We start from the raw sequence: 56,656 nt of genomic DNA on the forward strand, positions 1-56,656 counted from the left end.
CTGAACAGGAAGCCCTGGAAGACGTGGCAGCCCTGGGCCCGCAGGGCCGCCAGCTCGTGCTCGTCCTCCACCCCTTCCGCCAGGATCCCGAGCCCCAGGCTGGTGGCCATGGCCACTGTGGCCCGGATCACCGGCAGGTTCAGCCCCACCACGAAGGAGCGATCCAGCTTGATGGTGTCGATGGGCAGGCGGTTGAGGTAGGCGAGCGAGGAGTAGCCGGTGCCGAAGTCGTCGATGGCGATCTTGATCCCCTGCTCGCTCAGGGCGTCGAGGATCTCGATGCAGCCCTTCATGTCCAGCATCAGCACGGTTTCGGTCAGCTCCAGGGTCAGCAGGCCCGCCTCGACATTGGACTCCCTGAGCTGCTGCGCCACCTGCCCCGGCAGGGAGGCGGAGAGCTGGAAGCCGGAGAGGTTGACCGAGACCGGCACCCGCACCTGCCATTGACGCTGCCACTCCCCCATCTGGGCCAAGGCAGTGGCGAGCACCCAGCTCCCGATTTCACGAATAAGCCCCATCTCTTCGGCAAGCGGGATGAACTCCGCCGGCGAAACGTGCCCGAGCACGGGGTTGTACCAGCGCAGCAGGGCCTCCAGACCGATGAGCTTCCCCTGGGCCACGTCCACCTGGGGTTGATAGCGCAGGCTCAGCTCCCCCCGGCCGACGGCCTTGGCCAGAAACTGCTTCAGGGTCAGCTTGCGGTGCAGGCTCTGCTGCATGCTGGGGGTGAAGCGCTGCCAGCGCAGGCGCCCCATCTGCTTGGCCTGGTACATGGCCATGTCGGCGCGGGTGATAAGGTTGTCCCCGTCGTCCGCATCGTCCGGATAGATGGCGATGCCGATGCTGCCGCCTATGGTGACCTCGGGCACCCCGCTCAGCTGCAGCGGCTTGCTCATCTGGGAGAGCATGAGATCCGCCACCTCCTGCGCCCGCTCGCTGACCTGACCGAGGGGCACCAGGGCGGTGAACTCGTCCCCGCCGAGGCGCGCCAGCTCCACATCCCGCGGGCAGATCTGCTTGAGCCGGCCGGCCACCCGCTCCAGCAGGCGATCCCCCGCCTTGTGGCCATAGTTGTCATTGACCAGCTTGAAGTTGTCCAGATCCATGAACACCAGGGCAAAGCGCCCCCCCAGGCCGCAGTAGGCCTCGAGGGACTTCATCAGGCCGTAGCGATTGAGCAGGCCGGTGAGGGAGTCGTGCCAGGCCAGGTGACGGTGTTCCAGCTCCTCGAGCTTGCGATCCGTGATGTCCCGCATGGTCAGCAGGATCCGGGCCCCCTGCTGGATGTGGCGGAACTGATACTGGAACCAGCGCATCCCCTTCCGGGTCCGGCACTCCCCCTCGGCCACCACCTCTCCCACCCGGGAGAGCCGGGTGTAGAAGGCCTCGTCGTCACCGGAGAAGACCTGGGCCAGCCGGGTGATGCCAGTGCCAAAGCACATGTCGAAGTGGTGGTTGCCGCTCTCGAGGCCCCCCTCGTTGTCGAACAGGCAGGCCAGGGTGTCGCCGGTGGCGAGGGAGGACTCCTGATAGAGGGTATCGGCATCGATGACCGCCTCCGTCATCATCATCTGGCGCCCGGCAAGCTGGATGCCGGAGAGGCGCAGATAGACCTGCTTCTTGACCCCCTTGGGGGAGAGGGTCCACCACTCGTTGTAACTGCGATCCTGTTGAAAATCACCGAGATAACGCTGCAACAGCAGATCGATGGCGGCGGCCATGTCGGCCGAGAAGTCGCGGGATTGCAGCTCGGCCAGGGAGCTCGCCTCCCACAAACCCAGGGCGGAGCCATTGGCCCAGTAAATGTGGTGACGCTGGATGTCATAGACCCAGATGGGCGTATGGAGCACGTCCATTGCGGTAAGCAGGCGTTCGTCTAGCGTATTCATGTTGCGTGATGATTCATGCTGAAAGCTCATGGCAGAACCAGCCTGGATCCGTCTTTGGCAAACGCGTCCGTGCTGGTACAAAATCCGTTCCGACCCATAATCTGGAAACAGGCAGGTGAAAAAGGGCCGAAATCATATGAAAACGCTACATGTGATCCCCATGGTCAGAAGAAATGGGCTCACACTGGTACTGTTGGGCATGGTCATAACCATTACTATGATTTTTATACTTTTTTTCTTTCCTGAACAACTACTAATGCCGGTCATCTTCCTCCTGCTGACGGGTCTGATGACAATTCTTGTCGGGGCGCTGAAACTGGCTGAGCCTCATTTTAGTCTCTCTCTGTGTCAGGATTGTCTGCAATATCACCATAAGTACGGTGGCTGGATCCTGAAATGGAGAAATATTCAGCGAATTGACCAGCCACGTATCCATTTAGGGTGGGATCTGGTGCCCCTGCCCTACATTGGTTTGAAGATTAAGGATTACGACGATTTCTTGACGCTGATCACACCCAGGCTGGCCGTTCGCCTGCTGACCGAGCAGCGCGCCGTGCTGTTGCAGGCCATGAACAGCGAGCGCCCCGACTGCCTCACCGGAGGCTGCGGCAGCGGTCTGCTGGGCGAGGGGTTGCTGGAGGAGAGCCGCTTTCGCTCCCCCTCTGGCCAGCAGTACGATGGGGTGATCGCCATGCTGGGCAACCGCATGGCCAGGCTGCGGGATCTGCTGGGTTATGATCTGCTGGTGCCGGACAACAGCCTGGATCGCCCCCCCGCCGACTTCGTCCATCTGCTCAATCAGTACCAGCGCGAGTCGAATCTAATCCAGATCAATTAAACGCCGGATTGCGCTTGCCAAGCCTGGCGACTCTTCATAAGGTCACTGGCTTGTTACAAACACCCCCTAAGCCGCTTATGAAGTACATCGAAGAGTTCTATCTGTTCGTCAAGGTGGTGCAAGAGGGCGGTTTCTCCCACGCCGCCGCCGCGTTGGGCATGCCGACCGGCACCATCAGTCGACGCATCTCACAACTGGAAGAACAGCTCGGGTGCGCCTTGCTGCACCGCTCCACCCGCAAGCTGCGCCTCACCGACGAGGGGCTGCGCTATTACGAGCGCCTGTGCACGCCGCTGGCCGAAATCGAGCAGGCGACCGGCGAGATCCAGGGCCAGGAGAGGGACATCAGCGGCCTCATCCGCCTCGCCGCGCCCATCGCCCTCTCCAATACCATCCTGGTCGACATGCTGGCAGACTTCGGTCTGCGCTATCCCGGGGTGCAGTTCGACATCAGCCAGACCAATGACCACGCCCCCCTCTGCGATCAGGACAGGGATCTGGTGTTTTTCAACGGCGAGCTCTCCCAGACCCTGCCCAATGCCCTCTGCCTCGGCCACATCGAGTACGGCCTGTTTGCCTCCCCCTCTATCTGGAGAAGATGGGCATCCCCTCCCACCCGGCCCAGCTGGAAGAGCACGATCTCATCTACTGCTGGCCCCACCAGCACTGGCAGCTGAGCGGGCGGGATCAGCAGACGGTGCAGATCAAGCGGACACCGCGCCTGAACGTCAACCAGACCCAGGCCGCGGTGCGGGCGGCCCGGCGCCACCTCGGCATCGTCAATGCCCCCCTGCACTATGTGCACCCCTTCCTGCAGGACGAGCAGCTGGTCGCCGTGCTGCCGGACTGGCAGTCGGGCAAGCGCCCCTTCTACATGCTCCAATGCCAGCCCCAGTTCACGCCGTTGCGTGTTAAGATGTTTGCCGATTTCGTCGAGAAATACTCCGCACGCTATCGCCATCATCAGCGGGACGATCAATTTTTGCCGGCAATGCCACTGCCCGTTGCATCTGACGGTTGATCGCCCACACTTAGCGCAATCCTCGTTGCACAGGTCGGCTAACACTATGAATGTATTGATATGTGATGACTCGGGGTTCGCTCGCAAGCAGTTGATGCGCGCCCTGCCTGCCGGCTGGAATGTCACCCTGCACCAGGCCGCTGACGGCCTGGAAGGGGTCGAGCAGATCCTGATGGGCCACGGCGATCTGATCTTTCTCGATCTGACCATGCCACAAATGGACGGCTATGGCGTGCTGGAGACCCTCAAGCGCGAGGGGCTGCGCAGCAAGGTGATCGTGGTCTCCGGCGACATCCAGCCGGAAGCCCACGCCCGCGTCATGGCCCTCGGGGCCCTCGATTTCATCAAGAAGCCGGCCTCGCCCGAGAGCCTGCTCGCCCTGCTCGTCCGCCACGGTCTGTGGCAAGCGGCGCCCCACCCGGCCGCCGCCCCCGCCCTTGCCGTCGCCGGTCACGCCCCCCTCGAGAGCACCATTCAGTTCACCCCCGAGCTCAGGGATGTCTATCAGGAGCTCGCCAACGTCGCCATGGGCCAGGGGGCCGATCTGCTGGCTCGCCTGCTGGATGCCTTCGTGGTGCTGCCCATCCCCAACGTCAACGTGCTGGAGGTCTCAGAGCTGCACATGGCCCTCTCCGCCGCCGCCGAGTCGGACACCCTCTCCGCCGTCTGCCAGGGCTTCATCGGCGCCGGTATCGCCGGCGAGGCGCTGCTGCTGTTTCACGATGCCAGCTTCCAGGATCTGGCACGCCTGATGAACCATCAGGGGGTGCTGGATCACAACGCCGAGCTGGAGCTCTTGATGGATACCGCCAACGTCTTGATCGGGGCCTTCCTGCGCGGCTACGCCAACCAGCTCGACACCCCCTTCAGCCAGGGCCACCCCGTGGTGCTCGGTCAACACAGACCCATTAGAGATCTCATTCGCACCAACCAGAGCCGCTGGCGCCGCACCCTGGCCATCGAGATCAACTACCGGGTGCAGGGCTATGCGGTGCAGTGCGACCTGCTGCTGCTGTTCACCGAAGACTCCATCGCCACCATGAACTACAAGATCATGCATATGCTCTAGTGCTAGTGGTGTGACCCCATCACCAGCATCACTCACAAGTTCATGCATATGCTCTAGCGGTGATCCCATCGCCAGCATCAACAACACAGACTCAGGCACCAGGAGTGACCATGGAAATCCGGGAATTTCATTGGCTGATGAACATAGTCCAGAACCTGGACGTGGGGCTGGTCGTGCTCGACAAGGGCTACCGGGTACAGGTATGGAACGGCTTCATGGAGAGCCACAGCGGCCGGCTGGCCGGCGAGGTGCGCGATCAGGTGCTGTTCGACCTCTTCCCCGACGTGGATCGCGCCTGGCTGGAGCGCAAGGCAAACATGGTGTTCAAGCTCAACAACCGCGCCTTCAGCACCTGGGAGCAGCACCCCTATCTGCTGCGCTTCTCCAACTATCGCCCCATCACGGGCTCGGCCCCCCACATGTACCAGAACCTGACCCTGGTGCCCCTGGCCGATTTCGGCGGCGAGGTCACCCATCTGGCCATCATGATCTACGACGCCACCGACGAGGCCATGCTGATCACGGGCCAGCGCCAGGGATGATCCCTCGGCACAGAGACACAAGAAGGGCGCCATCAGGCGCCCTTCTTTTCATGCTTGCCGATCACCCTCAGCCGTTCAGGAACTCGGTGAAGGCATCGATCACCTCGTCGATGTCGTCATCGGTGATCTGCAGATGGGTCACCAGCCTCAGCTCCCCGTAGCCGGAGAAGAGGATGCCGCGCTCCTTCATGAAGCCGAGCAGGGTGGCGGGCTCTCCCTGGGTCAAGCGCAGGAACACCATGTTGGTCTGCACCTCTTCCATATTGAGCGAGATACCGGGCAAGGAGGCCAGCCCCTCAGCCAGGCGCCTGGCACGGCGATGATCGTCCGCCAGCCGGGTGAGGTGCTGATCCAGGGCGAACAGCGCAGCCTGGGCCAGGATCCCCCCCTGACGCATGCCGCCCCCCAGCATCTTGCGCAGCCGTCTGGCCCGCACGATGAAACCATGGGAGCCCACCAGCAGTGAACCGACCGGCGCCCCCAGCCCCTTGGAGAGACAGACGGAGATGCTGTCGAAGGGGGCCGCTATGGCCGCGACCGGCTCGCCGCTCGCTACCACCGCATTGAACAGACGGGCCCCGTCCAGGTGCAGCAGCAAGCCGTGCTCATTCACAAAATCGCGCATCTCGCGCAGGTAGGACAGCGGCAGCACCTTGCCGTTGTGGGTATTTTCAAGGCACACCAGCCGGGTCTGGACGAAGTGGGCATCATCGGGGGCGATGGCGGCCCGCACGTCCCTCAGCGCCAGGGTACCGTCGGCTTGCATGGGAACAGACTGCAGGGCCACAGAACCCAGCACGGCAGAGCCCTGCGCCTCGTAGCGATAGATGTGGGAGGCGGAGCCCAGCACGGCCCCCTCCCCGCGCTGGCAGTGGCTCATCATCGCCAGCAGGTTGGACATGGTGCCGGATGGCACGAACAGGGCCGCCTCTTTGCCCAGCAGCTCGGCACCCCGACGCTCCAGCGCATTGATGCTGGGATCTTCCCCGTAGACATCATCGCCCACCTCGGCGTGCAGCATGCTCTGGCGCATGGCTTCCGTGGGTTGGGTCACGGTATCACTTCGTAAATCGATATAGCGCATGTCATCCTCCTGATGCAGGAGCATGACATTAACCAGCCAGCACCATGCTGGCAAGGGATGGGGGGCGGGAATGTGAGCCCGGCGGCTCACCAGGGCAGCGGCAGGCCGCGCAGGTCCACGAAGCGGCCGGAGTGCGCCAGGGTCAGCGAGGCCAGGAGATCCAGCAACTGCGGCGCCACCAGGGTGGGATCCTGCAACAGGGCAGGGTCAAGCCCCTGCCGGAAGGGTTGCTGCATGGGGGTGTCCATGAGCCCGGGGTGAACCGTGATGACGCCGGCACCGGGGAATCGCTCGGCCCACTCGGCGGCCAGGATCCGGGATCCCATGTTGAGGGCTGCCTTGCTCATCCGATAGCTGTAACGGCGAGCAGGCTCCCTATGAGCCTCTCCCAGGCTACCCGCCAGATCGGAGAGGGTACAAAGCCACAGCCGACTCTCGAACGTCATCAGCCGGCTCAGGCTGGCACCCAGGGCCAGGTGGGGCCAGGCATTGGCCTGCAGGCTTTCGCCAAGCCACTGGGGACTCACCTCCTCCACTCGCCGCTCCGGCATATGGCTGAGATCGTGCAGCAGACCTATGGTGTTGATCACCACCCTCGGCAGGGTGGCGGTGTCATAGAGGGTAAACAGGGCCTCGAAGGAGAGCGGGTCCACCTCCTGCAACGGGAAATAGCAGGCCGGATCCAGCCCTTTGGGCAGTTGTCTGCCCGCCAGCAACCACTCTTCGCCACGGCTGGCGAGCTCATGGGCCAGGGCCCCCCCCAATCCACCACTGCCCAGGATCAGATAACTCATCTGTGTGTCCTTGGTTTTGTCCTTTGCTTAGAGGGTATCAGAAGAATGGCAGGCTGCTGCTGACCTGCGGCCTCAGGCCTCTGCCAGATGACGGCCGAACTCCCGCGCCCGCGCCAGATCCAGGAAACCGTCCGCCTGCTTGTGGCTGCGCAGGAACTGGTAGTAGGCGAGCAGGGTCACCAGTTGCTCCTCGTCCGGCAGCGGCTGGCCGGGTAGCTTCTCCTGCACCAGCGCCCCCGCCGCCGCCAGCGCGTCCCTGTCCACCACCTCGGCCTGGCGGTAGAGATAGCCGCAGCCGGTGGCGAGCCATTCCAGGGAGCAGTTGGCCCCCATGGCGATCTGGTTCGCCTTGCCAAGGCCGGGCTCGGCCCCTTTCAGATACTTGCGGATCAGAGCCTCACTCAGCCCCACCTTGCGGGCAAAGGCGCTGACGCTGCCCTCCCCGATCAGGCTCTGCAGCCTGGCGGCAAATCCTTCCATCATAACCTCTCCATCGTCTTTCCGGCCCGCCTCTGCGCCCGGGCCCCTGTGTCGGTCAGAACCATAGTTCGAATTCGCAAAGGGGGTATTATTGCCTTGTCCGCCAGAAGAGACCAAGATGCTGGCAGCATTCATTCTGCCTTTATTTGTCCGTCGCTTTATCCGTAGAGGAGTCACCATGTCCGCATCCCGTCTTGCCCTGCACCATCAAGGCCCCACCTTCTCCCGCCTCATCATGGGCTACTGGCGCCTGATGGAGTGGCAACTCTCCCCGGCCGCCCTGCTGGATCTGATGAAATACCACTTGGATCTCGGGATCACCACCATAGATCACGCCGATATCTACGGCGGTTACCAGTGCGAGGAGGCCTTCGGCCAGGCCCTGCGTCTGGAGCCCTCCCTGCGCAGCCGGATGGAGATTGTCAGCAAGTGCGGCATCGCCCTCACCGCCAAACCGGAACACGCCCTCAATCACTACAACACCAGCAAGGGCCACATCGTCGCCAGCGCCGAGGCCTCCTTGCAAAAGCTCGGCACCGATCACCTGGATCTGCTGCTGATCCACCGCCCCGATCCTCTGATGAATGCCGACGAGGTGGCCGAGGCCTTCATCAGCCTCAAGCAGGCGGGCAAGATCAAGCACGCCGGCGTCTCCAACTTCACTCCCCATCAGTTCAATCTGCTGCAATCCCGCCTGCCCTTCCCCCTGGTCACCAACCAGCTGGAGATCTCGCCGCTGCACCAGGAAGGGACACTGGATGGCGCCCTGGATCAGTGCCAGCAACTGGGCATCAAGCCCATGGCCTGGTCCTGCCTCGGTGGCGGACGGCTGTTCAACGATCCCGCCTATGCCCCGCTGCGGGCCGAGCTCGAGCAGATCCGCCAGGAGGTGGGGGCCCAGCACCTGGAGCAGGTGGTCTACGCCTGGGTGATGATGCTGCCGAGCCAGCCGCTGCCGCTCATCGGCTCGGGCAAGCGGGAGCGGATCGCCGCCGCCGTGGCGGCCGAGTCCATCGTGCTCAACCGCCAGCAGTGGTTCCGCATCCGCAAGGCAGCCCTGGGTTACGATGTGCCCTGATCCCGCCCGCCACTGAGCGGAGGCAAACAAAAACGGCATGGAGTGATCCATGCCGTTTTTCGTTATCGAGACGATTCAACGATGGCGCTGGGGGCGACCACGAGGTGCATCTGTCTTCGGTTTGGCCTGGTTAACTGTGATGGTCCGGCCACCTATTTCGGTGCCATGCAACTCGGCGATGGCCTTCTCGGCATCCCCGTTGACAGGCATTTCAATGAAGCCAAACCCCTTGGACTGACCGGTATCGCGATCGATGATGATATCGACCTTGTCTACCTGCCCAAATTGGCTGAACACGGTTGTCAGTTCGTCGGCCGTCATCCGGTACGACAGATTACCTACGTAAATCTTCATGCCATCCACTCTCGATTCAAGGTGCCTTCTCTATGCATCCACCGACCTGGAGTAAGGGCACAACCCCCCTGCCGGACCAGCCATGGCATCATGCCGTGGCACTCCCTGCTTCGAGGCCCAAGTCGTTGATCTCTTGGACTATCGGAGCAGGAAAGATCAATTCGAATCAGAGGGAGTATCTGAGCTTTGCGATAGATTGTCGAGAAAATAGTCAGGTTGGCTGCAGCGCGGCCAACAACCGGCTCAGGGCGCGGCGGCTGTGCCAGGCCCGTTTAAAACCGAAGCGATAGACGCCGGGGGCCACCTCATGGGTGCCTTCCCGGGTCAGACCCAGCAAGGCGGTGGCGTCGGCCAGGGCCTCCCCATCCAGCTCCAGATCCAGGCTGAAGTCGAGCCACTGACCGTCGTGTCCCACCTTGCGATCCCGCTCTATGCCCACCAGTGCCGCCCTCGGCAGGGCCAGGGCCCTGTCTTCGCCACCGTTGAGCAGATAGAGGTGATGGTCGTCCCAGGCGAGCTCCGCCAACCGCCAGCGCTGCCAGTTGCGCGGCAACACCATCATCACCAGCACTATGCCGCCAAACACCAGACCGACCCAGGGCAGCAGCCCCATCTCGGGATAACCCAGCAAGAGCGCGGCCACCACAGTCCCCAGGCTCGCCAGCAACAGGCAGATCATGACCCCGTAGAAGCGTCGCGCCGGGGGCATCAGCCAGTTCACTCCCCCCTGCGATGCCAGTTCACTGACTCTCATTTCATCCTCCTCAAATGATGGAAACGGCCCTGCCACATCGGCGTTGGCCCGCATTGTGCGCGAGCCCGCCCATGGGTTGCAACCGGCGCGGCGGCACGGATGACGACTGGCCGCCACTCTTGGTATGCTTGGGGCTGTCTGAGCCCGCCATCTTCAGGAGTCCCATGTTCGCCACTGCCCTGCTGCTCACCACCAGCGCCCTCTATGCAGAAGCCATCGGCGGCTACGCGGCCGGTTGCCTTAACAATGCCGTGGCCCTGCCGCTGACAGGACCCGGCTATCAGGTGATCCGCAGCAAGCGGCTGCGCTATTACGGTCACCCCGATCTCATTCACTACCTGCAGGGCCTGGCCAACCAGACCAGGCTGGCCGGCATGCCGGATCTCTATATTGCCGACCTCGCCATGGCGCGGGGCGGCCCCTTCACCTCTGGTCATCGCAGCCACCAGACCGGCCTCGATGCCGACATCTGGTTCCGGATGGCCGACAGGCCCATCAGCAAGTGGGAGCAGGATGCCCCCAAGGAGTGGGCGCTGATCGACGAGCCCAGTTACCGTATGCTGCCCGGCCGTTTCGGCCCCCGGCAGCTCAATCTGCTGCGCCTCGCCGCCAACAAGCCCGAGGTGGCGCGCATCTTCGTCAACCCCGTCATCAAGGCCGAGGTGTGCAAACGGGCGGCCGATGAACCCTGGGTCGCCAAGCTGCGCCCCTGGGTCGGCCACTTCAGCCACTTTCACGTCAGGTTGCGCTGCCCGGCGAACAACCCGGATTGCCAGCCCCAGGCCCCCATCCCCCCCGGCAACGGCTGCGATACCGAGCTGGCCTCCTGGCTCAAGGACAAGCCCCAGTTGCCCAAGGTCTCCATGAGCTACCGAGCCCCCGTCTTGCCGAAGCGTTGTGAGGGCTGACCACAAGCTGCTATGGTGAGCCGATATCCGTCAGAAATTTCAATGGAGAACAACAAGATGGCCACTTCACTCCGGCACAGGGCCACCCAGTGCCTGCTGACTTTCACCCTGCTGCTGGGATTGAGCGGGTGCGGCATGAACAACATTCCCACCCTGGATGAGCAGGTCAAGGCGAGCTGGGGGCAGGTCGAGAACCAGTACCAGCGCCGGGCCGATCTCATTCCCAACCTGGTGGCCACCGTCAAGGGGTACGCCAGCCACGAGCAGGAGACCCTCAAGGCGGTCACCGATGCCCGCGCCCGGGTCGGCAGCCTGCAGGTGAGCGATCCCTCCCAGCTCAAGACCTTTGAAGCGGCCCAGGATCAGCTCTCCAGCGCCCTCTCCCGCCTGATGGTGGTGGTGGAACGCTACCCGGACCTGAAAGCGGATCAGCAGTTCCTGACCCTGCTGGCCCAGCTGGAAGGCACCGAGAACCGCATCGCGGTGGCCAGGCGCGACTACATAGAGGCGGTACGCCAGTTCAATACCGAGATCCGCACCTTCCCGGGGGTCATCTGGTCCAAGCTGCTCTATTCGGATCTCGAGGCCAAGCCCAGCTTCAGCGCCAAGCCCGGTGCCGATGAGGCGCCCAAGGTCAGCTTCCAATGACGATGATGTTGCGCGCGCTGCTCCCCTTGCTGCTGCTCTGGACGGCGGCGCTGCACGCCGCCCCGGACTTTCCGCCGCTGAGCGGACGTGTGGTGGATGAGGCGGCCCTGATGTCACGCAAGCAGGCCCACCAGCTGACCCAGCAACTGGCCGCCTTCGAGAAACGCAGCGGCATCCAGCTGGTGGTGGTCTCCATCGACAGCCTGGATGGGGAGACCATAGAGGAGTACGGCTACCAGCTCGGCCGCCACTGGGGCATAGGCCAGAAGGACAAGAACAACGGCGTGCTGCTGTTGATCGCCCAGGATGAGCGCAAGGTGCGCATCGAGGTGGGCTATGGCCTGGAGGGCGCCCTGCCCGATGCCATCGCCGCCAACATCATCCAGACCCGGATCCTGCCCGCCTTCAAGCGCGGCGACATGGTGGCCGGCGTGGTGGCTGGCAGCCAGGGCATCATGCAGGCCCTGGCCGGGGAATACCAACCGGTGGGCAACGCCAGCAAGGAAGACAAGCTCGGCGGCCCCTGGCTGTTCATCCTGGTGGTGGTCGTGATGCTAGTGCTGCACCACCTGCGGGGAGGCGGTGGCGGCGGTGGTCGCGGCCGGCGCCGCGCCGCTTACCTGGCCGGCGGTTTCGGCGCCGGACGCTCCGGCGGTGGCTTTGGGGGCGGCGGCGGTTTCAGTGGCGGTGGTGGCAGTTTTGGGGGCGGTGGTGCCTCCGGTGGTTGGTAATCAGGGAGCAAGAGACAAGACAATGATTTCAAAACAGTTCTATCACACCTTGCAGGCCAGGGTACGACAAGCCGAGCAGGCCACGGACGCCGAGCTGGTCACAGTGCTGGCCCCCGCCAGCGATGGCTATCGCTACATCCCGACCCTGTGGGCCGCGCTGCTGGCCATGCTCACTCCCCTGCTGGTGTTCCAGCTCGGCTTCTGGCTCGGCTGGTACGAGATCCTGCTGGTGCAGTGGGCGGTCTGGCTGCTGCTGAGCCTGCTGTTCCACTGGACCCCCATCAAGATGCGGCTGATCCCGAAGAGCGTGCGTCAGCACAGGGCGGCCCTGATGGCCCGCCTGCAGTTTGTCGAGCAGGGACTGCACCGTACCCGCGACCGGCTCGGGGTGCTGATCTTCGTCTCTGTGGCGGAGCACTATGTGGAGATCCTGGTGGATGACGGCATCGCCCAGCACATAGACAACGCGCTGTGGCAACAGATCATCGACGACTTCGTGGTGCGGGTGCGCAACAAGGAGGTGGAACAGGGCTTCCTCGAGTGCGTGGATCGCACCAGCGCCATCCTGACCGATGCGTTTCCGGCCACCCGGGATCAAAACGAGTTGCCCGACAGCCTGATCATTTTGGACAAACCCTGAAGCGGCTTAAAAAACCGGCATTCTGTGCAAGGGATAGGCATTCGATAAAGATTCTGAAAAATAAGGGGAAAAGTGTTTGACCCCGAGTCAGCTTTCCCCTAAATTACGCCCCGTTCCAGCGCAACGGCGCAGCGAACGACGTGGTGATTGAACACGTTAAACAGCAGTCGAAAATTTGGTGAGGTATCCGAGAGGCTGCCCACCGACGAAGTCGGTAAGTAAGCACGCGCAGCGTGATCCGAAAGCCACTTCAAAGAAGTAAAAATTTGGTGAGGTGTCCGAGTGGCTGAAGGAGCACGCCTGGAAAGTGTGTATACGGCAACGTATCGAGGGTTCGAATCCCTCCCTCACCGCCAAATTATAAGAAACCGACCTCAGGGTCGGTTTTTTTGCATCTGGTGGCATAACAACACCCGATGCCGATGGAGGGAGGGTGAGAACCCTCGTCGGGTTCGAGCAGAGCAGCTTGCTGCGATGAACGGCCGCAGGCCGCCCCGAAGGGGTGAGCCACGCAGTGGCGAATCATCCCTCCCTCACCGCCAAATTATAAAAAACCGACCTCAGGGTCGGTTTTTTTGCATCTGGTGGCATAACAACACCCGATGCCGATGGAGGGAGGGTGAGAAGCCTCGTCGGGTTCGAGCAGAGCAGCTTGCTGCGATGAACGGCCAGAGGCCGCCCCGAAGGGGTGAGCCACGCAGTGGCGAATCATCCCTCCCTCACCGCCAAATTATAAAAAGCCGACCTCAGGGTCGGTTTTTTGCTTTCCGGCTGTTCGCTGACATCGACACCTTCCCCGGCTCGTATTCCCCTCCTCTTCCCTGCCCGCTCTCTACTTCTCTCTGCCTTAGCCAACCGCCTTCCCAATACGCCATCCGTGGTGGATCCCCTTAGGCAAGCCGATGGGGGTTCGTCCAGGAGCTATGCTTTTGGTCGCCCATGGAGGGAAGCCTTCGGCATCAGCCCGGCTGGCTCCTGGCAATCACATCTTTATTCAACAGGAGATAAAGCGATGAGCGAGCAACCCACCATAGTCCTGGTGCACGGCTTCTGGGGCGGCGCGGCGCACTGGGGCAAGGTCATAGTGGCGTTATCACGGCGGGGCTTCACCAAACTGAAGGCGGTTGAGCTGCCCCTCACCTCCCTGGCCGACGACGCCGAGCGAACCCGCAAGATGGTGGCCCAGCAGAGCGGCCCCGTGCTGCTCGTCGGCCACTCCTACGGTGGAGCCGTCATCACCGAGGCGGGCAACCTGCCCAACGTGATCGGCCTGGTCTATGTCGCCGCCTTCGCCCCGGATGCCGGTGAAAGTCCGGGCGCCCTCACCCAGAGCCTGCCGCCCGCAGCCATGGCCAACATAGCGCCCGACAGCGACGGCTATCTCTGGATAGTGGCGGACAAGTTTCACGAGAGTTTCTGCCAGGACTTGACCCCGGAGGAGGCCCTGGTGATGGCAGTGACCCAGAAGGCGCCGCTGGGGGGCACCTTTGGCAACAACATCACGGCGCCGGCCTGGAAGAAAAAACCAAGCTGGTATCAGATATCCAGCGAAGACCGCATGATCCACCCGGACAATCAGCAGAAAATGTCGTCACGCATCGCACCTCGCAAGACGGTGACGCTGGCGGCCAGCCACGCCTCCCTCGCCTCGCGAGCCGACGAGATAGCCTCCCTCATCGCGGAGGCGGCCAGCCAGGCTGATTGAAGGAGATCTGCGTCATCCCCGCGGCGCCGTAAGGGGCCTCGGGGATCCACTGGCACGGACAGGCTTCCCAGGCTGACCGGGTCGCTCGCCGGATTTCAACCTCTCCCCCCTGGCCCGCTCTCCCATCAGGGCCTCTTCCTCAATGACTGGTATCAAACGCACACTACCGCTCGCCCCATCAAGGTCCTCATGATCCCGCCATCCTGGCCGAAACAGGAGGGACAAGTTCATGATTCCGAGCCGTCCGATATTGCTCATCGATTGGATTTCATTTTGAAAAACTGATAGTTAAATGACTACACTAGCCACACACAACGCATAGGGATATGGATAGATGAGTCTTATTGGTTTGCTGCTGGCCCTGGCTGCCATCCTGGGTGGCAACATCATCGAGGGGGGACACCCCAGCGCCCTGCTCGATCTCCCCGCCTTTCTCATCGTGATCGGGGGCACAGTGGGTGCCGCCCTGACCCAATTCCCCTTCTCCGTGGTCGGCAAGACCTTCAAGCGTTTCAAGTGGCTCATCTCTCCCCTGCGCCTCGACATGCTGGAGCAGGCCCAGTTGCTGGAGACCCTGGCAGGCAACGCCCGGCGCAGCGGCATGCTGGCACTGGAGGGGATGATCGATGACATCAAGGATCCCTTCCTGAAAAAAGGGGTGCAGATGATGGTGGATGGCTACGAGAAGACCAAGATCCACGAGGTGCTGGAAAACGAGATCGAGTTCGAGCAGGAAGATCTCGAGCAGACCGTCAAATTCTACGAAGCCATGGGGGGCTACTGCCCGACCATGGGGATAGTCGGGGCCGTGTTCGGCCTCATTCACGCCATGGGGCTGCTGGATGCGCCGGACAAGCTCGGTGGCGCCATCGCGGTAGCCTTCATCGCCACCATCTACGGGGTCGGCGCCGCCAACCTGATCTTCCTGCCCTTTGGCAACCGCTACAAGGGCTTCGCCCACCAGATCCGCCACTACAAGGAGATGACCCTGACCGGCATCCTCTGCATAGTGGACGGCGAGTCACAACAGCGGCTGCAAGTGACCCTTGAACCCTACCTCGGAGGCCATGGTGGCGAAAAAGAAAAAGGCTGAAGCACCGGAGAACCATGAGCGCTGGCTGGTCTCCTATGCCGACTTCATGACCCTGCTGTTTGCCCTGTTCGTGGTGCTCTACTCCTTCGCCATGGCCAAGCAATCGGAGACCCGGGTGCTGATCCAGGGCTTTATCGAGTCTCTTGGCAAGATAGGCCTCATCTCTCTGCCCGCCGGCTCTCCCGTGATGCAGGGGGGGACCGGCATCCTGGAGCCGGAGTCCAAGACCACGCCGGGCACCTCCCAGAAGGAGGAGGTACTGGACACCCAGGCGCCGGCCGCCGCAGCCGATCCCTTCAACGAGACCATAGGCGCCTCGGAGAAACCCAGTGCCACCGAGTCATGGCCTCACAAGACCAAGGAGCAGGAGTGGGCCGCCCTCACCAAGCAAAAGCTGGATCAGCAGCTCAAGAGCCAGATTGAGTCCAAGGAGATCGAGGTGGAACAGCTCGGCAGCCAGCTGGTGATCCGCATCGGCGAGAAGACCCTGTTCCCGGCCGATTCGGCCTTCCTGCAGCCCCAGTTCATTCCCCTGGTCAACAAGGTCTCCGACGTGCTGGCCGATATTCCGGGCATGGTGGTGGTCACCGGCCACACAGACAACTCCCAGGCGCCGGTGGAGCTCTATCGCAACAACTGGGAACTGTCGGTGCTGCGGGCGGCCACCATAGTCCATACCCTGCTCACCAACCCCAAGCTGGACTCGCGGCGCGTCATCGCCCAGGGCGTGGCAGACACCCAGCCCCGCTTTGCCAACGACACTCCGGCCCATCGCCAGGCCAACCGCAGGGTGGAGATAGTGCTCTCCCAGGGCAAGGCGGCTGAACAAGCCCTCCCCCTCCTCGCCCCTTGATGAAAAGACCCCGCCATGCGGGGTCTTTCGTTTTGCCGATTAGTTTATTTCTCAAGCAGATCGGCTGTTTTCCCTGCCGGGTAAAGGCAATTGAAAATGATTCTCAAATGAGAAAATTGACCCCGCTAGCAAAACGCGATTTTCCTCCCGTTGATTAATAATTAATCCTTTGAAATGACATGTAAATCAGTATGGAACTGGCATAATACGTAGCATCCTTGTTAAGTCACATGATTAATTCGGTTGGGGAAAACACCTATGTTTGCTGATATTGCTGTCCAGCATTGGGCCTTTGCTGTCTACGTCATTGGGGCCATCTGCATCTGCCTGACCATGATAGGCGTCGCGGCCTTGCTGGGGGGACGAGCCTATGGCCGTGCCAAGAACAGGCCCTTCGAATCGGGTATCGATTCCGTCGGCAATGCCCGTCTGCGTTTCTCCGCCAAGTTCTACCTGGTCGCCATGTTCTTCGTCATCTTCGACGTCGAGGCACTCTATCTCTTCGCCTGGTCCGTCTCCGTTCGGGAGAGCGGCTGGGTCGGTTTCATCGAAGCCACCATCTTCATCACCCTGCTGCTGGTAGGCCTCATCTACCTGTGGCGCATCGGTGCTCTCGACTGGGCCCCGAAGAAACGCGTCCTGACTGACAAGAAGCCAGACTGATTTACCGATTATCCCTTTGAGGTTGCACCATGAAGTACACCCTGACCCGGATTGACCCGGATGCGCCCGTTGAGCGCTACCCCCAGGAACAGCGCCAGACCGTCGATGACCCGCTGGCGCAGCAGGCGACCCGCGGCATCATGATCGGGCGCCTCGAAGAGGTGCTGCAAGACACCGTCAACTGGGGCCGCAAGAACTCCCTCTGGCCCTACAACTTCGGCATCTCCTGCTGCTATGTGGAGATGTGTACCGCCTTCACCTCCCCCCATGACGTGGCCCGCTTCGGCGCCGAAGTCATCCGGGCTTCGCCCCGTCAGGCGGATTTCATGGTGATCGCCGGTACCCCCTTCATCAAGATGGCCCCCGTCATCCAGCGCCTCTATGAACAGCTGCTCGAACCCAAGTGGGTCATTTCCATGGGCGCCTGTGCCAACTCGGGCGGCATGTATGACATCTATTCCGTGGTGCAGGGGGTGGACAAGTTCCTGCCGGTCGACGTCTACATCCCGGGCTGCCCGCCCCGTCCCGAAGCCTTCCTGCAGGCCCTGATGCTGCTGCAGGACTCCATCGGCAAGGAACGCCGCCCCCTCTCCTGGGTGGTGGGTGATCAGGGGATCTACCGTCCCCAGATGCAGGCCGAGAAGGATCGCAAGCGGGAAGAGCGCATCCAAGTCACCAACCTGCGCACGCCGGATGAGATCTGATCATGAAACTGACTCGAGAATTCCCAAGCAACTACACCATGGCCCAGGGGCAGATGGCGGATCACGCCGATGCCCAGGTGGTCGGCGAGCTGTTCGCCCACTTCGGTGCTGAGCGCTTCACGGTGCAGAGCACCCGTACCGGGGTGCCGGTGATCTGGCTCTCCCGCGATCTGCTGCTGGACGTGATGGGCTTTTTGCAAAAGCTCCCCTCCCCCTTCGTGATGCTGTTTGACCTCAGCGCCACCGACGAGCGGATGCGCAGCCATCGCCACGGCCTGCCGGGCAGCGACTTCACCGTCTTCTATCACCTCATCTCCATCGACCGTAACGCCGATGTGATGCTGAAGGTGCCGCTGATGGAGAGCGATCTGCACCTGCCCACCGTCAGCCGCCACTTCCCCAACGCCAACTGGTACGAGCGGGAAGTCTGGGATCTGATGGGCATCACCTTCGACGGTCACCCCCATCTCACCCGCATCATGATGCCCAAGAGCTGGCAGGGACACCCGCTGCGCAAGGACTACCCGGCCCGCGCCACCGAGTTCGATCCCTTCATGCTCGATGCGGTCAAGCAGGATCAGGAGCAGGACAACCTGCTGTTCAAGCCGGAAGAGTGGGGCATGGCCCGTGGCAACGAGAACGAGGACTACATGTTCCTGAACCTCGGCCCGAACCACCCCTCGGCCCACGGCGCCTTCCGCCTGGTGCTGCAGCTCGACGGGGAAGAGATCCGCGACTGCGTGCCCGACATCGGCTATCACCACCGCGGTGCCGAGAAGATGGGCGAGCGCCAGTCCTGGCACAGCTACATCCCCTACACCGATCGGGTCGAGTACCTGGGCGGCGTGATGAACAACCTGCCCTATGTGCTGGCGGTCGAGAAGCTGGCGGGGATCAAGGTACCCAACCGGGTCGACATGATCCGGGTGATGATGGCGGAGCTGTTCCGCATCCAGAGCCACCTGCTGTTCCTTGGCACCTATATCCAGGACGTGGGGGCCATGACCCCGGTCTTCTTCACCTTCACCGACCGGCAGAAGATCTACACCATCATCGAGGCCATCACCGGCGCCCGTATGCACCCGGCCTGGTTCCGCATCGGCGGTGTGGCTCACGATCTGCCCATCGGCTGGGCCCGCCTCATCCAGGACAATCTGCTGAGCTGGCTGCCCAAGCGCTTGATGGAGTATGAGAAGGCCGCCATGCGCAACAGCATACTGCGCGGCCGCACCATAGGCGTCGCCGCCTACAACACGGCGCAGGCGCTCGCCTGGGGCACCACGGGGGGCGGTCTGCGGGCCACCGGCCTCAACTTCGACGTGCGCAAATGGCGCCCTTATTCCGGCTACGATCAGTTCGAGTTCGAGGTGCCGGTAGGCAGCAACGGGGATGCCTACGACCGCGCGACCGTGCGCATCGAGGAGATCCGCCAGAGCATGCGCATCATAGAGCAGTGCATGAAGAACATGCCGGAGGGGCCCTTCAAGGCGGATCACCCGCTCACCACGCCGCCACCCAAAGAGCGCACCCTGCAGGACATCGAGACCCTGATCACCCACTTCCTGCAAGTGTCATGGGGCCCGGTGATGCCGGCCGCCGAGTCCTTCCAGATGATAGAGGCGACCAAGGGCATCAACAGCTACTACCTGACCAGCGACGGCTCCACCATGAGCTACCGGACCCGGATCCGGACCCCGAGCTTTGCCCACCTGCAGCAGATCCCCTCGGTGATCCGCGGCCAGATGGTGTCGGACCTCATCGTCTACCTGGGCAGTATCGATTTCGTTATGTCAGATGTGGATCGTTGAGTCCTCTCGCCCCGACAGACGGGGCGAAGGGCAAGACGCGCAGTAAAGGGAAAAGCCACAAAAGGTCAAGTCATGAGCCAATGTCAGTGTCACAATAACCAGACCCCCCAAGGGCAAGGGGCATGCAGCAGCAAACAGGGCGATTTCGTCCTGAGCCAGGCTGAGCGCGATGCCATCGAACATGAGAAACACCACTACGAAGATCCCCGTGCCGCCAGCATAGAAGCGCTCAAGATAGTGCAGCAGACCCGCGGCTGGGTGCCCGACGGCGCCATTCACGCCATCGGTGCCGAGCTCGGCATCCCCGCCAGCGACGTGGAGGGGGTCGCCACCTTCTACAGCCAGATCTTCCGCCAGCCGGTGGGTCGCCACATCATCCGCGTCTGCGACAGCATGGTCTGCTACATCAACGGCCACGAGCAGCTGCTGGCCGGTCTGAAAGAGGTCGTCAATCTGGCCCCCGGCCAGACCTCCCCGGATGGCCGCTTCACCCTGCTACCGGTCTGCTGCCTCGGCAACTGCGACAAGGGGCCGGCCATCATGATCGATGACGACACCTATGGCGGACTCGATCCGGTGACGTTGCTGAAAACCCTGGAGGCTTACCCATGAGCATTCAGCCAGGCAAGACACTCGCCTCCCTCGGCACCGCCAACCGCATTGCCCGCGCCCCCGAGACTCATCCCCTCACCTGGCGGCTGCGGGATGACGGCCAGCCGGTGTGGCTCGAGGAGTATCAGGCCAAGCAAGGCTATGAGGCCGCCCGCAAGGCACTGGGCCAGATGAGCCCGGATGAGATCGTCAGCACCGTCAAGGACGCCGGCCTCAAGGGGCGCGGCGGCGCCGGCTTCTCCACCGGGGTGAAGTGGGGCCTGATGCCCAAGGACGAGAGCATGAACATCCGTTACCTGCTCTGCAACGCCGACGAGATGGAGCCGAACACCTACAAGGATCGGCTGCTGATGGAGCAGCTGCCCCACCTGCTGATCGAGGGGATGATCATCAGTGCCCGGGCCCTCAAGGCCTATCGCGGCTACATCTTCCTGCGCGGCGAGTACGTGGATGCCGCCATCCACCTGCGCCGCGCGGTGGAAGAGGCCAAGGCCGCGGGGCTGCTTGGCAAGAACATCCTGGGCTCGGGTTTTGACTTCGAGCTATTCGTCCACACCGGCGCCGGCCGCTACATCTGTGGCGAAGAGACGGCGCTCATCAACTCCCTGGAAGGACGGCGCGCCAACCCGCGGGCCAAGCCCCCCTTCCCCGCCGTTTCCGGCGTCTGGGGCAAGCCCACCTGCGTCAACAACGTCGAGACCCTGTGCAACGTGCCCGCCATCATCGGCAACGGCGTCCCCTGGTATCAGGGGCTGGCGCTGCCGGGGTCGGAAGATCACGGTACCAAGCTGATGGGCTTCTCCGGCAAGGTGAACAACCCCGGCCTCTGGGAGCTGCCGTTCGGCATCACAGCCCGCGAGCTGTTCGAAGAGTACGCAGGCGGCATGAAGGCTGGCTATCGCCTCAAGGCCTGGCAACCTGGTGGCGCCGGCACCGGCTTCCTGCTGCCCGAGCATCTGGATGCCCAGATGTATGCAGGCGGCATCGGCAAGGTGGGCACCCGCATGGGCACCGGCCTCGCCATGGCGGTGGATGACAGCATCAACATGGTCGGACTCTTGCGCAACATGGAGGAGTTCTTCGCCCGCGAATCCTGCGGCTGGTGCACCCCCTGCCGCGACGGCCTGCCCTGGAGCGTCAAGATCCTGCGGGCCCTGGAGCGAGGCGAAGGGCAACCCGAGGATCTCGCCACCCTGGAGCAGCTGGTCAGCTTCCTGGGGCCAGGCAAGACCTTCTGTGCCCATGCCCCCGGCGCCGTCGAGCCCCTTGGCAGTGCCATGAAGTACTTCCGGTCCGAGTTCGAGGCCGGGGTCAAGGCCCCCCACGACAATCACAAGCTGTTCAAGGGTATCCAGCCCAATCTGCTGGGCGAGCGCTGGTAATACGCCAGGACGCATCGGGCAATAGCCGATTTCACAAAACAGGTTTCAGGGAAGTTGTATGGCAACCATTCATGTAGACGGTAAAGAGTTCGAGGTAGACGGGGCAGACAACCTGCTGCAAGCCTGTCTGTCGCTGGGTCTGGACGTCCCCTATTTTTGCTGGCACCCGGCGCTCGGCAGCGTCGGCGCCTGCCGCCAGTGCGCGGTCAAACAGTACCAGAATGCCGACGACAAGCGCGGCCGCCTGGTCATGTCCTGCATGACCCCCTCCACCGATGGCACCTATATCTCCATCGAGGACGAAGAGGCGAAGGAGTTTCGCAAGACGGTGGTGGAGTGGCAGATGACCAACCACCCCCACGACTGTCCGGTGTGCGAAGAGGGTGGCGCCTGCCACCTGCAGGACATGACGGTGATGACGGGCCACAACAGCCGCCGCTACCGCTTCACCAAGCGCACCCACCAGAATCAGGATCTCGGCCCCTTCATCAACCACGAGATGAACCGCTGCATCGCCTGCTATCGCTGCGTGCGCTACTACAAGGATTACGCCGGCGGCGAGGATCTGGGGGTCTATGGCGCCCACGACAACGTCTACTTCGGCCGGGTCGAGGATGGCACCCTGGAGAGCGAGTTCTCCGGCAACCTGGTGGAGGTCTGCCCCACCGGCGTCTTCACCGACAAGACCCACTCCGAGCGCTACAACCGCAAGTGGGACATGCAGTTCGCCCCCAGCATCTGCCAGCAGTGCTCGGTCGGCTGCAACATCAGCCCGGGAGAGCGCTACGGCGAGCTGCGCCGCATCGAGAACCGCTTCCACGGCGCCCTGAACCACTACTTCCTCTGTGATCGTGGCCGCTTCGGTTACGGCTATGTCAACCAGGCCGACCGCCCGCGCCAACCCCTGCTGCAGGATGGCAATGACAAGCTGGCCATCACGGTGGATGGCGCCCTCAACCGCGCCGCCGATGCCCTGCGCACCGCAAGCGGCATCATCGGCATCGGCTCGCCGCGCGCCTCGCTCGAGAGCAACTTCGCCCTGCGCGAGCTGGTGGGCGCCGCCAACTTCTACGCAGGCGTCGAGCAGAGCGAATGGGCCTGCCTGCAGAAGATGCTGCATGTGCTGCATCAGGGCGGGGTACGTACCCCCAGCCTTAGGGACATGGAAGAGGCAGACGCCGTCCTGGTGCTGGGCGAAGATGTCACCCAGACCGCCGCCCGCATCGCCCTGGCCCTGCGCCAGGCGGTCAAGGGCAAGGGACGCGAAATAGCCCGCAAGCTGAAGGTGGATCTCTGGCAGGTCGCCGCGGTGCAGACGCTGGCTCAGAATGAGCGCTACCCCTTGCTCATCACCAGCCTGGATCAGACCCGTCTCGACGACGTGGCCGCCGATACACTGCACGCCCCCCACGCCGATCAGGCCCGCCTCGGCTTTGCCATCGCCCACCTGCTCGACGGCTTGGCCCCTGCCCCGCAGGATCTGGACGCCGATCAGCTGGCCCAAGCCAGCCGCTGGGCCGAGCTGCTCGGCAATGCCAAGAAGCCCCTCATCATCGCAGGCAATGGTGCCCGCAACGAGGCGCTGATCGAGGCGGCCAGCAACATAGCTCACGCCCTCAAGGGTCGCGGCCAGGCCGTGGAGCTGGCGCTGGTCGCGCAGGAGGCCAACAGCCTGGGGCTGGCCATGCTGGCCGGCAACGCCGCCCCGCTGGAAGCCGCCCTCGAGCGCATCGAAGGGAGCGAGTCCCTTGCCTTGATCACCCTGGAGAACGATCTCTATCGCCGCGCCCCCCGCAACCGGGTCGATGGCGCCATCAAGCGCCTGCAGCATCTGCTGGTGGTGGATCATCAGGACACCGGCACCGCCCGGCAGGCCCACCTGGTGCTGCCTGCCGCCAGCTTCGCGGAGGCCGATGGCACTGTGGTGAACATGGAAGGCCGCGCCCAGCGCTTCTTCCAGGTCTATGCCCCCGCCTTCTACGACGCCGACATCCAGGTGCGCGAAGGCTGGCGCTGGCTGGCCGCGCTGCAAGGCATGCTGGACGGCAAGTCCCCGCGCTGGAGCACCTTCGACGAGGTGAGTGCAGCCTGCGCCGCCTCTGCCCCGCTGCTGGTCACCATGCGCGAAGCCGCCCCCAACGCGGGTCTGCGCATCCGCGGCATGAAGCTCGCCCGCGAGCCGCACCGCTACAGCGGCCGCACCTCCATGCTGGCGGATCAGAACGTGAGCGAGCCCCGTGTGGCGCAAGATCCCGACTCCCCGTTCGCCTTCTCCATGGAAGGCTATGCCGGTGCCCGCCAGCCCCTGCAACAGGTGCCGTTCGCCTGGGCACCGGGCTGGAACTCTCCCTCTGCCTGGAACAAGTTCCAGGACGAGGTGGGTGGCAGCCTGCGGGCCGGCGATCCCGGTCGTCGCCTGCTGGAGCCAGGCAGCGAGTCCCTCGGCTGGTTCGACACCATTCCCGCCCCCTTCAGGGCAGAGGCAGCCCTGCAGGTGGTCAGTTATGACCAGCTGTTCGGTGGCGATGAGCTCTCCGCCCGCAGCCCCGTCATCCAGGCCCGCATGGGGGACCCCGAGCTGGTGCTGAACCCGGCCGACGCCACCCGTTTGGCCCTTCATGCCGGCAATCTGGTGGCCTTCTCCTGGGGAGGTCACCACTGGCGGCTGCGCCTTCGGATCAGCGAGCGGCTGGCACCAGGCCTGCTCGGCCTGCCCCTGGGGGCCCATGGTCTGCCGACTGCGCTGCACCAGGCCTATGTGACTGACTTGCAGGAGGCCATCGCATGAGCAATGAGCTGATCGATCTGTTGCTGGAGGTAGGCAAAGCCTTGATCGTGCTGGTGGGGATCGTGGGGGCTGGCGCCTTCATGAGTTTCATCGAGCGCCGTCTGCTGGCGCTCTGGCAAGACAGGTACGGCCCCAACCGGGTGGGCCCCTTCGGCCTGCTGCAACTGGCGGCCGACATGGTCAAGATGTTCTTCAAGGAGGACTGGATCCCGCCGTTCGCGGATCGCCGGATCTTCGTGCTGGCCCCCATCATCGCCTTTACCGCCTTCATCCTGGCGTTTGCGGTGGTGCCCATCACCCCCACCTGGGGCGTGGCGGATCTCAACGTGGGGCTGCTCTACATCCTGGCCATCGCAGGGCTTGCAGTCTATGCCGTGCTGTTCGCCGGCTGGTCGAGCAACAACAAGTACTCCCTGCTCGGCAGCCTGCGCGCCTCGGCCCAGACCCTCTCCTACGAGGTGTTCCTCGGCCTGTCGCTCATGGGCATCGTCATCCAGACCGGCAGCTTCAACCTGCGGGATATAGTGGAAGCGCAAGCCGGTTTGTGGAACGTGATCCCCCAGTTCCTGGGCTTCATCACCTTCCTGTTTGCCGGGGTTGCCGTCACCCACCGCCACCCGTTTGACCAGCCGGAGGCCGAGCAGGAGCTCGCCGACGGCTATCACATCGAGTACGCGGGCATGAAGTGGGGTCTGTTCTTCGTGGGCGAGTACATCGGCATAGTGCTGATCTCCTCCCTCATCGTGACCCTCTTCTTCGGTGGCTGGCACGGCCCCTGGCTGCCGCCCTTCATCTGGTTTGCCCTGAAGACCGCCTGTTTCATGGTGTTCTTCATCCTGCTGCGGGCCTCCCTGCCCCGCCCGCGCTTTGACCAGGTGATGTCCTTTGGCTGGAAAGTCTGCTTACCGCTTACCTTGCTCAACATGCTGGTAACCGGCGCCGTCGTGCTTATGAACGTGCAGTGAGGCACCAATGAAAATTACGAGCATTATCAAGGGTGTTGGCACCCAACTGCGCAGTCTGGGGATGGTTTTCTCCCATGCCTGGCGCCCCCGCGAGACCCTGAACTACCCGGAGCAGCAGGTCTATGCCGCCCCCCGTTTCCGTGGCCGCATCGTACTGACCCGGGATCCGGACGGTGACGAGCGCTGCGTGGCGTGCAACCTGTGCGCCGTGGCCTGCCCGGTCGGCTGCATCTCGCTGCAAAAAGCGGAGCGGGACGACGGTCGCTGGTACCCGGAGTTCTTCCGCATCAACTTCTCCCGCTGCATCTTCTGCGGCCTGTGTGAAGAGGCCTGCCCCACCACCGCCATCCAGCTGACGCCGGATTTCGAGATGGGGGAGTATCGCCGCCAGGATCTGGTGTACGAGAAGGAAGATCTGCTGATCAGCGGCCCCGGCAAATACCCGGACTACAACTTCTACCGCATGAGCGGGATGGCCATCGACGGCAAGCCCAAAGGGGATGCCGAGAACGAAGCCAAGCCCATCGATGTCAAGAGCCTGCTGCCCTAGGAGTCAATCATGGAACTGGCATTTTATGCCGCGGCCCTGGTCGCCGTTTACAGCACGCTGCGGGTCATCAGCACCAGCAACCCCATGCATGCGCTGCTCAATCTCATCATCTCCCTCATCGCCGTGGCCATGATCTTCTTCTGCCTGGGGGCCTCCTTCGCAGGCGCCCTGCAGGTGATCGTCTACGCCGGCGCCATCATGGTGCTGTTCGTGTTCGTGGTGATGATGCTGAACCTGGGGTCCGCCCAGGATCAGGAGCGCAACTGGCTCACCCCCATGACCTGGGGTGGGCCCGCCCTGCTCTCCCTCATCCTGCTCGGCTTCCTGGCCCATGGCATTCTCGGGGTCACCGGCGGTGAACTCGGACTGACCGACGTCAGCGCCAAGGAGGTCGGCATCGCCCTGTTCGGCCCCTATGTGCTGGCGGTGGAGCTCGCCTCCATCCTGCTGCTGGCGGGTCTGGTCACCGCCTATCACCTTGGCCGTGAAGACAAGAGCGGGGAGGTGCTTTCCGTCCCCAAACCCACAGCTCGCCCATCCCAGGAAGGAGGTCAGTCATGAATGGAATCCCAATGGAACACGGTCTGCTGCTGGCCGCCATCCTGTTCTGCATCGGGCTGTGCGGTCTGCTGATCCGCCGCAACCTGCTGTTTATCCTCATGAGTATCGAAATCATGATGAATGCGTCCGCGCTGGCGTTCGTGGTGGCGGGTAGCCGCTGGGCCCAGGCCGACGGCCAGATCATGTACATACTGGTGATTTCTCTGGCGGCAGCGGAGGCCAGTATCGGCCTCGCCCTGTTACTGCTGCTCTATCGTCGTTACCACACCCTGAACGTGGACACTGTGAGCGAGATGCGCGGATGAGCCTCCTATACCTGACTTTCCTGTTCCCCCTGCTGGGGTGGCTACTGCTGGCCTTCTCCATCGGCCGTCTCGGCGAGCGCAGCGCGGCACTCATCGGTGTCGGCAGCATAGGCCTGTCGGCCCTGACCACCCTCTGGGTTGGCATCGACTTTCTCGGCAACATGCCGGAAGGCGGCGTCTATACCCAGACCCTGTGGCAGTGGATGTCGGTGGGTGAATTCCAGCCCACCTTCCGTCTGGCGCTGGATGGGCTGTCGCTCACCATGCTGGGGGTGGTGACAGGGGTGGGCTTCTTCATCCACCTGTTCGCCTCCTGGTACATGCGCGGAGAAGAGGGGTATTCCCGCTTCTTCACCTACACCAACCTCTTCATCGCCAGCATGTTGTTCCTGGTGCTGGCCGACGATCTGCTGTTCGTCTACCTGGGCTGGGAAGGGGTGGGGCTGTGCAGCTACCTGCTGATCGGCTTCTACTACCGCAACCCCGCCAACGGGGCGGCTGCCCTCAAGGCCTTCGTGGTGACCCGGGTCGGTGACGTCTTCCTCGCCATCGGGCTCTTCGTGCTCTACCGCGAGCTCGGCACCCTCAACATCCACGAGCTGCTGGTGCGCGCCCCCGCTATGTTTGCCGAAGGCTCCCCTGCCCTGTCGTTCGCCTGCCTGATGCTGCTCGGCGGCGCGGTCGGCAAATCCGCCCAGCTGCCCCTGCAGACCTGGCTGGCAGACGCCATGGCGGGCCCGACCCCTGTCTCGGCACTGATCCACGCGGCCACCATGGTGACCGCCGGTGTCTACCTCATCGCCCGCACCCACGGCCTCTTCCTGCTGGCTCCGGAGATCCTCCATCTGGTGGCCCTGGTCGGTGCCATCACCCTGGTGCTGGCAGGCTTTGCCGCCCTGGTACAGACCGACATCAAGCGGATCCTGGCCTACTCCACCATGAGCCAGATAGGCTACATGTTCCTGGCCCTGGGGGTCGGCGCCTGGGAAGGGGCCATCTTCCACCTGATGACCCACGCCTTCTTCAAGGCGCTGCTGTTCCTCTCCGCCGGGGCCGTCATAGTCGCGACCCACCACGAGCAGAACATCTTCAAGATGGGGGGCCTGCGCAAGAGCCTGCCGCTGGTCTATGCCTGCTTCCTGGTGGGGGGCTCGGCCCTGGCCGCGCTGCCGCTGGTCACCGCCGGCTTCTACAGTAAAGACGCCATCCTCTGGCAGGTGCAGGCCAGTGGCCAGAGCGCCCTGCTGTGGGCCGGTCTGGGTGGGGCCTTCCTGACCTCCCTCTACACCTTCCGCCTCATCTTCATCGCCTTCCACGGCAAGGCGCAAACCGAGGCCCACGCCGGTCACGGCCTGGCCCACCAGCTGCCGCTGCTGGTGCTGCTGGTGCTCTCCACCGGGGTTGGCGCATTGATAGTGCCGCCGCTGGCCGGGGTACTGCCGGCAGGCCCGGGGGATCATATTGAAGAGGGACGCCACAGCCTCGAGATCCTCTCCGGCGTCATCGCCGTGGCAGGCATTGCGCTCGCCGCCTTCCTCTTCCTAGGCGAACGTCGCCTGGCGAAGGGGATCGCCGAGAGTGCCGTCGGCCGCGCGCTCAGCACCCTCTGGTTCAATGCCTGGGGCTTTGACTGGCTCTATGACTGGATCTGGGTCAAGCCCTACCTGCTGACAACCCGCTTGCTCGGCAAGGACCCGCTGGATCGGATGATGAACCTGCCCGCCGTGCTGGCCCAGGGGGGTCACCAGCTGCTGGCCTGGACAGTCTCCGGCAAGCTGCGCTGGTACGCCGCCTCCATGGGGATGGGCGCCGCCCTGATCCTGGCCCTGCTGCTGCTCGGCTGATCCATGAGCCCAATATGTGTGGCAGGCCCGGGGCCTGCCCGACTAGAACCTAGACGAGAGCTGATATCGTGACCTTACTCTGGATCTTGTTAATTCCTTTTATCGGCGGCTTGCTCTGCTGGCAGATGGAGCGGCTCGGCGGACAATTCGTTCGCTGGGTAGCCCTGCTCTCCATGAGCGCCTGTCTGGTGCTCTCCGGTGCCATCTGGCTGGGGGGTGACTTCTCCCTCGCGAGCCCCGGCCTCCCCGTCTGGGCGGCCGAGTGGCAGCAACCCTGGATCCCCCGCTTCGGCATCTCATTGCACCTGGCGGTAGACGGCCTGTCACTCCTGATGGTGATGCTCACCAGCTTCATCGGCGTGCTGGCCATCCTCTGCTCCTGGAAGGAAATCGTGCAGCGCATCGGCTTCTTCCACCTCAACCTGCTGTGGATCCTGGGGGGCGTGCTCGGCGTCTTCATGGCGGTGGACCTGTTCCTCTTCTTCTTCTTCTGGGAGATGATGCTGGTCCCCATGTACTTCCTGATCGCGCTCTGGGGCCACTCGGTCACCGACGGCAAATCCCGGATCAACGCGGCCACCAAGTTCTTCATCTACACCCAGGCGAGCGGCCTCATCATGCTGGTGGCCATCCTGGGGCTGGTGCTGACCCACCACGCCAGCACAGGCGTCTTCACCTTCAACTATCAGGAGCTGCTGAACACCCCCATGAGCAGCACGGTACAGTGGCTGCTGATGCTGGGCTTCTTCATCGCCTTCGCGGTCAAGATGCCCCTGGTGCCCCTGCACGGCTGGTTGCCGGACGCCCACAGCCAGGCACCGACCGCAGGCTCGGTGGACCTGGCGGGCATCCTGCTCAAGACCGCCGCCTACGGCCTGCTGCGCTTCACCCTGCCGCTCTTCCCGGAGGCTTCCGCCGAGTTCGCCCCCTACGCCATGCTTCTTGGCCTGTTCGGCATCGTCTACGGCGCCCTGCTGGCCTTCGCCCAGACCGACATCAAGCGCCTGGTGGCCTACACCAGCATCTCCCACATGGGCTTCGTGATGATCGCCATCTATTCGGGCAGCGAGCTGGCCCTGCAGGGTGCCGTGGTGCAGATGATCGCCCACGGCCTCTCCGCCGCCGGTCTCTTCATCCTGTGCGGCCAGCTCTACGAGCGGCTGCACACCCGGGATCTGCGCCTGATGGGCGGCCTCTGGGGTCGGCTGCGCTACCTGCCCGGCGTCATGCTGTTCTTCTCGGTGGCCTCCCTTGGCATGCCGGGCACCGGCAACTTCGTCGGCGAGTTCCTGATCCTCATCGGCAGCTTCCAGGTGGCCCCCATCATCACCATCATCGCCACCTTCGGCCTGGTGCTGGCCTCGGTCTACTCCCTCATCATGCTGCAGCGCGCCTGCTTCGGTACCCCCAAGGACGAGAGCGTCCTCAAGGGCCTGGACAGACGGGAGCTGGCCATGATGCTGACCATAGCCGGCCTGCTGGTGCTGCTCGGTCTCTACCCGCAACCCGTGCTCGACACCGCCAGCAGCAGCCTGCTGAGCGTGCTGCACTGGTACGCGCTGCCAGCCACAGGAGCACTGCAATGATGCCCTCTCCTTCTCTCTCCCTTTCCTTGTCCACGCCGGGAGCCTTGTCATGACGTTTACCGCCGCCCAACTATTGGCCCTGCTGCCCCTGTTGCTGACCACGGGGGCCATGGTCGCCCTGATGCTCGCCATCGCCTGGAAGCGCTGCGATGACACCGCCTTCGTGGTGACCATCACAGGTCTCAACCTGGCGCTCTTCTCCCTGCCCATCGTCATGGCCCAGGGAGATCAAGGGGTCACTCCCCTGCTGCAAGTGGACAGCTACGCGGTCTTCTACATGGGGCTGGTGCTCATCGGGGCCCTGGCCACCTGTACCTTCGGTCGCTCCTGGCTCAAGGGCTACCCGGACAACCGGGAAGAGTTCTACCTGCTGCTGCTCATCGCCACCGCAGGCGGCCTGGTGCTGGCGGGTTCCCGCCACCTCGCGTCGCTGTTCATAGGGATCGAGATGCTGACCCTGCCCATGTTCGGTCTGGTGGGCTATGCCTACCGCGAGCGCCACTCCCTGGAGGCCAGCATCAAGTACATGGTGCTCTCCGCCGCCGCCACCGCCTTCCTGCTGTTCGGCATGGCGCTGCTCTATGCCCAGGCGGGGAGCCTGAGCTTCAGCGATCTCGGCCTGACCCTGGCCCAGAGCCCGGCTCACCACCCGCTGCTGATGGGGGGCTTTGGCCTGATGCTGGTGGGCTTCGCCTTCAAACTGTCGCTCGCCCCCTTCCATCTCTGGACCCCGGATGTCTACGAAGGGGCACCTGCACCTGTGGCCACCTTCCTCGCCACCGTGAGCAAGATAGCCGTGTTCTGCGTGCTGCTGCGCTTCTACCTGGCGGTACCGGCCACCTCGGATCCCATGATCCACTGGCTGCTGGCGGCCATGGCGGTCATCTCCATCGTGGTCGGCAACCTCCTGGCGCTGATCCAGACCAACATCAAGCGGATGATGGGTTACTCCTCCATCTCCCACTTCGGCTATCTGCTGGCAGTGGTGGTGGCGAGCCGCCTCGGCCAGATGCCGGTGGAAGCGGCCGGTGTCTACCTGCTGATGTACCTCTTCACCAGCCTGGGGGCCTTCGGCGTCATCAGCATGATGTCCAGCCCCTATCGCGGCAAGGATGCGGACTCCCTGCACAGCTATCGCGGCCTGTTCTGGAAGCGCCCTTATCTCACGGCGGTGATGACGGTGATGATGCTCTCCTTGGCGGGCATCCCCATGACGCTGGGCTTCATCGGCAAGTTCTACCTCATCGGCGTCACCGTCGAGGCGCAGCTGTGGTGGCTCTCCGGCGCCATCGTGCTCGGCAGTGCCCTGGGGCTCTACTACTACCTGCGCGTCATGGTCACCCTCTACCTGCGCGAACCCGGCATGCAGCTGCGCGATGCCAGGGCCGACTGGGCCTTCTCCTCCGGCGGGCTTGTGGTGCTGCTCTCCGCCATCCTGGTGGTGCTGCTCGGCATCTATCCCCAACCGGTCATCAGCCTGGTGCAGGGCTTCCAGCACGTGGTGCTGCGCTAACCTCTGCTGCACTCCACACAACAAAACCGGCCCCCGTGGCCGGTTTTTTATCTCCCCAGACTGCCGGGCCTTGGGGTCAAGCTCGCCGTGCCAATGCCTCCTCCCATTCGCCCTCTCACCTCAACGCTCATCCTTGCTCTCCCCTCCCTCAGTCACCATTCACCAGCCATCACCCCAAGGGGCGCAGAGCGTCTCACGCGCCCATAAAAAAACCGGCCACAGGGGCCGGTTTCTGATTCTCTACCACGTCAGCGCGGGATTAACCCAGACGCACGCGAGCGTTACGGAACATTCGCATCCAGGCGCCGTCCTCGCCCCAGTTGTCCGGGTGCCAGGAGTTCGCCACTGTGCGGAACACCCGCTCCGGGTGCGGCATCATGATGGTGGCACGGCCGTCCGTGGTGGTGACCGCAGTGATGCCCGCCGGGGCGCCGTTCGGGTTGGCCGGGTACTGCTCGGTGACCTGACCGCGGTTGTCCACGAAGCGCAGCCCCACCAGGCCGCTCTGTTGCAGCGCGGCAAGGTGAGCGGCGTCGCGCACCTCCACCCGCCCTTCCCCATGGGAGACGGCGATGGGCATCACCGAGCCCGCCATGCCGGCGAAGAAGGCGGAGGGAGACTCCTGCACTTCCACCAGGCTGAAGCGCGCCTCGAAGCGCTCGGAGCGGTTGCGCACGAAGCGCGGCCAGAGATCGGCCCCCGGGATGAGGTCGCGCAGGTTGGACATCATCTGGCAACCGTTGCACACCCCCAGCGACAAGGTATCGCCACGCTCGAAGAAGCGCTGGAACTGCTCGCGGGCCCCGTCGTTGAACAGGATGGACTTGGCCCAGCCTTCCCCCGCCCCCAGCACGTCACCGTAGGAGAAGCCGCCGCAGGCCACCAGGGTCTGGAACTCCTCCAGCTTGATGCGACCGGACAGGATGTCGCTCATATGCACATCCACCGCCGCGAACCCGGCGCGATCGAACGCTGCCGCCATCTCCACGTGGGAGTTGACCCCCTGCTCGCGCAGCACCGCCAGACGGGGGGAGACCCCGCGGGCGATATAGGGGGCGGCCACATCCTCGGACGGGTTGTAGGTCAACCTGGCCTGCAGACCCGGATCGGTGGCGTCCTGACGGGCGGCATGTTCCTGATCCGCGCACTCCGGGTTGTCCCGCAGGCGCTGCATCTGCCAGCTGGTCTCGCCCCAGAGGGTGCGAAGCGCGGTGCGGCTGGCGCGGTACACTTCGGTGCCGGCGCGCTGGAACAGGATGAGATCATCTTCACGCACCGTGCCCAGCACGTGGGAGCAGGCCGCCAGACCGTGACCGGCCAGCAGGGTCAGCACTGCTTCCTTGTCGTCGCGACGCACCTGGATGACGGCGCCCAGCTCCTCGTTGAACAGCGCCGGCAGCAGGTCGCCCCCCACGCGATCGAGCTGGATGTCGAGGCCGCAGTGACCGGCAAACGCCATCTCGGTCAGGGTGACGAAGAGGCCGCCGTCGGAGCGGTCGTGGTAGGCAATCAGCTTGCGATCCGCCACCAGCGCCTGGATGGCGTTGAAGAAGCCCTTGAGCTGGACGGGGTTGTCCAGATCCGGGGCGCTCTGCCCAAGCTGGCGATAGACCTGGGCCAGGGCGGAGGCGCCGAGGCGCTGCTTGCCGTTGCCAAGGTCAATCAGGATAAGGTCGGTCTCACCGAGATCGGTCCGCAGTTGCGGGGTCACGGTATTGCGCACGTCCTCGACCCGCGCGAAGGCGGAGATGAGCAGGGAGAGCGGCGAGGTGACGCTGCGCTCTTCGCCGTCCTGCTGCCAGCGGGTCTTCATGGACATGGAGTCCTTGCCCACCGGGATGGTGATGCCAAGGGCCGGGCAGAGCTCCTCGCCCACCGCTTTCACGGCTTCGTAGAGGCCCGCATCTTCCCCCGGGTGACCGGCGGCGGACATCCAGTTGGCGGAGAGCTTGACCCGCTTGAGGGAGCCGATATGAGCAGGCGCCAGGTTGGTCAGGGCCTCGGCCACCGCCATACGGGCCGATGCAGCATGAGACAGCAGTGCCACCGGGGTACGCTCCCCCATGGACATGGCTTCGCCGTGGTAGCTGTCGTAGGTGGCGGCGGTGACGGCGCAGTCGGCCACCGGGATCTGCCAGGGACCGACCATCTGGTCGCGGTTGACCAGACCGGTCACGGTGCGATCGCCGATGGTGATGAGGAAGGACTTCTCCGCCACGGTCGGCAGACGCAGCACCCGCTCGGCGGCGTCGCTGAGGGTGATGCCGTCCAGTTGCAGCGCCTTGCCCTGGGCGGGCAGGCTCTGCACGTCGCGGTGCATCTTGGGCGCCTTGCCCAGCAGCACGTCCAGCGGCAGGTCGATGGGCTGGTTGTCAAAATGGCTGTCGGACAGCGTGAGGTGTTTCTCTTCGGTGGCGGTGCCGATGACCGCATAGGGGGCGCGCTCGCGCTCGCACAGGGCCTTGAACAGGGGCAGCTTCTCCTGGGCGACCGCCAGCACGTAGCGCTCCTGGGATTCGTTGCACCAGATCTCCAGCGGGCTCATGCCAGGCTCGTCGCTGGCGATGGCGCGCAGGTCGAAGCGGCCGCCCCGATCGCCGTCGTTCACCAGCTCCGGCATGGCGTTGGAGAGGCCACCGGCCCCCACGTCGTGGATGAAGACGATGGGGTTGTCATCGCCGAGCTGCCAGCAGCGATCGATCACCTCTTGGCAACGGCGCTCCATCTCGGGGTTGTCCCGCTGCACCGAGGCAAAATCGAGGTCTTCGGCAGACTGGCCGGAGGCCATGGAGGAGGCGGCGCCGCCCCCCAGGCCGATGTTCATGGCCGGGCCGCCCAGCACGATGAGGGCCGCCCCCACCGGGATCTCCCCTTTCTGGACGTGTTCGCTGCGGATGTTGCCGATGCCGCCCGCCAGCATGATGGGCTTGTGGTAACCGCGCACTTCGACGCCGTTGTGGCTCGGCACCTGCTCTTCGAAGGTACGGAAATAGCCGAGGATGGCGGGACGACCGAATTCGTTGTTGAAGGCGGCACCACCGAGGGGTCCCTCCTGCATGATGTCAAAGGCGCTGACGATGCGGCTCGGCTTGCCGAAATTCTGCTCCCAGGGCTGCTCGAAACCTGGGATGCGCAGGTTGGAGACGGAGAAGCCCACCAGACCCGCCTTGGGCTTGGCGCCACGGCCGGTCGCGCCCTCGTCGCGAATTTCGCCGCCGGAGCCGGTGGCCGCCCCCGGGAAGGGAGAGATGGCGGTCGGGTGGTTGTGGGTCTCCACCTTCATCAGGATGTCGACGCGCTCCTGGTGATACTGGTACTCACCACTCGCGGGGCTCGGGAAGAAGCGGCCACCCTGGCTGCCTTCCATCACGGCGGCGTTGTCTTTATAGGCAGACAGGACATGATCCGGCGTCTGCTCGAAGGTGTTCTTGATCATCTTGAACAGCGACTTCGGCTGCTGCTCACCGTCTATGGTCCAGTCGGCGTTGAAGATCTTGTGACGGCAGTGCTCGGAGTTCGCCTGGGCGAACATGTAGAGCTCGATGTCGTTGGGATTGCGACCAAGCCGGGTGAAGTTCTCCACCAGGTAGTCGATTTCGTCATCGGCGAGCGCCAGGCCCAGCTCGATGTTGGCCGAGGCCAGGGCGCTGCGGCCACCGCCCAGCACGTCCACCTGGGTGAAGGGGCGCGGCTCGTGATGGGCAAACAGGGCGGCTGCCTGGCTCGGCTCATCGAACACCACTTCCATCATGCGATCGTGCAGCAGGGCCGCGACCTCGCCACGCTGGGCTGCGGTCAGCTCGCCCTTGGCCTGCACGTAATAGGCAATGCCGCGCTCCAGCCGCTTGACCTGGTTCAGGCCGCAGTTGTGGGCGATGTCGGTTGCTTTGGAAGACCAGGGGGAGATAGTGCCGGGGCGGGGGGTAACGAGAAACAGCTGACCGCTGGGGGTGTGTTCCGGGATGGTCGGGCCGTAGCGCAGAAGCTGGCCCAAGGTCGCTCGCTCCGGGGGCGAGAGCGGGCTCGAAAGCTCGGCAAAGTGCACGTATTCGGCATAGACGTCTGCTATCTCTACTCCTCTCTGTGCGCAGCTCTGCAGCAGCTTGTGGACACGAAACTCAGACAGTGCTGGGGCACCACGCAAGATTTCCATATACCTTTCTCACCAAGTTTTAGAGTGTGGGGGGATTTGAGACGCGCGTATTATAGGGATCAGGCTCACCGCGAACAAACGTTTTTCTCATCTCCCACGATGTGACTCCCTCCACACTCTCTGGTATAAAGGTGCCTCTCTTTTGACAAATGCCGATTTTTTCAACAAGGGTACTCACCTACTTGCGCTGCATTTTTCGACTGTTTATCGGGATGTTGCTGACACTGGCCCTGGCCGGCTGTGACTTCTATTCCCCCTCCAGCCAGCTGGAGCAGATCCGCCAACGGGGCGAGATCCGTGTTGGCACCCTCTATGGTCCCACTTCCTATTACCAGCGTGACGACACCGCCCAGGGGTTCGATTACGAGCTGGCGCAGCACTATGCCGACTGGTTGGGGGTCAAGCTGACCATAGTCCCGGCCTACTCCACCGCCGAGCTGGTCGAACAGCTACAAAAGGGCAAGCTGGATCTCGCCGCCGCCGCCATCGTCGTGACCCCGGAGCGGCGCAAGCTGTTTCGCTTTGGCCCCGGCTTCTACCAGGTCTCCCCCAAGCTGGTCTATCGCAACGGCTCCCCCAGGCCCAAGGATCTCGGCGACATCAAGGGCACCATAGTGGTGCCTGCCGGCTCCACCGGCGAGGATCTGATGAAGGAGATGGCCAGCCAGTACCCCAATCTGAGCTGGCGCATCAATCGGGACGCCGACGTGGAGGAGCTGCTCAAGCAGGTCGCCGACGGCGAGGTGGACTACACGGTGGTGCAGGACACCGTACTGGCCCGCACCCAGCGCTACTATCCCGAGCTCACCGAGGGGCTGACCCTCGCCAGCAAGCAGACAGTGGCCTGGGCCATGACCAAGCTGCCCGATGACAGCCTCTACGCCAGCATCATCGACTTCTTCGGCCAGCGCTTCATGGATGGCTCCATCGCCAAGCTCGACGAGAAGTACTTCGGCCACGTGCAGAACTTCGATTTCGTCGACACCCGCACCTTCCTCAAGCGGGCCAAGAGCCTGCTGCCCAAGTACCAGGCGCTGTTCCAGACCCACGCCAAGGAGATCGACTGGCGCCTGCTGGCCGCCATCAGCTATCAGGAGTCCCACTGGGACCCCCAGGCCCGCTCCTACACAGGGGTGCGCGGCATGATGATGCTGACCGAGCCCACCGCCAAGGCGATGGGGGTGAACGATAGAACCCACCCTGAAGAGAGCATCAAGGGGGGCGCCCGCTACCTGCAGGAGATGATGGAGAAGGTGCCGGACTCGGTGCCGGCGGACGAGAAGGTGTGGTTTGCCCTCACCGCCTACAACATCGGCTATGGCCACATGATGGATGCCCGCCGCCTGACCAAGCAGCTCGGCAAGAACCCGGACGCCTGGAGCGACGTGAAAGAGGTGTTGCCCCTGCTGCAGCAGTCACGCTGGCATCGCAAGGTGCGCTACGGCTATGCCCGGGGTGGCGAGGCGCGCAACTACGTCAACAACGTGCGCCAGTACTACCAGAGCCTGCTCTGGCTCGACAACGAGCAGCAGAAGGCCCATCGCCGCGAGGCCCTGGACGAGGACGACGGCAGCGAGCAGGCCCCCCCGGCACAGCGCCCCGCCATCATCGCCGAGGTGGTCAGCCAGATCATCACCCCCTGAGCCCTGCGGGGTGTGTCGTCTGGGGGAATTCTCTGTTACCATTCCCCCAGACCAGAGCCTGTCTGATAGAGGCTTATTGCAATACATTCATCAACTTGCGATATCGATGGCAACCCATGTCAGGGAGCCGTCAGCGTCGCCGGGATGACCAGGGAGGAAAACCAGATGCGAACACGCAGAAGAGCCATGTTGACCAGAAAAACCAGATGCGCCTGGAGCCCCAGACGCAAGCTGAAACTGGCCGACATGAAACGCAAGATATGGCACCGCAACCGCTCCTATACCTTGCTGATTGCGGAGCACACAGCATAAACCCGGCCAAGGCCGGGTTTTTTAATGCCTTTTTATGCCTCGACCGGCGTCAGCTCAAACTGGACACTACGTTTGGAGACCAGGCTGTTGCAGTGGTTGCAGAAGTAATCCACCGCCCCGCAAGCCCGAAGCCATTCAAGCTCATGCAGGCAGGTCGGGCACAGGGCCCGGATCCGATAGCGGGCATGGCACTGGCCGCAGCTCGCCTCTGGGCTGCGGCTGTCCAGCTCGGCCTGGCAGGCCGGGCATGTCAAGAGACTCATGGTCATCTCCTCTCCAGGGCAGGCGCGCCGGGCTCGCCCCTCATCTTGCAGATAAAAAAACGGCTGCCACCAGGGCAGCCGTCAGAGCTTATTTTTTGCTCTTGTTCTTGGCCTTGAGCAGGCGATCCCGTTGCCGCTCCTGGCTCAGGGTCAGGGTGTTCTTCTTGCCCTCGAAGGGGTTGACCGACTCCTGGAACTCGACCCGGATCGGGGTACCCATGATCTTCAGGGACTTGCGGAAGTAGTTGATGAGATACCGCTTGTAGGAGTCCGGCAGATCGTTCAGCTGGTTGCCGTGGATCACGATGCGCGGCGGGTTGTAGCCACCGGCGTGGGCATACTTCAGCTTGACGCGGCGACCGTTGACCATGGGCGGCTGGTGATCTTCCTGCGCCATCTGCATGATGCGGGTCAGCATGGCGGTGCTGGTACGACGGGTGGCGGACTGGTAAGCCTCGTTGATGGACTCGAACAGGTGGCCGACACCGCTGCCGTGCAGGGCGGAGATGAAGTGGACGCGGGCGAAATCGATGAAGCCCAGACGACGGTCCAGCTCGTTCTTGATGTCTTCCTTCACCTTCTGATCCAGACCGTCCCACTTGTTCACCACCAGCACCACGGAGCGGCCGCTGCTCAGCACGAAGCCGAGGATGCTCAAGTCCTGATCCGTGATGGTCTCGCGGGCGTCTATCACCAGCAGGCAGACGTTGGCGTCTTCGATCGCCTTGAGGGTCTTGATGACGGAGAACTTCTCCACCGTCTCATGCACCTTGCCGCGGCGACGCACGCCGGCGGTGTCGATGACCACGTACTTCTGCTCGTCACGCTCCATGGGAATGTAGACGGAGTCGCGGGTGGTGCCCGGCATGTCATAGACGATGACCCGGTCTTCCCCCAGCATGCGGTTGGTCAGGGTGGACTTGCCGACGTTGGGCCGACCGACGATGGCGAACTTGATGGGCAAGTCGGCGAACGGGGTCTCCTTGGTGTCTTCCCGGGTGTCGAGATCACCGGCGGCCACCATGCGCAGCAGGGCTTCTTCGTCGAAGTCCTCCTCTTCCTGCGCCTCTTCTTCGGCGGCAGCCTCGACCAGGGTCTCAAGGTGGGGGGCCAGCGCCAGCTCCAGCAGGCTCAGCACCCCACGACCGTGGGCGGCGGCGATCTGGTACACCTCCCCCAGCGCCAGGCCGTAGAACTCGGAGACCGCGGAGTCACCGTCGATGCCGTCGGTCTTGTTGGCGACCAGGAACACCTTCTTGTGGGTCTTGCGCAGGTGCTCGGCGATGGCCTGATCCGCGGCGGTCAAACCGGCGCGGGCATCCACCATGAAGAGCACCACATCGGCTTCCTCGATGGCCAGCAGGGACTGCTCGGCCATCTTCAGCTCGATCCCCTCCTCGGTGCCATCGATACCGCCGGTATCGACCACGATAAATTCCAGCTCGCCCAACTTCGCCTGGCCGTATTTACGGTCCCGGGTCAGGCCGGGGAAATCGGCAACCAGGGCATCCCGGGTGCGGGTCAGGCGGTTAAACAGGGTGGATTTCCCCACGTTGGGGCGGCCCACCAGGGCTACTACAGGAGTCATAAAAGCCTCATTCTCAAGACGACAAAGGCTCCGGGTCCGAAGACCAGGAGCCGGATATTCAGATTGACGGGCGATCAGGGACGCTTGATAGCGTACAACTTGCCGCCACGGCTCTGCACATACAGGGTGTCACCGTCCACCAGGGGCGCGGCATAGAGACCACTGCTGTCGAGCTGCTGCATGGCCTTGATGGACCCGTCGGTCCGATCCAGCCAATACAGGTAACCTTCCACATCGCCGACCACCACGTAGTCACCCAGGACAACGGGAGCGGTCACGGTGCGGTTTTCCAGCTGGGTGTTGGACCACAGCTCAAGACCATTGCGCCTGTCGACCGCAAACAGATGGCTGCGGCTGTCGGTCAGCACGATGGCATTGCCGGTGACCGCCATGTCGCGGTAGCCGGAATACTTGCGCTTCCACACCTCGTCACCCGTCATCAGCTTGCGGGCCATCAGCTGGCCATTGTAGGCGATGGCATAGAGCTCATCACCGGCAATCAGCGGACTGGCGTCCACGTCGACCATGCGATCCAGCTCGGTGGCGCCGCGGGGATCGGCCACCTTGGACTGGCGCACCGGCTGGCCGTTGCTCAAGAGGGCGATGCCCACCTTGCCATCGGCACGGCCATAGAGCACGGCGCCGTTGGTGATGACAGGGGTGCTGGCACTGCGCAGGGTCAGGGGCGGCTGCTCTTCGGACAGAGTCCACTGCAGCTTGCCCTCATCGGTGTCGAGCGCCATCAGACGGCCAGAGGTGGTCAGCACCACCACACGACCATCCTCGACGGCGGGGCTCGCCACCACTTCACCGGGTACCGTGGTCTGCCACAGCACTTCCCCGTTCGCTTCGTTCAGGGCGTAGACCACCCCGTTCTCGGAGCCGAGGAACAGCTTGCCGTAGCGGGAGACCAGACCGCCGGAGAGACGGGCACTGCGCTTGTCGGCGTTGATCGGCAGGTCTGCCAGATCCACGCTCCACAGGGTCTCGCCACTGTTGCGATCGAAGGCGGTCACATCCCCATCACGGGCGGCGGCATAGATGTGATCCTCTTCCACCACGGGTTGCAGCTGGGAGTAAAAATCGCCTATGCCATCCCCGACGGAGGAGGACCACTTGGTATCGGCACTGAAGGCGGACTCCACCACGGGCAGAGGCGCCATCGGGGTCAGGTCTTCCTCGGAGCTGAACAGGGAGCAGCCCTGCAGGGCCAGGGAGACTGCCACCCCCAGCGCCATTTTCTTGTACAGATTACGCATCCGGAGCCTCACCCGCAGTGACCGCTGGCAGCGCCAGATCGTCCATCTTCAGCTTGAGTTCGGCGCTGCTCTGCAGGCCGCCGGCATCGGCCGCCACCTGATAGGCATCGCGCGCCTCTTCGGGCTTGCCCTGCCCCAGCAGGACATCACCACGCACTTCCGCCACCTGGGCCTTGAAGGCGTCGTTGTTGATCTTGCCAAGCTGGGCCAGGGCCTCGTCGGCCTTGCCCTGATCCTTGAGCACCCGGGCCAGGCGCAGGGCGGCGATGGGCTTGATGCTCTCGTCGCCGTTCGCGGCCACCTGGGTCAGCTGCTCGGCAGCCAGATCCAGCTTGCCCGCCTTGACCGCAGCCGCGGCCAGTTGCAGGGCGGCCAGCTCGGCATAGGCGTCGCCCTGATGGGCGCTGATGAAGCTCTTGGCCTGCTCAAGGGCGGCATCGTCCCCCTTGGCGAGCTGGGCTGTCATGGCGTTGTAAGCCTGAGAGGCGGCTTCCTGGTTGGTCTGCTGCAGCTCGTTGTAGTAACGCCAGCCAAAGAGGCCGACCAGACCGATCACGGTCCCGGCGAGTACCGAGGTGCCGTTCTCTTTCCACCAGCTCTTGATGACCTCAACCTGTTGTTCTTCAGTGGTATACACTTCCACAGCTTACTCTCCTTTAGCTGCCAGCAGGGCGATGGCGGCATCGACCGAGACGGTCTGTTGCTCGGCCTGGCCACGCAGATATTTGATGGTGATCTCCCCGCTTTGCACCTCGGTCTCGCCGAGGATCAGGGCAATGGCCGCGCCGCTCTTGTCGGCACGCTTGAGTTGTTTCTTGAAGTTGCCGCCACCGCAGTGGCTCATCAGACGCAGGTCCGGCAGGGCGTCGCGCAGCCGCTCGGCAAGCTGGAAACCTGCCTGTTCAGTCCCCTCGCCCACCATGCAGAGATAGACATCCACCGCCGGGCGGATATCGGCGTTGAGCTCGAGGGTTTCGAGCATCAGCACCAGACGCTCCATGCCCATGGCAAAGCCCACGGCCGGGGTCGCCTGACCGCCGAGCTGCTCCACCAGACCGTCGTAACGGCCACCGGCCAGGACGGTGCCCTGGGCCCCCAGGCTGCTCGTCACCCACTCGAACACGGTGAGGTTGTAGTAGTCGAGACCGCGCACCAGACGCTCGTTCACCTCGTATTGGATGCCGGCGGACTCGAGCAGGCGCTTGAGCCCCTCGAAGTGGGCCAGGCTCTCTTCGCCCAGGTGATCGAACAGACGGGGCGCACCGACCAGGATGGCCTGCACTTTTTCGTCCTTGGAGTCGAGCACCCGCAGCGGGTTGCTGTACATGCGGCGCTGGCTCTCTTCGTCCAGCTCGCTCTTGTACTGCTCCAGGTAGGCCACCAGGGCATCCCGGTAGGCGGCGCGTTCGCTGCTCTGACCCAGGGTATTGAGCTGCAGGGTGACGTGATCGCTGATGCCGAACAGACGCCACAGGCGGTGGGTCAGCATGATGAGCTCGGCGTCGATGTCAGGCCCGTTGATGCCGAACAGCTCGACCCCGAACTGGTGGAACTGGCGATAGCGGCCCTTCTGGGGACGCTCGTGACGGAACATGGGGCCCATGTACCACATCCGGCGTTCCTGGTTGTAGAGCAGGCCGTGTTCGATACCGGCACGGACGCAGCTGGCGGTCCCTTCCGGACGCAGGCTCAGGCTGTCGCCGTTGCGGTCTTCGAAGGTGTACATCTCTTTTTCGACCACGTCGGTCACTTCACCGATGGCGCGCTTGAACAGATGGGTCTGCTCGACGATGGGCATGCGCACTTCGCTGTAGCCGTAGCTGGCGACGACCTGGCGCAGGATCTGTTCCACTTTCTGCCATACCGGGCTCTGCTCCGGCAGGCAATCATTCATACCGCGAATAGCTTGGATCTGTTTTGCCACGTTGATACTCGAGAAAAAGAGGTAAAATTTGGCCGCATTATAGGGATCTTCGGCCCCGAGGTAAAATCAGGGTGCCCGGATGCGGGATGTAAAATCAACAACCTAAAGCCGGGGCCACCCCAGGTGGCCCCTCAATGGTTCAACCTTTGTCCACCTGGATCTGGTTGGCCGGATCCAGCATGGCCGCCCGGGCGCGGATACGGCGCTCCAGGGTCGGGATGAGATCCTTGTTGTCGAGCCGGTCGACCCGCTGGCCCCCTTCGTAGAAGGCGCTCTTGTTGGCGGCGCCGGCAAGGCCGAGATCCGAGACCAGGGCCTCGCCCGGGCCGTTCACCACGCAGCCGATGATGGAGACGTCCATCGGGGTGATGATGTCCTCGAGCCGCTCTTCCAGGGCGTTCACCGTTCCTATCACGTCGAACTCCTGACGGGAGCAGGAGGGACAGGCGATGAAGTTGATGCCGCGGGAGCGAATGCGCAGGGACTTGAGAATGTCGAAGCCCACCTTCACCTCTTCCACCGGATCGGCGGCCAGGGAGATGCGGATGGTGTCACCTATGCCATCGGCCAGCAGCATGCCGAGCCCGATGGCGGATTTCACCGCGCCGGCGCGGAAGCCGCCCGCCTCGGTGATCCCCAGGTGCAGCGGCTGGTCGATCTGCTTGGCCAGCAGGCGATAGGCACCGACCGCGAGGAAGACGTCGGAGGCCTTGACGCTCACCTTGAAGTTGTCGAAGTTGAGGCGATCCAGGTAATCCACGTGGCGCATGGCCGACTCGAGCAGGGCCTCCGGGGTCGGCTCGCCATACTTTTCCTGGATGTCACGCTCCAGGGAGCCGCCGTTGACGCCGATGCGGATCGGAATGTTGTAATGACGGGCACAGTCGACCACGGCGCGCACCCGCTCTTCGTTGCCGATGTTGCCCGGGTTGATGCGCAGGCAGTCGGCACCGTACTCGGCCACTTTCAGGGCGATGCGGTAGTCGAAGTGGATGTCTGCGACGATGGGAATGCGGGTCTGCTGCTTGATGAGCTTGAAGGCTTCCGCCGCTTCCATGGTGGGCACAGAGACCCGGACTATGTCGGCACCGACCCGCTCGATCCGCTGGATCTGCTCGACGGTGGCGGCGACATCCGTGGTCTTGGTGTTGGTCATGGTTTGCACCGTGATGGGGGCGTTGCCCCCAACCGGCACATTGCCGACCATGATCTGCCTGGATTGACGACGAATAATGGGGGATTCGTGAGCGGACATGGCGGACAGATTACTCCTGCGGCAGTGAGAAGCGAGCAGTCCGGCCGTTGTTGTAACGGCTCATGTCGAAGGACTTGCCCTGGTATTCGAGATTGACCGCCATGGGCGCGCCAATGATGAATTTGAGTGGCTCGGGTCCTTCCAGCACAAGTTCGTCGTTCGCCTTCTTCAGACCGCTGAACAGGGTCTTGCCGTTGGCATCCTTGACATCCAGCCAGCAGTCGGCGGTGAAGCTCATCTTGAGCTGGGGCGCCTTGCCAGGTTCGGTGGCGGCCGTCTCTGTCGGCGCCAGGGTTGCCTCAGCAGATGAAGCCTCGGTAGACAGGGCGGCACTGGTCGCGGCAACGACCTCAGGCGCGGTGGCGACGGCGTCACTCACAACAACGTTAGTCGCCACGGCGTCGGAGGCCACTGGCAATACGGGGTCGGTCACGTCCACCGTGGGCGTCACGTTGGCGACCGACACTGTCTGCGCCGTGCCCATCTCGCTCGCCGCCAGGGCTTCATCCCCGGCGGAACGACGTGCCGTGCTCTGCCACCACCAGGCGATGGAGAGGGCGATCAACACCAGGATCACCAGCCAGGTCACCACCTTGAGCCGACTGTCGTTGGCTTGCTGGCGGGAGCGGCGGGAGAAGCTCTGCATGTCGATGTTATCGGGCGGCGTCAGCCCCAGCTTGTCGTAGGCCGCGAGTATGGTCTCCTCGGGAATGCCGACCAGCTTGGCATAGGCGCGCAGATAGCCGCGAATGAAGGTGTGGGACGTATGCTTGTCGTAGGTATCCGCCTCGATGGCGGCGATCAGGGTCAGACGAAGGTGAATGCGGGACGCAACCTGCTCTCGTGTCCAGCCAAGCTGTTCACGGGCGTTGCGCAACAGCTGGCCTGGGCCCACTGCCTGGGAGTCGTCTTGAAAATCGTGTGGCTGTTCAGTAGTCATTGGCTAAGTAACGCTTGGCTTGTTGCGAAGTGGGATATTGCCTTACCAGCTCAGTCCCGAATTGGTGAAGTAATGCCGGTTTGTCCATGGCCTGGGCCAGCCGCAGCCGGAGCCAGAGGCTCTCCTCGTTTTCGTCTGCCACTTCGGCAAAACGCACGAGATAAGACTGCACATCAGGCAGCTTGCCATCTTTCATGGAAAGCTCGGCCATGTCCAGCAATAACCTTGGATTGCGGGGATTATACCCCAAGGCCAGACGATAGTACTCGTTGGCCTTGTCATTTCTGTTATTTTGCATCGAGCAGAGCGCCGCATTCTCGTAGGTATCGGCGATCTTGACGTAATCTGGCTGGCTGACAGCCTGCAGGAATGCCTTCTCCGCCTCCTCGAAACGCCCGCGGTTGCACAGGAAGGCACCGTAGTTGTTCATCGCGTCAGCATTGGTCGGATCCATGGAGAGCGCCTTCTTGTAGTTCTCCTCGGCCGCCTTGAAATCGGATACCTGCTGGTAGAAATAGGCGAAGCCGATATAGACCTGAGGATTGCTGGGATCGTACTGGAGGGCCCGGTCAAGGTTGAACTTGGCCTGTTCGGCATTGCCCTGACGCAGGTATTGAATACCCAGATCGAGACGGGTCTGGGCAGCCGCCTTGAAGTCGGGACCCACTTCACGCTGGGTCGAATTCTGGCCAGCGTAAGTGGTCTCGGTGACACAGCCAGGCAGCGCGCAGAGCGCTGCCACTACGATCAATGTACGGATATCCATTTCCTGTCTATACAATGGCTTAGCGAGTTAAACCATTTTGACGGAAATCCCATCCTGTTGCATCCGATTTTTCATGGTGCGCTTGGTGCGGTCGATCACCTCCCCCACCAGCTGGCCACAGGCCGCGTCTATGTCATCTCCGCGGGTCTTGCGCACGATGACGGTCAGGCCGTATTCCATCAGTACCTTGGAGAAACGGTCGATGCGGCTGTTGCTCGGCTTGCCGAACGGGTTGCCCGGGAAGGGGTTGAAGGGGATCAGGTTGATCTTGCAAGGGGTCTCTTTGAGAACCTGCGCCAGCTCGTGGGCATGCTGCATGTCGTCATTGATATGATCGAGCAGCACATACTCCACCGTCACCCGGCCGCCATTGGCGTTGGATTTGGCAAGATAGCGGCGCACCCCCGCGAGGAAGGCCTCGATGTTGTACTTGTCGTTGATCGGCATGATCTCGGAACGCAACTTGTCGTTCGGCGCATGCAGGGAGATGGCCAGGGCCACGTCGATCTGGTCCCCCAGCATGTCCAGTGCCGGTACCACACCGGAGGTGGAGAGGGTGACGCGGCGCTTGGAGATGCCAAAACCGAAGTCATCCATCATCAGACTCATGGCCGGCACCACGTTGGCGAGGTTCAGCAGCGGCTCGCCCATGCCCATCATCACCACGTTGGTGATGGGGCGCTTGCCACCGACTACCTTGGCGGCACGCCAGACCTGGCCGATGATCTCGGAGACCTTCAGGTTGCGGTTGAAACCTTGCTGGGCGGTGGAGCAGAAGGTGCACGCCAGGGCGCAGCCAACCTGGGAGGAGACGCAGAGGGTCGCGCGATCCGCCTCCGGGATGTAGACGGTCTCGACTTCCTGATCCCCGACCTGCAGGGCCCACTTGATGGTGCCATCCGCGGAGCGTTGTTCACGGCTGATCTCGGGGGCCCGGATCTCGGCAATGGCCTTGAGACGCTCACGCAACGCCTTGTTGACGTTGCTCATCTGATCGAAGTCATCACAACCGGAGTGGTAGATCCACTTCATTATCTGATCTGCCCGGAACGGCTTCTCGCCCAGCTCGACGAAGAAGGCACGCATGGCATCCCGATCGAGATCCAGCAGGTTGGTTTTTGTTTCGCTCATCAAGGGCCTCAGCTCACACACTTCATAAATTATCGGCTGACCTACGTCAGGGGGCGGCATTGTACAAATAATGGGTCTGCCTTTCCACCTGGAGAATAAGTGGATATTGACCGAATGACCAAAAAACAAAAGGGAGCCGAGGCTCCCTTGATGATCTCCTGACGAAAATCAGCCGCGCGGGCAGATCTCGGCGTCGGAGAAGAAGTAGGCGATTTCACGGGCGGCAGAGGCCGGGGCATCGGAGCCGTGCACCGCGTTGCGATCGATGCTCTCGGCGTAGCAGGAGCGCAGGGTGCCAGCCAGAGCCTCTTTCGGGTTGGTGGCGCCCATGATTTCGCGATGACGGCGAATGGCGTCTTCCCCTTCCAGCACCTGTACCATGACGGGACCCGAGGTCATGAAGGCGACCAGGCCATCATAGAAAGGCTTGCCCTGGTGTTCGGCGTAGAAACCGGCGGCCTGCTCGCTGCTCAGGTGCAGCATCTTGGCGGCGACCACTTTCAGACCGGCGCTTTCGAAGCGGCTGTAGATGGCACCGATCAGGTTCTTGCTGACCGCGTCCGGCTTGACGATAGAGAAGGTACGTTCGATAGCCATTGAGTTCTTTCCTTAACTACAGAGTTTTATTGTAGGAATCCATGTTCGGCGGCGATTATACGTAAACAAAAAACGAAATAACACACAAAAAAGCAACTTTTTATTAAACAAAAAATTCCTTGAAACAACATGGTGACTCATCTTGTGCCATGGCACTGAGAAAAAACGTGAGCTTGTGCACGATCGTCACGCTAACCCGCTAAAACCCTATCTATTGCTCATATTCCCAGCACCGTTGAAAAGGGCACCCCGAGGTGCCCTTTCGCCTTGTCATGCCCCTCGGCGCGTCTCCGCCAGCAGGGTATGGGCTATGGTGCGCATCCCCAGAGTGTTGGCCCCGGGGGCCCAGAGGTTGTCACCGTTCTCGCTGAAACAGGCGGCCAGATCCACGTGCAGCCAGCCCCGCCCTTCATTGCCGACGAAGCGGGAGAGGAAACCCGCCGCGTTGGAGGCGCCGCCCGGACCACCGCCCGGCACCGGACGGCTGTTGGCCGTATCGGCATAGTGGGACGGGCACTGCTGGCGGTGCCAGGGCTCGAGCGGCAGCGGCCAGGCCGGCTCCTGCTCCGCATCCGAATAGGCCATGGCGCGGCTCACCAGCCCCTTGTCGAGGCCGAACAAGGCGTTGTAGCGTCCCCCCAGGGCCATCACGGCGGCGCCCGTCAGGGTGGCAGCGTCTATGATGAGGGGCGCACCGGATTCACCGGCGAGCTGCAGGCCGTCGGCCAGCACCAGGCGCCCCTCGGCGTCGGTGTTGACGATCTCGACCGTGGTGCCGTTCTTGTAGGTGAGGATGTCGCCCAGCTTGTAGGCATGGCCGGAGACCAGGTTCTCGGCGCAGCAGAGAATGAGCTTCACCCGCTTGTCGAGGCCGCGCAGTATGGCCAGCGCCAGGGCGCCGGTGACGATGGCCGCTCCCCCCATGTCATGCTTCATGGTGAGCATGCCCTGAGAGGTTTTCATGGAGTAGCCGCCGGAGTCGAAGGTGATGCCCTTGCCCACCAGGGCCGCCGCCACGGGGGCGTTGCGATCCCCGGTGGGGTTGTAGTCCAGCTCCAGCATCACGGGCTCGCGATCGCTGCCGCGGCCGACCTGATAGAGACCGACCCAGCCCGCCTGCTGCAAGGCTTCACCCTTGAGGATGCGATGGCTGATCCTGTCCGGCGCCAGCTCGGTGATGAAGGCCGCCGCCTCCACCGCCAGCTCCAGCGGCCCCAGCTGTTCCGGGGTCGCATTGGTCATCTCGCGCACCCAGCGCCCGCACAGCCAGCGCGCCTCCAGCTCCTCCCTGTCCTCTTCGGACGAAGTCGCCCACTGCAGCTCCACCTCGGCCTTGGGGGTCTGCAGTCCCTGGGCGAAGGCCCACTGCTGCTCGCGCTCCCAGTGACCGCACAGGGCGACCTTCTGGATCCCCTGACCACAGAGACGGCGGGCCGCCTGCTGGATGTCCAGCAAGGGGGACACCGTCACCAGGTGGATCACCATGCCATCGGCACGGTGGGAGAGCAGCGCCCCCTCGCCCCACTCGGGGGCGGCAAATTCACGGCTCAGCCAGATATTCATGCCGTCACCTCCTGCAACCAGCGGGCAATCATGGATGCGCAGGCCTGGCCTGCCGGCATCTGGCGCACTTCACGGCGCCACTCGTGATTCAAGCAGATGTTCATGCAGCAACCTCCTGCAACCAGCGCGCTATGGTGCGCAGACCGTGCCCCTTGGCACCGGTCGCCCACAGCTCGTTGCCGGATTTCTGATAGGAGGCGGCGAGATCCAGGTGCACCCAGCCCTTGCCCTCGTCACGGACGAAGCGCGACAGAAACGCGGCGGCCGTGGTGGCACCGGCGGTGCCTTCGGCGGAGGCCACGTTGCCCAGCTCGGCGAAGGCCGAGGTGAGCTGCCCCACATGCCAGGGTTCCAGCGGCAGCGGCCAGGCCTTCTCGTTCTCGGCTTTCGCGGCGGCCAGGGCGCGCGCCTGCTCCCGTTCGTCGAGGGCAAACACGGCGTTGTAGTCGCGGCCCAGCGCCGTCTTGGCGGCGCCGGTCAGGGTGGCGGCATCGAGAATGTGGGCGGCGCCGCTGTCGGAGGCCGCCAGCAGGCCGTCGGCCAGCACCAGGCGCCCTTCGGCGTCGGTGTTCTGGATCTCCACCGAGATGCCGTTCTTGTAGGTGAGGATGTCGCCGAGCTTGAAGGCGTGGCCTGAGACCAGGTTCTCGGCGCAGCAGAGGATGAGCTTCACCCGCTTGTCGAGACCGCGGCTGATGGCGAGCGCCAGGGCGCCGGTCACCATGGCGGCCCCGCCCATGTCGGACTTCATCGGCAGCATGTTGTCAGAGGACTTCATGGAGTAGCCGCCGGAGTCGAAGGTGATGCCCTTGCCCACCAGGGCCGCCACCACGGGGGCGTTGCGATCCCCGGTGGGGTTGTAGTCCAGCTCCAGCAGCACGGGCTCGCGCTCGCTGCCCCGGCCCACCGACCAGATCCCGATATGGCCGGCCTCCCGCAGGGCTTCCCCTGCGGTGATGCGGGCGGTGACCTGATCGCCACCCAGGCCGCGGATCAGCAGCAGGGCGGACTCCGCCAGGCTCATGGGGTAGATCTCTTCCGGGCAACCGTTGGTCACCTCGCGCACCCAGCGGGTCGCCTTGACCAGGGCCTCCAGCTCGCGGGCATCCGCTGCGCTCTGCTCGCCGAAGTCCAGTTCACGCTGCCCCTTGGCGGCATAGAAGCCCTGGGCGAAGGCGTAGCGACGCTCCAGATCCCAGCCCTCACCGGCCAGGCTCACCCCCTTGATGCCGCTCGATTCGAGTCGGCGGGCCGCCCGTTGAATGGTGCGCAGGGCATCCTGCTGCTGGACGCTGGCCCCCAGGTGGATCAGGGTCTCCTCACCACTGAAACTGAGCAGGGCGCCTTCACCCCAGTGGGCGGCAGCGGCCTGGGCGGATAACAGTACCTTCATCATGTCAGCCATCTTCTCTTGCTTCCTTTTTTCTTGGCACGATTCATTAACAGCGCGGGGTAACGGAGACAAAAAAGGCCGTTCCCCCGAGGGGTACGGCCTTCACCATATCATCACTGCACCATGGGATGCTGCACGCGCAATTCACTCATGTGTAATTAGCGGGTCAATCAATGACGCTCGGAGGCAAGGTTGATGGTGTACTTGGGCAGCTCCACCACCAGATCCTCGCCCGCCAGACGGGCCTGGCAACTCAGGCGGGATTCCGGCTCCAGTCCCCATGCCTTGTCCAGCATGTCGTCTTCCAGCTCATCGCTCGGCTCGAGGGAGTCAAACCCCTCCCGCACCACGCAGTGGCAGGTGGTACAGGCACAGGACTTCTCGCAGGCATGCTCGATCTCGATGCCGTTGCGCAGGGCGATGTCCAGTATGGTCTCACCGGTCGCGCCCTCGAGGGCGGCGCCGTCCGGACAGAGTTCGGGGTGAGGCAGAATGATCAGTTTGGGCATATTACACCTTGTTGACGTTTTGGCCGGTCAGCACCTTGCGAATGGACGCATCCATGCGACGGGCCGCAAACTCGCCACTGACGGCATCCGCCGCCTCGATGGCATCTTTGATTTGATTGGTTGTGCCGGTGGCACGCATGGCCAGCAGATGAGTGATCGCGGTGTCGATCTCGGCACGCTCAGCGGCATTGAGCAGCGCCTCGCCATCGGCGGCCAGCGCCGCATTGAGGCTCTCCACCACCCGATCGGCTTCGACCTGCTGCTCCGCCAGCATGCGGGCATCCATGTCCTGCTGGGCATTGGCGATGGAGGCGCTCAGCATGCTGAGGATGTCCTCTTCCGCCAAGCCATAGGAGGGCTTGACCTGGATCTCCGCCTGCACGCCGGAGGATTTCTCCATAGCGCTGACCGACAGCAGCCCGTCCGCATCCACCTGGAAGGTGACGCGAATGTGGGCGGCGCCGGCCGCCATGGGCGGAATACCGGTCAGGGTGAAGCGGGCCAGGGAGCGGCAATCCGCCACCAGCTCGCGTTCTCCCTGCACCACGTGGATGGCCATGGCAGTCTGGCCATCCTTGAAGGTGGTGAACTCCTGGGCGCGGGCCACCGGTATGGTGGTGTTGCGCGGGATCACCTTCTCGGCAAGCCCCCCCATGGTCTCAAGACCGAGGGAGAGCGGGATCACGTCCAGCAGCAGCATCTCGGCATCGGGCTTGTTGCCCACCAGGATGTCGGCCTGGATGGCGGCGCCGATGGCGACCACCTTGTCCGGATCTATGCTGGTCAGCGGCGTACGCTGGAAGAACTCCCCCACCAGCTCGCGCACCAGCGGCACCCGGGTGGAGCCCCCCACCATCACCACTTCCAGCACCTCCACCTGCTCCAGACCCGCATCGCGCAAGGCGCGGCGGCAGGCCAGCAGGGTGCGCTTGACCAGCGGCAGGATGAGCTCGTCGAACTGGCTGCGGCTCACCTCCCCCTGCCAGCCGGCAAAGGTGCAGGCAACGCGGTCGGCATCCGTCAGGCCGTGCTTGACCGCCGCCGCCACGTCCAGCAGCTCGCGCTGGGTGCGGGCATCGAGCTGGCCACTCAGGCCGGCTTGCTCCTTGATCCAGTCCGCCAGCAGGTGATCGAAGTCATCGCCTCCCAGGGCCGAATCGCCGCCGGTGGCCATCACCTCGAACACCCCGCGATGCAGACGCAGGATGGAGATGTCGAAGGTGCCGCCACCGAGGTCATAGACGGCAATCACCCCTTCCTGACCGGAGTCGAGGCCGTAGGCGATGGCGGCGGCGGTGGGCTCGTTGAGCAGGCGCAGCACGTGCAGACCGGCCAGACGGGCCGCATCCTTGGTGCCCTGGCGCTGGGCGTCGTCGAAATAGGCGGGCACTGTGATGACCACGCCGTCGAGGTCGCCCCCCAGGGAGGCGGCGCCGCGCTCGGCCAGTTTTTTCAGGATCTCCGCCGAGACCTGCACCGGATTGACCAGCCCCTGGCGGGTCTGGATCTGGGGCATGCCGTTGTCGGCGGCCACGAACTCGTAAGGCTGCTGACGGGTATCCATGTCGGCAAGCGCCTTGCCCATCATCCGTTTGACCGAGACGATGGTGTTGTGGGGATCGAGGGCGGCCTCGCGCTTGGCGTCAAAACCCACCCTGATGGCGGCGTCCTGGCCAGCTTGATAGTGCACCACAGAGGGCAGCAGATCACGCCCCTGCTCGTCACACAGGGTGTCGGCCTGGCCGCTGCGTACGGCGGCAACCAGGGAGTTGGTGGTGCCGAGATCGATGCCTACGGCACGTTTGTGCTGATGAGGTGCGGCGCTCTGGCCGGGCTCGGCGATTTGCAGTAATGCCATGGGTAATCACAATTCCAGCGTTAGAGGGTCAAGACTCGAACAGCGAGTCTTCGAATCGTTCCAGCTCCTCGAGGAGCTTGTCGACAAACTTGAGTTTGCGCACGCAATCGGCCGCCGCCAGATCTTCACCCGCGGTGAGGGCATCGGTCAGCCGTTGCATCAGAGACTGGTGATCATGCCTGATCTCGCGACGAAAATCTTCGATGGTCCCCTCAGGATCCGCTTCTCCTTTCAACTCAGCCAGGCGCTCGCGCCACTCCAGCTGTTGCATCAGGAAAGAGGTGTCTTGCAGGGTCTGTTGCTCGCCTCGAATGTCGGTGCCGCGCAGGGAGAGCAGGTATTCGGCCCGGCGCAGGGGGGACTTGAGGGTGGTGAAGGCATCGTTGATCTGGGCGGCACGCTGCACCGCGGCCAACTGCTCCCGCTCGGGGGCGGTGGCAAAACGATCGGGGTGAAACCGGGTTTGCAACTGGCGGTAGGTGTCTGCCAGCTGGCGGGTATCGAGCTCGAAGCCCTCTGCCAGCCCGAACAGCTCGAAATGATTCATTCTGTGTCCTCAGACTCGAAGGCTAGTGCCTTGCTCACCATCCATCTTGAACGGCAAAGCCGGCAGCAGGCTGCCGGCTTCATCGATTAGACGCTGAAGCTCTCGCCACAACCGCACTCGCCCTTGGCGTTCGGGTTGTTGAACTGGAAGCCCTCGTTGAGGCCCTCCTTGACGAAGTCCAGCTCGGTGCCATCCAGATGGATCAGGCTCTTGGCATCGACGATGATCTTGACACCGTTCTGCTCGAACACCTGATCCTCAGCGGCCAGCTCATCCACAAACTCGAGCACATAGGCAAGGCCAGAACAGCCGGTGGTCTTAACGCCGAGGCGCAGGCCTATGCCCTTGCCCCGGTTGGTTATGAAAGAGGAAACCCGTGCCGCTGCGGCATCTGTCATGGTAATGGCCATACTGCTCTCCGGACCTTAGAGACCTTTCTTCTGCTTGTAATCGGCGATGGCGGCCTTGATGGCATCCTCCGCCAGAATGGAGCAGTGGATCTTCACCGGTGGCAGGGCCAGCTCTTCGGCGATGTCGGTGTTCTTGATGCCGGCAGCCTCGTCCAGGGTCTTGCCCTTGACCCATTCGGTCACCAGGGAGCTGGAGGCGATGGCGGAGCCGCAGCCGTAGGTCTTGAACTTGGCGTCTTCGATGATGCCGTCGTCGCTGATCTTCAGTTGCAGTTTCATCACGTCGCCACAGGCCGGTGCGCCGACCATGCCGGTCGCGATGCTGGGGTCGTTCTTGTCAAAACCACCGACGTTGCGGGGATTCTCGTAGTGGTCGATTACTTTTTCACTGTAAGCCATATCTAACTCCTGCTAATTCCGTTGTTCACCAAACACTTGCCACGCTGGCAAGGATCAGTGATGTGCCCACTCGACCGTGTTCAGATCGACGCCGTCCTTGAACATCTCCCACAGGGGGGACATCTCGCGCAGACGACCGATGGAGTCGCAGATGAGCTTGATTGCGTAGTCGATCTCTTCCTCTGTGGTGAAGCGACCGATGCTGAAGCGAATGGAGCTGTGTGCCAGCTCGTCGTTCAGGCCCAGGGCGCGCAGCACGTAGGAAGGCTCCAGGCTGGCCGAGGTACAGGCCGAACCGGAAGAGACAGCCAGATCCTTCAGCGCCATGATGAGGGATTCCCCTTCCACATAGGCGAAGCTGACGTTCAGGTTACCCGGGACACGCTGGTCCAGATCGCCGTTGATATAGACTTCTTCGATGTTCTTGATGCCGTCCCACAGACGCTGACGCAGGGCCATGATGTGCTGGCTCTCGCTCGCCATCTCTTCCTTGGCGATGCGGAAAGCCTCGCCCATGCCGACGATCTGGTGAGTCGCCAGGGTGCCGGAGCGCATGCCGCGCTCGTGGCCGCCACCGTGCATCTGGGCTTCCAGGCGCACCCGCGGCTTGCGGCGCACGTAGAGGGCACCTATGCCTTTCGGGCCGTATACCTTGTGGGCAGACATGGAGAGCAGATCCACTTTCAGCGCTTCCACATCGACCGGGATCTTGCCCACGCTCTGGACCGCGTCCACATGCAGCAGGACCTTGCGGGAGCGGCACAGCTCGCCGATGGCGTTGATGTCTTGCACCACGCCGATCTCGTTGTTGACGTGCATGATGCTGACCAGGATGGTGTCATCGCGCAGGGCGCCTTCGATCTGCTCCAGGGTGAACAGGCCGTTAGGCATCGGCTCGAGGTAGGTCACCTCGTAGCCTTCACGCTCCAGCTGACGGCAGGTGTCGAGCACCGCCTTGTGTTCAGTCTTGGAGGTGATGATGTGCTTGCCCTTGCCAGCATAGAAGTGGGCTATGCCCTTGATGGCCAGGTTGTTGGATTCGGTCGCGCCGGAGGTGAAGACGATCTCGCGAGGATCTGCACCGATCAGCTCTGCCACTTGATTACGGGCCAGGTCCACCGCCTCTTCGGCCTGCCAGCCGAAACGGTGAGAGCGGGAGGCAGGATTGCCAAACAGGCCGTCCATGGTGAGGCACTGCATCATTTTTTCTGCGACACGCGGGTCCACCGGACAGGTTGCCGAATAATCAAGGTAAATAGGCAGTTTCATGTTTTTCTCCGTTACGACGGGGTCACACAGCGACTCGTCGTGGAAAGCACGTTTATAGTTGGACTTTTAAGCTCACATCACCGCGTTCTGCCCTGTCAACCAGGGACAACACGGTCTTCATTTGTTCATCTTGCTTGCCGGCGATGCGGCGCACATCGGCCTGACCGACCAGCTCCGCCAGGGTGATGTCCCCCAGGAAACTGGAAATGCGCTCGCTCAAATCACGCCACAGGGAGTGGGTCAGGCACTGGGTACCGCCGTGGCAGCCACCCTTGCCGAGACACTTGGTCGCATCGACCGACTCATCGACCGCGGTGATCACCTGACCTACCGAGATCTCGCCAGGGGCCAGGCCGAGGCGATAACCGCCACCCGGGCCGCGCACGCTGCTCACCAGTCCATGCTTGCGCAGACGGGCAAACAGTTGTTCCAGATAGGACAAGGAGATGCCCTGGCGCTCTGAAATATCAGCCAAGGGAACGGGCCCCTGCTCTGCATGCAACGCCACGTCTAGCATGGCTGTCACAGCGTAACGTCCTTTTGAGGTCAGTCTCATATGCCTTACCGTCTTGCGAACAAATCAATATGGGCACATGGTCACATACCCGACTAAAACAGTCAAGTATATGCTTGAGTAAATCAGTCGGGATTAATCCTGTGGCCGGGCTTTCTGCACCGAGGTGAGAATGCCACGCAGTATATTCAATTCAACCACTTCCGGCCGGGCGCGATTGAACAGACGACGCAGCTTGCTCATCACATGACCAGGGTGATCATCGGCAATGAAGCCTGTCTTCTGCAGGGTCTGCTCCAGGTGCAGATAGAAGCCTTCCAGCTGCTGCGCGCTGGGATAATCGGCCCGCTCCGCCTCTGCGCCCGCCGTGTCACTCCCCTGAGCCTCCAGCCAATGCATGCGCACCTCGTAGCAGAGGGTCTGCACCGCCATGGCCAGATTGAGGGAGCTGTAGTCGGGATTGGCCGGGATGGCCACGTGGTAGTGGCACTTCTGCAGCTCGTCGTTGGTGAGACCGGTGCGTTCACGGCCAAACACCAGGGCGACCGGGTGCGTTACCCCTTCCTTCACCAGCTTCTCACCCGCTTCACGGGGATCCAGC

52 protein-coding genes, 1 tRNA gene, 2 other RNA genes and 1 pseudogene (2 of these 56 only partly in view) are annotated in these 56,656 nt (G+C 63.1%); 29 read left to right on the top strand and 27 right to left on the bottom strand.

From position 1 onward, the window contains the following. On the bottom strand, positions 1 to 1,856 hold the 5' portion of the coding sequence (locus tag ACWPWQ_RS09655) for a putative bifunctional diguanylate cyclase/phosphodiesterase (protein WP_454009692.1). Its footprint begins 85 nt before the window's first position; 1,856 of the gene's 1,941 nt are visible here — the first part of the coding sequence; the start codon lies at positions 1,854 to 1,856; its stop codon lies off the left edge, out of view. Between the two features lie 322 nt (positions 1,857 to 2,178). Between ACWPWQ_RS09655 and ACWPWQ_RS09660 the strand changes: the two genes are divergently transcribed. From ACWPWQ_RS09660 to ACWPWQ_RS09675, 4 genes and pseudogenes are all read left to right on the top strand, one after another. After that, positions 2,179 to 2,727: a DUF2982 domain-containing protein gene (locus ACWPWQ_RS09660; protein ID WP_236661596.1), complete on the top strand. Its 549-nt coding sequence runs from the start codon at positions 2,179 to 2,181 to the stop codon at positions 2,725 to 2,727. A gap of 77 nt (positions 2,728 to 2,804) precedes the next feature. Next, positions 2,805 to 3,748: pseudogene (locus ACWPWQ_RS09665) on the top strand (LysR family transcriptional regulator). Positions 3,749 to 3,794: 46 nt separating this feature from the next. Further along, positions 3,795 to 4,817, top strand: a complete 1,023-nt coding sequence (locus ACWPWQ_RS09670; RefSeq protein ID WP_454009655.1) for a response regulator — start codon at positions 3,795 to 3,797, stop codon at positions 4,815 to 4,817. A 110-nt stretch (positions 4,818 to 4,927) separates the two neighbouring features. After that, positions 4,928 to 5,359, top strand: coding sequence for a PAS domain-containing protein (locus ACWPWQ_RS09675; protein WP_454009656.1), 432 nt, complete (start codon positions 4,928 to 4,930; stop codon positions 5,357 to 5,359). A gap of 67 nt (positions 5,360 to 5,426) precedes the next feature. On the opposite strand, the gene ltaE is transcribed toward ACWPWQ_RS09675, so the two are convergent. The 3 genes from ltaE to ACWPWQ_RS09690 form a co-directional block, all read right to left on the bottom strand. Then, positions 5,427 to 6,443, bottom strand: a complete 1,017-nt coding sequence (gene ltaE / locus ACWPWQ_RS09680) for a low-specificity L-threonine aldolase (RefSeq protein WP_454009657.1) — start codon at positions 6,441 to 6,443, stop codon at positions 5,427 to 5,429. An 86-nt stretch (positions 6,444 to 6,529) separates the two neighbouring features. Then, on the bottom strand, positions 6,530 to 7,237 hold the full coding sequence (locus ACWPWQ_RS09685) for a short-chain dehydrogenase (protein WP_454009658.1): 708 nt from the start codon (positions 7,235 to 7,237) through the stop codon (positions 6,530 to 6,532). 72 nt (positions 7,238 to 7,309) lie between these two features. Beyond that, complete coding sequence (locus ACWPWQ_RS09690) at positions 7,310 to 7,717, bottom strand: XRE family transcriptional regulator (protein WP_454009693.1); 408 nt, start codon at positions 7,715 to 7,717, stop codon at positions 7,310 to 7,312. 178 nt (positions 7,718 to 7,895) lie between these two features. On the opposite strand from ACWPWQ_RS09690, the gene ACWPWQ_RS09695 reads away from it, so the two are divergent. After that, positions 7,896 to 8,795 carry an aldo/keto reductase gene (locus ACWPWQ_RS09695; RefSeq protein ID WP_454009659.1) on the top strand — a complete coding sequence of 300 codons (900 nt, stop codon included), beginning with the start codon at positions 7,896 to 7,898 and terminating at the stop codon, positions 8,793 to 8,795. A 75-nt stretch (positions 8,796 to 8,870) separates the two neighbouring features. Here ACWPWQ_RS09695 and ACWPWQ_RS09700 read toward each other — a convergent pair whose 3' ends face one another. Beyond that, positions 8,871 to 9,149: an RNA recognition motif domain-containing protein gene (locus ACWPWQ_RS09700; protein ID WP_162519307.1), complete on the bottom strand. Its 279-nt coding sequence runs from the start codon at positions 9,147 to 9,149 to the stop codon at positions 8,871 to 8,873. A gap of 211 nt (positions 9,150 to 9,360) precedes the next feature. Continuing rightward, positions 9,361 to 9,903, bottom strand: coding sequence for a hypothetical protein (locus ACWPWQ_RS09705; protein WP_454009660.1), 543 nt, complete (start codon positions 9,901 to 9,903; stop codon positions 9,361 to 9,363). Positions 9,904 to 10,067: 164 nt separating this feature from the next. Here ACWPWQ_RS09705 and mepA point away from each other — a divergent pair, with 164 nt between their 5' ends. From mepA to nuoN, 23 genes are all read left to right on the top strand, one after another. Then, positions 10,068 to 10,811, top strand: coding sequence for a penicillin-insensitive murein endopeptidase (mepA, locus tag ACWPWQ_RS09710; RefSeq protein WP_454009661.1), 744 nt, complete (start codon positions 10,068 to 10,070; stop codon positions 10,809 to 10,811). 42 nt (positions 10,812 to 10,853) lie between these two features. Next, a complete protein-coding gene (locus ACWPWQ_RS09715) occupies positions 10,854 to 11,459 on the top strand; it encodes a LemA family protein (RefSeq protein ID WP_454009662.1) in 606 nt (201 codons plus the stop codon). Then, positions 11,456 to 12,190 (top strand): TPM domain-containing protein, encoded by a 735-nt coding sequence (locus ACWPWQ_RS09720; protein WP_454009663.1) that lies wholly within the window; start codon positions 11,456 to 11,458, stop codon positions 12,188 to 12,190. Before ACWPWQ_RS09715 ends, ACWPWQ_RS09720 begins: the two co-directional genes overlap by 4 nt. Positions 12,191 to 12,212: 22 nt before the next feature. Further along, entirely contained in the window at positions 12,213 to 12,830 is a 618-nt protein-coding gene (locus ACWPWQ_RS09725) for a TPM domain-containing protein (protein WP_454009664.1), read from the top strand. A gap of 268 nt (positions 12,831 to 13,098) precedes the next feature. Beyond that, a tRNA-Ser gene (locus ACWPWQ_RS09730) sits at positions 13,099 to 13,186 on the top strand. 57 nt (positions 13,187 to 13,243) lie between these two features. Beyond that, positions 13,244 to 13,372, top strand: a non-coding RNA gene (locus tag ACWPWQ_RS09735) — RtT sRNA. Positions 13,373 to 13,429: 57 nt separating this feature from the next. Continuing rightward, positions 13,430 to 13,558, top strand: a non-coding RNA gene (locus ACWPWQ_RS09740) — RtT sRNA. A gap of 284 nt (positions 13,559 to 13,842) precedes the next feature. Next, complete coding sequence (locus ACWPWQ_RS09745) at positions 13,843 to 14,535, top strand: alpha/beta hydrolase (protein ID WP_454009665.1); 693 nt, start codon at positions 13,843 to 13,845, stop codon at positions 14,533 to 14,535. A 334-nt stretch (positions 14,536 to 14,869) separates the two neighbouring features. Beyond that, positions 14,870 to 15,628 (top strand): flagellar motor protein, encoded by a 759-nt coding sequence (locus tag ACWPWQ_RS09750; RefSeq protein ID WP_025327212.1) that lies wholly within the window; start codon positions 14,870 to 14,872, stop codon positions 15,626 to 15,628. Beyond that, positions 15,603 to 16,481 carry a flagellar motor protein MotB gene (locus ACWPWQ_RS09755; RefSeq protein WP_182310796.1) on the top strand — a complete coding sequence of 293 codons (879 nt, stop codon included), beginning with the start codon at positions 15,603 to 15,605 and terminating at the stop codon, positions 16,479 to 16,481. The genes ACWPWQ_RS09750 and ACWPWQ_RS09755 overlap by 26 nt, the downstream gene beginning before the upstream one ends. Before the next feature lie 258 nt (positions 16,482 to 16,739). Further along, on the top strand, positions 16,740 to 17,144 hold the full coding sequence (locus ACWPWQ_RS09760) for an NADH-quinone oxidoreductase subunit A (RefSeq protein ID WP_025327214.1): 405 nt from the start codon (positions 16,740 to 16,742) through the stop codon (positions 17,142 to 17,144). Between the two features lie 29 nt (positions 17,145 to 17,173). After that, the gene (locus tag ACWPWQ_RS09765) at positions 17,174 to 17,848 is read left to right on the top strand and encodes a NuoB/complex I 20 kDa subunit family protein (protein WP_025327215.1); all 675 of its coding nucleotides are present in this window, start codon (positions 17,174 to 17,176) and stop codon (positions 17,846 to 17,848) included. Positions 17,849 to 17,850: 2 nt separating this feature from the next. After that, the gene (nuoC, locus tag ACWPWQ_RS09770) at positions 17,851 to 19,656 is read left to right on the top strand and encodes an NADH-quinone oxidoreductase subunit C/D (RefSeq protein ID WP_454009666.1); all 1,806 of its coding nucleotides are present in this window, start codon (positions 17,851 to 17,853) and stop codon (positions 19,654 to 19,656) included. A 72-nt stretch (positions 19,657 to 19,728) separates the two neighbouring features. After that, complete coding sequence (nuoE, locus tag ACWPWQ_RS09775) at positions 19,729 to 20,268, top strand: NADH-quinone oxidoreductase subunit NuoE (protein WP_454009667.1); 540 nt, start codon at positions 19,729 to 19,731, stop codon at positions 20,266 to 20,268. Next, a complete protein-coding gene (gene nuoF / locus ACWPWQ_RS09780) occupies positions 20,265 to 21,650 on the top strand; it encodes an NADH-quinone oxidoreductase subunit NuoF (RefSeq protein WP_202045926.1) in 1,386 nt (461 codons plus the stop codon). The genes nuoE and nuoF overlap by 4 nt, the downstream gene beginning before the upstream one ends. Before the next feature lie 58 nt (positions 21,651 to 21,708). Further along, entirely contained in the window at positions 21,709 to 24,438 is a 2,730-nt protein-coding gene (nuoG, locus tag ACWPWQ_RS09785; RefSeq protein ID WP_454009668.1) for an NADH-quinone oxidoreductase subunit NuoG, read from the top strand. Next, the gene (nuoH, locus tag ACWPWQ_RS09790) at positions 24,435 to 25,403 is read left to right on the top strand and encodes an NADH-quinone oxidoreductase subunit NuoH (RefSeq protein ID WP_025327220.1); all 969 of its coding nucleotides are present in this window, start codon (positions 24,435 to 24,437) and stop codon (positions 25,401 to 25,403) included. Before nuoG ends, nuoH begins: the two co-directional genes overlap by 4 nt. 7 nt (positions 25,404 to 25,410) lie before the next feature. After that, positions 25,411 to 25,953 (top strand): NADH-quinone oxidoreductase subunit NuoI, encoded by a 543-nt coding sequence (gene nuoI / locus ACWPWQ_RS09795; RefSeq protein WP_025327221.1) that lies wholly within the window; start codon positions 25,411 to 25,413, stop codon positions 25,951 to 25,953. Positions 25,954 to 25,962: 9 nt separating this feature from the next. Further along, entirely contained in the window at positions 25,963 to 26,514 is a 552-nt protein-coding gene (gene nuoJ / locus ACWPWQ_RS09800; protein ID WP_139434264.1) for an NADH-quinone oxidoreductase subunit J, read from the top strand. Then, entirely contained in the window at positions 26,511 to 26,819 is a 309-nt protein-coding gene (gene nuoK, locus ACWPWQ_RS09805; protein ID WP_005314891.1) for an NADH-quinone oxidoreductase subunit NuoK, read from the top strand. The genes nuoJ and nuoK overlap by 4 nt, the downstream gene beginning before the upstream one ends. After that, positions 26,816 to 28,663 carry an NADH-quinone oxidoreductase subunit L gene (gene nuoL, locus ACWPWQ_RS09810; RefSeq protein WP_454009669.1) on the top strand — a complete coding sequence of 616 codons (1,848 nt, stop codon included), beginning with the start codon at positions 26,816 to 26,818 and terminating at the stop codon, positions 28,661 to 28,663. Before nuoK ends, nuoL begins: the two co-directional genes overlap by 4 nt. A gap of 68 nt (positions 28,664 to 28,731) precedes the next feature. Then, complete coding sequence (gene nuoM, locus ACWPWQ_RS09815; RefSeq protein WP_139434262.1) at positions 28,732 to 30,249, top strand: NADH-quinone oxidoreductase subunit M; 1,518 nt, start codon at positions 28,732 to 28,734, stop codon at positions 30,247 to 30,249. Between the two features lie 49 nt (positions 30,250 to 30,298). Continuing rightward, positions 30,299 to 31,762 (top strand): NADH-quinone oxidoreductase subunit NuoN, encoded by a 1,464-nt coding sequence (gene nuoN / locus ACWPWQ_RS09820; RefSeq protein ID WP_025327224.1) that lies wholly within the window; start codon positions 30,299 to 30,301, stop codon positions 31,760 to 31,762. Between the two features lie 259 nt (positions 31,763 to 32,021). Here nuoN and purL read toward each other — a convergent pair whose 3' ends face one another. Beyond that, a complete protein-coding gene (purL, locus tag ACWPWQ_RS09825) occupies positions 32,022 to 35,915 on the bottom strand; it encodes a phosphoribosylformylglycinamidine synthase (protein WP_454009670.1) in 3,894 nt (1,297 codons plus the stop codon). A 149-nt stretch (positions 35,916 to 36,064) separates the two neighbouring features. Between purL and mltF the strand changes: the two genes are divergently transcribed. Continuing rightward, positions 36,065 to 37,558, top strand: coding sequence for a membrane-bound lytic murein transglycosylase MltF (gene mltF, locus ACWPWQ_RS09830; RefSeq protein WP_247626391.1), 1,494 nt, complete (start codon positions 36,065 to 36,067; stop codon positions 37,556 to 37,558). A 344-nt stretch (positions 37,559 to 37,902) separates the two neighbouring features. Here the strand turns inward: mltF and ACWPWQ_RS09835 are convergent, their stop codons facing one another. From ACWPWQ_RS09835 to trmJ, 20 genes are all read right to left on the bottom strand, one after another. Beyond that, complete coding sequence (locus ACWPWQ_RS09835) at positions 37,903 to 38,133, bottom strand: zinc ribbon domain-containing protein (RefSeq protein ID WP_454009671.1); 231 nt, start codon at positions 38,131 to 38,133, stop codon at positions 37,903 to 37,905. Positions 38,134 to 38,221: 88 nt separating this feature from the next. Next, positions 38,222 to 39,721: a ribosome biogenesis GTPase Der gene (gene der, locus ACWPWQ_RS09840; RefSeq protein ID WP_106886585.1), complete on the bottom strand. Its 1,500-nt coding sequence runs from the start codon at positions 39,719 to 39,721 to the stop codon at positions 38,222 to 38,224. A 74-nt stretch (positions 39,722 to 39,795) separates the two neighbouring features. Next, positions 39,796 to 40,980 (bottom strand): outer membrane protein assembly factor BamB, encoded by a 1,185-nt coding sequence (bamB, locus tag ACWPWQ_RS09845; RefSeq protein ID WP_139434257.1) that lies wholly within the window; start codon positions 40,978 to 40,980, stop codon positions 39,796 to 39,798. After that, positions 40,973 to 41,623: a YfgM family protein gene (locus ACWPWQ_RS09850; protein WP_041205942.1), complete on the bottom strand. Its 651-nt coding sequence runs from the start codon at positions 41,621 to 41,623 to the stop codon at positions 40,973 to 40,975. Before ACWPWQ_RS09850 ends, bamB begins: the two co-directional genes overlap by 8 nt. Before the next feature lie 3 nt (positions 41,624 to 41,626). Next, a complete protein-coding gene (hisS, locus tag ACWPWQ_RS09855; protein WP_429107665.1) occupies positions 41,627 to 42,904 on the bottom strand; it encodes a histidine--tRNA ligase in 1,278 nt (425 codons plus the stop codon). A gap of 139 nt (positions 42,905 to 43,043) precedes the next feature. Then, positions 43,044 to 44,159, bottom strand: a complete 1,116-nt coding sequence (gene ispG / locus ACWPWQ_RS09860; RefSeq protein ID WP_163137811.1) for a flavodoxin-dependent (E)-4-hydroxy-3-methylbut-2-enyl-diphosphate synthase — start codon at positions 44,157 to 44,159, stop codon at positions 43,044 to 43,046. A 10-nt stretch (positions 44,160 to 44,169) separates the two neighbouring features. Then, complete coding sequence (locus ACWPWQ_RS09865) at positions 44,170 to 45,099, bottom strand: RodZ domain-containing protein (protein ID WP_454009672.1); 930 nt, start codon at positions 45,097 to 45,099, stop codon at positions 44,170 to 44,172. Then, a complete protein-coding gene (tapF, locus tag ACWPWQ_RS09870) occupies positions 45,089 to 45,880 on the bottom strand; it encodes a PilW family type IVa pilus biogenesis/stability lipoprotein TapF (protein WP_025327234.1) in 792 nt (263 codons plus the stop codon). The genes ACWPWQ_RS09865 and tapF overlap by 11 nt, the downstream gene beginning before the upstream one ends. A 12-nt stretch (positions 45,881 to 45,892) precedes the next feature. Then, entirely contained in the window at positions 45,893 to 46,996 is a 1,104-nt protein-coding gene (locus ACWPWQ_RS09875; RefSeq protein WP_202045940.1) for a bifunctional tRNA (adenosine(37)-C2)-methyltransferase TrmG/ribosomal RNA large subunit methyltransferase RlmN, read from the bottom strand. A 168-nt stretch (positions 46,997 to 47,164) separates the two neighbouring features. Continuing rightward, complete coding sequence (gene ndk / locus ACWPWQ_RS09880) at positions 47,165 to 47,593, bottom strand: nucleoside-diphosphate kinase (RefSeq protein ID WP_005324280.1); 429 nt, start codon at positions 47,591 to 47,593, stop codon at positions 47,165 to 47,167. 270 nt (positions 47,594 to 47,863) lie between these two features. Continuing rightward, entirely contained in the window at positions 47,864 to 49,156 is a 1,293-nt protein-coding gene (gene pepB / locus ACWPWQ_RS09885) for an aminopeptidase PepB (protein WP_454009673.1), read from the bottom strand. A gap of 100 nt (positions 49,157 to 49,256) precedes the next feature. Beyond that, positions 49,257 to 50,561, bottom strand: coding sequence for an aminopeptidase PepB (gene pepB, locus ACWPWQ_RS09890; RefSeq protein WP_139434251.1), 1,305 nt, complete (start codon positions 50,559 to 50,561; stop codon positions 49,257 to 49,259). A 158-nt stretch (positions 50,562 to 50,719) separates the two neighbouring features. After that, positions 50,720 to 51,058, bottom strand: a complete 339-nt coding sequence (gene fdx / locus ACWPWQ_RS09895) for an ISC system 2Fe-2S type ferredoxin (protein WP_454009674.1) — start codon at positions 51,056 to 51,058, stop codon at positions 50,720 to 50,722. Position 51,059: 1 nt separating this feature from the next. Beyond that, positions 51,060 to 52,916, bottom strand: a complete 1,857-nt coding sequence (gene hscA, locus ACWPWQ_RS09900) for a Fe-S protein assembly chaperone HscA (protein ID WP_454009675.1) — start codon at positions 52,914 to 52,916, stop codon at positions 51,060 to 51,062. A gap of 28 nt (positions 52,917 to 52,944) precedes the next feature. After that, entirely contained in the window at positions 52,945 to 53,463 is a 519-nt protein-coding gene (gene hscB, locus ACWPWQ_RS09905; RefSeq protein ID WP_454009676.1) for a co-chaperone HscB, read from the bottom strand. Positions 53,464 to 53,549: 86 nt separating this feature from the next. Further along, complete coding sequence (gene iscA / locus ACWPWQ_RS09910; RefSeq protein ID WP_005324290.1) at positions 53,550 to 53,873, bottom strand: iron-sulfur cluster assembly protein IscA; 324 nt, start codon at positions 53,871 to 53,873, stop codon at positions 53,550 to 53,552. A gap of 15 nt (positions 53,874 to 53,888) precedes the next feature. Next, on the bottom strand, positions 53,889 to 54,272 hold the full coding sequence (iscU, locus tag ACWPWQ_RS09915; protein WP_005299770.1) for a Fe-S cluster assembly scaffold IscU: 384 nt from the start codon (positions 54,270 to 54,272) through the stop codon (positions 53,889 to 53,891). A gap of 54 nt (positions 54,273 to 54,326) precedes the next feature. Beyond that, positions 54,327 to 55,541 carry an IscS subfamily cysteine desulfurase gene (locus ACWPWQ_RS09920; RefSeq protein ID WP_247626398.1) on the bottom strand — a complete coding sequence of 405 codons (1,215 nt, stop codon included), beginning with the start codon at positions 55,539 to 55,541 and terminating at the stop codon, positions 54,327 to 54,329. A gap of 52 nt (positions 55,542 to 55,593) precedes the next feature. After that, the gene (iscR, locus tag ACWPWQ_RS09925) at positions 55,594 to 56,097 is read right to left on the bottom strand and encodes a Fe-S cluster assembly transcriptional regulator IscR (RefSeq protein ID WP_025327241.1); all 504 of its coding nucleotides are present in this window, start codon (positions 56,095 to 56,097) and stop codon (positions 55,594 to 55,596) included. A gap of 93 nt (positions 56,098 to 56,190) precedes the next feature. After that, on the bottom strand, positions 56,191 to 56,656 hold the 3' portion of the coding sequence (trmJ, locus tag ACWPWQ_RS09930) for a tRNA (cytosine(32)/uridine(32)-2'-O)-methyltransferase TrmJ (RefSeq protein WP_454009677.1). It continues 269 nt past the right edge of the window; the window shows 466 of its 735 coding nt (coding positions 270-735); its start codon lies off the right edge, out of view; its stop codon occupies positions 56,191 to 56,193.

The organism is Aeromonas sp. Marseille-Q7275, assembly GCF_965119515.1.

Coding starts and splice junctions, on each gene's coding strand:
- ACWPWQ_RS09675 (WP_454009656.1), top strand. CDS start 4,928: ATGGAAATCCGGGAATTTCATTGGCTGATGAACATAGTCCAGAACCTG.
- fdx (WP_454009674.1), bottom strand. CDS start 51,058: ATGCCCAAACTGATCATTCTGCCTCACCCCGAACTCTGTCCGGACGGC.
- ACWPWQ_RS09920 (WP_247626398.1), bottom strand. CDS start 55,541: ATGAAACTGCCTATTTACCTTGATTATTCGGCAACCTGTCCGGTGGAC.
- ACWPWQ_RS09700 (WP_162519307.1), bottom strand. CDS start 9,149: ATGAAGATTTACGTAGGTAATCTGTCGTACCGGATGACGGCCGACGAA.
- iscA (WP_005324290.1), bottom strand. CDS start 53,873: ATGGCCATTACCATGACAGATGCCGCAGCGGCACGGGTTTCCTCTTTC.
- nuoL (WP_454009669.1), top strand. CDS start 26,816: ATGAGCCTCCTATACCTGACTTTCCTGTTCCCCCTGCTGGGGTGGCTA.
- pepB (WP_454009673.1), bottom strand. CDS start 49,156: ATGAATATCTGGCTGAGCCGTGAATTTGCCGCCCCCGAGTGGGGCGAG.
- ACWPWQ_RS09835 (WP_454009671.1), bottom strand. CDS start 38,133: ATGAGTCTCTTGACATGCCCGGCCTGCCAGGCCGAGCTGGACAGCCGC.
- nuoF (WP_202045926.1), top strand. CDS start 20,265: ATGAGCATTCAGCCAGGCAAGACACTCGCCTCCCTCGGCACCGCCAAC.
- ACWPWQ_RS09760 (WP_025327214.1), top strand. CDS start 16,740: ATGTTTGCTGATATTGCTGTCCAGCATTGGGCCTTTGCTGTCTACGTC.
- pepB (WP_139434251.1), bottom strand. CDS start 50,561: ATGGCTGACATGATGAAGGTACTGTTATCCGCCCAGGCCGCTGCCGCC.
- bamB (WP_139434257.1), bottom strand. CDS start 40,980: ATGCGTAATCTGTACAAGAAAATGGCGCTGGGGGTGGCAGTCTCCCTG.
- ACWPWQ_RS09715 (WP_454009662.1), top strand. CDS start 10,854: ATGGAGAACAACAAGATGGCCACTTCACTCCGGCACAGGGCCACCCAG.
- mepA (WP_454009661.1), top strand. CDS start 10,068: ATGTTCGCCACTGCCCTGCTGCTCACCACCAGCGCCCTCTATGCAGAA.
- nuoN (WP_025327224.1), top strand. CDS start 30,299: ATGACGTTTACCGCCGCCCAACTATTGGCCCTGCTGCCCCTGTTGCTG.
- nuoI (WP_025327221.1), top strand. CDS start 25,411: ATGAAAATTACGAGCATTATCAAGGGTGTTGGCACCCAACTGCGCAGT.
- ACWPWQ_RS09750 (WP_025327212.1), top strand. CDS start 14,870: ATGAGTCTTATTGGTTTGCTGCTGGCCCTGGCTGCCATCCTGGGTGGC.
- ACWPWQ_RS09765 (WP_025327215.1), top strand. CDS start 17,174: ATGAAGTACACCCTGACCCGGATTGACCCGGATGCGCCCGTTGAGCGC.
- ltaE (WP_454009657.1), bottom strand. CDS start 6,443: ATGCGCTATATCGATTTACGAAGTGATACCGTGACCCAACCCACGGAA.
- hscB (WP_454009676.1), bottom strand. CDS start 53,463: ATGAATCATTTCGAGCTGTTCGGGCTGGCAGAGGGCTTCGAGCTCGAT.
- nuoH (WP_025327220.1), top strand. CDS start 24,435: ATGAGCAATGAGCTGATCGATCTGTTGCTGGAGGTAGGCAAAGCCTTG.
- ACWPWQ_RS09660 (WP_236661596.1), top strand. CDS start 2,179: ATGACAATTCTTGTCGGGGCGCTGAAACTGGCTGAGCCTCATTTTAGT.
- ACWPWQ_RS09690 (WP_454009693.1), bottom strand. CDS start 7,717: ATGGAAGGATTTGCCGCCAGGCTGCAGAGCCTGATCGGGGAGGGCAGC.
- ACWPWQ_RS09670 (WP_454009655.1), top strand. CDS start 3,795: ATGAATGTATTGATATGTGATGACTCGGGGTTCGCTCGCAAGCAGTTG.
- nuoK (WP_005314891.1), top strand. CDS start 26,511: ATGAATGGAATCCCAATGGAACACGGTCTGCTGCTGGCCGCCATCCTG.
- nuoE (WP_454009667.1), top strand. CDS start 19,729: ATGAGCCAATGTCAGTGTCACAATAACCAGACCCCCCAAGGGCAAGGG.
- ACWPWQ_RS09685 (WP_454009658.1), bottom strand. CDS start 7,237: ATGAGTTATCTGATCCTGGGCAGTGGTGGATTGGGGGGGGCCCTGGCC.
- ACWPWQ_RS09695 (WP_454009659.1), top strand. CDS start 7,896: ATGTCCGCATCCCGTCTTGCCCTGCACCATCAAGGCCCCACCTTCTCC.
- ACWPWQ_RS09720 (WP_454009663.1), top strand. CDS start 11,456: ATGACGATGATGTTGCGCGCGCTGCTCCCCTTGCTGCTGCTCTGGACG.
- iscU (WP_005299770.1), bottom strand. CDS start 54,272: ATGGCTTACAGTGAAAAAGTAATCGACCACTACGAGAATCCCCGCAAC.
- ACWPWQ_RS09875 (WP_202045940.1), bottom strand. CDS start 46,996: ATGAGCGAAACAAAAACCAACCTGCTGGATCTCGATCGGGATGCCATG.
- ACWPWQ_RS09755 (WP_182310796.1), top strand. CDS start 15,603: ATGGTGGCGAAAAAGAAAAAGGCTGAAGCACCGGAGAACCATGAGCGC.
- hscA (WP_454009675.1), bottom strand. CDS start 52,916: ATGGCATTACTGCAAATCGCCGAGCCCGGCCAGAGCGCCGCACCTCAT.
- nuoG (WP_454009668.1), top strand. CDS start 21,709: ATGGCAACCATTCATGTAGACGGTAAAGAGTTCGAGGTAGACGGGGCA.
- nuoC (WP_454009666.1), top strand. CDS start 17,851: ATGAAACTGACTCGAGAATTCCCAAGCAACTACACCATGGCCCAGGGG.
- ACWPWQ_RS09725 (WP_454009664.1), top strand. CDS start 12,213: ATGATTTCAAAACAGTTCTATCACACCTTGCAGGCCAGGGTACGACAA.
- mltF (WP_247626391.1), top strand. CDS start 36,065: ATGCCGATTTTTTCAACAAGGGTACTCACCTACTTGCGCTGCATTTTT.
- purL (WP_454009670.1), bottom strand. CDS start 35,915: ATGGAAATCTTGCGTGGTGCCCCAGCACTGTCTGAGTTTCGTGTCCAC.
- ACWPWQ_RS09745 (WP_454009665.1), top strand. CDS start 13,843: ATGAGCGAGCAACCCACCATAGTCCTGGTGCACGGCTTCTGGGGCGGC.
- iscR (WP_025327241.1), bottom strand. CDS start 56,097: ATGAGACTGACCTCAAAAGGACGTTACGCTGTGACAGCCATGCTAGAC.
- ispG (WP_163137811.1), bottom strand. CDS start 44,159: ATGTCCGCTCACGAATCCCCCATTATTCGTCGTCAATCCAGGCAGATC.
- nuoJ (WP_139434264.1), top strand. CDS start 25,963: ATGGAACTGGCATTTTATGCCGCGGCCCTGGTCGCCGTTTACAGCACG.
- ACWPWQ_RS09705 (WP_454009660.1), bottom strand. CDS start 9,903: ATGAGAGTCAGTGAACTGGCATCGCAGGGGGGAGTGAACTGGCTGATG.
- der (WP_106886585.1), bottom strand. CDS start 39,721: ATGACTCCTGTAGTAGCCCTGGTGGGCCGCCCCAACGTGGGGAAATCC.
- ndk (WP_005324280.1), bottom strand. CDS start 47,593: ATGGCTATCGAACGTACCTTCTCTATCGTCAAGCCGGACGCGGTCAGC.
- ACWPWQ_RS09865 (WP_454009672.1), bottom strand. CDS start 45,099: ATGACTACTGAACAGCCACACGATTTTCAAGACGACTCCCAGGCAGTG.